A 57,671-nucleotide genomic window follows, 5' to 3' on the forward strand; every position below is an offset into this window, starting at 1 on the left:
ACCGAGGCGGGCCGCAACCCCGGGCGCATCATCCCCGGCGTGCTGCGCGACTTCGCCGATCGGCACGAGGGCCCGGTGCGGTTGATCGGCGAGCCGATCTGGCCGGGCCGGACGCCGGTGGAGTACGCGGCGTGCGCCCAGCACGAGGCGCTGATCAACCTCTCCTTCTCCGGCCGGGCGGGTGCCGTGCTGTGCCCGTACGACGCCGAGGGCCTGGAGCCGTGGATCCTCGACGAGGCCGCGTGCACGCACCCCGAGCTGCGCGATCACTACGGCACGTGGGCGAGCAAGTCGTTCTCGCCGGAGCAGGTGGTCGACCGCTACAACCAGCCGTTCCCGGCGCCGGCGGACATCCCCTGGGTGCTCTCGTTCGACCGGACCGGGCTGAGCGGGGTGCGCCGGTTCGCCGGTGAGCGCGCCGCCGCGTACGGCCTCGGCGGGGACCGCGTGCTCGACCTGACGCTGGTGGTCGGGGAGCTGTGCGCGAACAGCCTGCGCCACGGGCGCGGTTCCGGCGTGCTGCGGGTGTGGCGCGAGGACGACTCGGTGATCTGCGAGATCCGCGACGCCGGGCACATCACCGACCCGCTGGCCGGTCGGCGGCCGGCCACCCCGAGCCAGCCGAACGGGCGGGGCCTGCTGATGGTCAACTTCCTGTCGGACCTGGTCCGCGTGCACACCGGCCCGGACGGCACGCAGACCCGGATCTACTTCCGGCTGGTCCAGGACGAGGCCCGCGCGGCCGTTTCCTGAGTCAGGCCGGGCGGGCCGGTGCGTGCTTCCCGAGGAAGCTCACCAGGCCCGGCACCACGCTGCGGAAGAACGCCTCGCCGTGCTTGCCGCGGGCGGTGTGGCCGACCTTGGGCTTCGCTTCGGCGATGAACTGGCGCACTCCGCCGATGAACGAGTCCTCGGTGCCGCACCAGACGCCGGTGGGAATGCCGCGGAGGTCCTCGAGGTGCTTGAGCGGGTCCATCGAGGCCCAGTCGGCGGCGTCGCGGAAGGCGTTGCGCTTGCTCATCTCGGCCCAGGAGGTGATCAGCGCGGGGGAGACGGCCGCGACCGCCGCCGGTGGTTGCCGCCGCTGCGCCCGCCGCCGGGCGTAGAGCAGCGCGCCGAACCCGCCCATCGAGGTGCCCGCGCAGGCGAACGGCACCCCGTCGGCCCCGCCGAGGCCGCGCTGGGCCAGCCAGACCGGGACCTCCTCCAGGAGCATCCGCATCGGGTCGTCACCGGGCACGACCTCGTGCCAGTAGTTGTTGGGCCCGCCGTCGACGGCGAGGAAGCCGTAGGCCGGGACCGCTCGCCGGGCGACCTCGCCGCTGAGCTGGTTGACCAGGCCGCCGGGCGCCGACCGGCGCCCCGAGCCGCCGCGGCCGTGCAGGTAGAGCGAGATCGGCAGGCCGCGCTGCGGGTTCTTCGACGGCAGCATGAACACCAGGTCCACGTCGCGGCCACGGGCCGCCGAGTAGACCCGTTCGACCCTGGTCACGCCCAGTTCGGTGGCCGGGTTGGAGGAGGCGACGCCCAGCGCGCGCTGCATCGCTTCGCTGAACGGCAGGACGCCGGTGGCGCCCGAGGCGGCCACTCCGGCGACTCCGAGCGCGGAGCCACCGGCCAGCAGCACCGAACGGCGGCTGAACCGGCGCCTCCCGCGCCGCTCGCCGTCGTCGTGCTCAGCCGGCCCTCGCCCGGTTGAGCCCTCCCCGCCGTCCACTCGCCGTCCTGCCGTTCCGTGCCCCCAGCCGGGCGCCAGGACGCGGGTGCGTCGTGTGCGGAGCCGACCCTCGACTTCCACATCGTCGCAGGTGCCGAGAGTGTTTCGCCCCGAAATCCGCCAGTTTCAGTGACGAAGGACGCGTTCGTCGCGGGTGTAGATGTTCATGCTCTCGCCGCGGAGGAAACCCACCAGCGTGATGCCGTTTTCCTCGGCCAGTTCGACGGCGAGCGAGGAGGGCGCGGACACCGCGGCGAGCATCGGCAGCCCGGCCATCGCGGCCTTCTGCACCAGCTCGAACGAGGCCCGCCCGGACACCAGCAGCCCGGCGCCCGGCAGCGGGACCCGGCCTTCGAGCAGCGCCCAGCCGAGCACCTTGTCGACCGCGTTGTGCCTGCCCACGTCCTCCCGCACGACCAGCAGCTCACCGCTCGCGTCGAACAACGCGGCGCCGTGCAGGCCGCCGGTGGCGTCGAACACCTTCTGCCGCGCGCGCAGCTGGTCGGGGAGCTTCGCCAGCAGGTCGGCGGTCAGCGCGAACTCGCTGCCGCCCGGGGCGAACCGGGTCTTCAGCTTGACCGCGTCGAGCGCGGCCTTGCCGCAGACCCCGCAGGAGGAGGTGGTGTAGAAGTTCCGCTCGACGCCGGTGTCCGGGGCGGGCACGCCCTCGGCCAGCGCCAGGTCCAGCACGTTGTAGGTGTTGCGCCCGTGGTCGTCGACGCTGTCGCAGTAGCGGGCGGTGCGGACGTCCTCCCGGCTGCCGAGCACGCCCTCGGAGAGCAGGAAGCCGTGCGCCAGTTCGACGTCGTGGCCGGGTGTGCGCATTGTCACCGCCAGGGCGCGCCCGCCCACCCGGATCTCCAGTGGCTCCTCGGCGGCCAGCACGTCCGGCCGGGTGCGTTCACCACGGGTGGTCAACTTCAGCACGGGCTTACGCACGGTCACGCGTCCCATTTCCGCCTCCCGCGTTCGGTGGAATCCCAGTGGTGCGCTCGGGGCTGATCGGTAATACATTGCGGCAGCTAAGTATCAAGTCTAGGGAGGCCCCTCATGGCCGTCGGGTTCCTCGAGCGCTCCCGCACCATCGCCCCACCCGGCTGGAGCCGCTGGCTCATCCCGCCCGCCGCGCTGTCCGTGCACCTGTCTATCGGTCAAGCGTACGCGTGGAGCGTGTTCAAGCCGCCGCTGGAGAAGTCGCTCGACCTGACCGGCACGCAAAGCGCGCTGCCGTTCCAGCTGGGCATCGTGATGCTCGGGCTGTCCGCGGCCTTCGGCGGCACGCTGGTGGAGAAGAACGGCCCGCGCTGGGCGATGTTCGTCTCGATGGTCTGCTTCTCCTCCGGCTTCCTGATCTCCGCGCTCGGCGTGGCCACTTCGCAGTACTGGCTGGTGGTACTCGGGTACGGCGGGCTCGGCGGCATCGGGCTCGGCATCGGCTACATCTCGCCGGTGTCCACCCTGATCAAGTGGTTCCCGGACCGGCCGGGCATGGCCACCGGCATCGCCATCATGGGCTTCGGCGGCGGCGCGCTGATCGCCTCGCCGTGGTCGACGCAGATGCTGCGCACCTTCGGTGACGACACCGGCGGCATCGCCACCACCTTCGCCGTGCACGGTGTGGTCTACGCGTTGTTCATGACCCTGGGCGTGCTGCTGGTCCGCGTGCCCGCCGACGACTGGAAGCCGGACGGTTACCAGCCGAAGGAGGCCGCGGCCGGGCGGATGATCACCACCGCGAACGTGTCGGCGAAGAACGCGATCAGGACCCCGCAGTTCTGGCTGCTGTGGGTGATCCTCTGCTTCAACGTGACCGCGGGCATCGGCATCCTGGAGAAGGCCGCGCCGATGATCACCGACTTCTTCGAGGGCACCTCGGTCCCGGTCGGCGCCGCCGCGGCCGCCGGGTTCGTGGCGCTGCTGTCGCTGACCAACATGCTCGGCCGGTTCGTCTGGTCGTCCACTTCGGACCTGGTCGGCCGCCGCAACATCTACCGGCTCTACCTCGGTGTGGGCGCGCTGATGTACCTGGTGATCGCGCTGACCACGAACACCTCGAAGCTGCTGTTCGTGCTCTGCGCGATGGTGATCCTGTCGTTCTACGGCGGCGGGTTCGCCACCGTGCCGGCGTACCTGAAGGACCTGTTCGGCACCTATCAGGTGGGCGCGATCCACGGCAGGCTGCTGACCGCCTGGTCCACCGCCGGGGTGCTCGGGCCGCTGATCGTGAACGCCATCGCCGACGGGCAGAAGTCGGCGGGCAAGGACGGTCCGGCGCTCTACGGGACCTCGCTCTACATCATGATGGGGCTGCTCGTGCTCGGCTTCGTGGCCAACGAGCTGGTGCGCCCGGTCAGTGAGAAGTACCACGAACCGGTCGCCGCCCCGGCGGGCGCCGGCAAGGAGGCGTGATGGACTCGAAGCGCACCGGGCTGATGATCTTCGCCTGGATCTGGGTGGGCCTGCCGTTCCTCTACGGCGTGGTGGAGCTCTTCCGAAAAGTCGCCCAACTCTTCGGCGGCTGACAAAGCACCCTTGCCAACTCCTTAGCGAGCCGAAAGACTGACCGCACTTTCCGCTCGTGGAGGTGGCCCGTGTCGTTTTCGCGTTCCGCTCGTGCGCTGGTACTGGCTGTGGTCGCCGGGTTGTCGGTGACCACCGCTCCGGCGCTCGCCGCCCCCGCGGCACCGCCACCCGGCCAGTCCCACCGCGAGCCGGGCTACGGTCCCGAGCGCAACCAGGTCGCCGCGACCGACGCGCCGCCGCAGTTGCGCGCGGCGACGGCCGGGGAGAACAAGCCGCGCGGCGATCGCGGCGGCTACCCGCGTCAGACCGACCTGCGCACCTACCCGGCCGACCCGGCGGACAAGTCGATCAAGCTCGGCCTCTCGCCGTACCACGCGCTGGCGCCGAAGCTGAACGACCTGCAGCGGCGCAGCAACCGGATCTCGGTGGAGGTCGCCGGGCAGTCCGGCCTCGGCCGCGACCTGTACCTGGTCACGCTGACCGCGCCGGAGAACGCGGCGCAGAGCAAGATCCAGGACATGTGGCGCGACAAGATCGAGAACGATCCCGGCCGCGCGGCCCGCGACACCGCCCTGCGCGCCGGGTACAAGACCCCGGTGTGGATCAACAACAACATCCACGGCAACGAGTGGGAAGGCACCGACGGCGCGCTGCGCGTGATCGAGTACCTGGCCACCACGAACGACCAGGCCGCGCTGGACCTGCTCAAGCGCAGCCGGATCTACCTCAACCTCACCGCCAACCCGGACGGCCGCGTGGCCGGTACCCGCGCGAACGCGAGCGGCTTCGACATGAACCGCGACTTCGTCACCGCCTCGCAGCCGGAGACCCGGGCGATGCGCGAGATCGTCATGGGCAAGCAGCCGGTGATGATGCTCGACGAGCACGGGTACGTGGAGAACACGCTGATCGAGCCGACCACCCCGCCGCACGGCCAGAACTACGACTTCGACCTCTACATCAAGCACGGCTACGAGAACGGCCTGGCGATGGAGAAGGCGGTGCAGGCGCTCGGCCACCCCGAGGCGGCCAAGCCGGAGATCCCGTTCCGCGACTACGAGCCGGGCGTCTGGGACGGCTGGGCACCGATCTACACCGCGCAGTACTCGATGTACCACGGCGCGGTGTCCTACACGATCGAGGTCCCGCAGCGCGTCAACAACGACGCCTACAACCTGCCCGCCGAGGAACTGCAGCGCCGCTCGAAGATCAACACCGACGTGGTGGAGGCGACCATCCGCACCACCATCGACTACGCGGACACCCACCGCACCGAGCTGATCGACAACCAGATCGAGATCTTCCGCCGCGGTGCCGCCGGTGAACCGCAGCGCCAGCTGCCGGACGGGTTCGTGCCCGGCTTCGGCCCGGAAGACCGCTACACCACGGAGTTCCCGCGCGCCTACGTGCTCCCGGCCGGGGCGGGCCAGCGCTCGGCGCCCGCCGCGGCGCGGCTGGTCGACCACCTGGTCGCCAACGACGTGCGCGTGCAGCGCGCGGAGGCGGACTTCCAGCTGGCGGGCAAGAGCTACCCGGCCGGTTCGTACCTCGTGGACATGCACCAGCCCAAGCGCGCGCTGGCGAACGTGATGCTGGAGACCGGGGCCGACATCTCCGGCAAGGTCGAGGTGATGTACGACATCTCGGGCTGGAGCCACCGCCTGCTCTGGGGAGCTTCGGTGGACATCTCGAAGACCGAGGCGCCGAACGTGCGCACCACGCCGGTGACCATCGCCGCGCCGACCGGCGGGGTGGACGCGGCGCCCGGCCAGGACCTGGCGCTCACCGTCGCCGACGGCAAGGACGTGCTCGCGGTGAACACCCTGCTGGGCCAGGGACGTCCGGTGCACCAGCAGGCCGACGGCACGGTGGTGGTGCCCGCTTCGGAACGCGTCGCCGTGCTGGAGGTGGCGAAGAACCTCGGCGTGCGCTTCACCGCGGCGCCCGCCGGTGACCGCGGCCCGCTGATGCGCAAGCCGGTGCTCGCCGGCGCGGTGGCCGCCGACGAACTGCTGGTGCTGCGGGAACTCGGTTTCGAGGTGCGCCCGGTTTCCACGCAGGTGCTCAACAACGGGTTCGACCTGAGCCGGGTGGACGCGTTGTTCGTCTCTTCCGGACTGAACTACCGCGGGCTGAACGCGGCGGCCAAGAACTCGGTCAAACGGCTGTTCCAGCGTGGTGGTGTGATCACCCGCGGCGCGACCGGGGCGGCGTTCAACACCGACGCCGGGCTGCTGCCGGTGACCGCGGTGGCCGGGCGCGAGGACGCCAACGGCGTGGTCTCGGTGACCAACGGGACCGGGCCGATCGGTTCCGGCGCACCGGAAAGCTCGTTCGTCTACTCGCCGCTGTGGTTCACCGGGCTCGGCGCGGGCGTGACCGCCGAACAGCGGTACGCGGAGCAGAACCCGCTCGCCGCGGGCCACTGGCTGCCGAACGAGGCCGGTCAGGGCCCGGCGCAGGCGGCCGGTGCCGCCTCGGTGGTGTCCGGTGTGGACGAAAGCGGGGCGAAGACGGTGCTGTTCGGCACCGAGCCGCTGTTCCGCGCGCACCCCAAGGGCTTGTACGCGCAGGTGGGCAAGGCCGTGTTCTGGGCGACCACCCGATGAGCCGAGGCGTACTGGTCACCGGTTCGTCGAGCGGGATCGGCCGGGCGGTGGCGACCGCCTTCGCCGCGCTGGGCGACCGCGTGGCCGTCCACTATGGATCGAACCGGGCGGCCGCCGAGAAGACGCTGGCCGAGCTGTCCGGCTCCGGGCACGTGCTGCTGACCGGTGACCTGGCCGATCCGGTGGCCGCGCGGGGGCTCGCCGACGAAGCCGAGGAGCAGCTCGGCGGCGTCGACGTGCTGGTGAACAACGCGGCCGTGGCCACCGGTCCGGAGAACGCGCACGCCGTGGCGTCAGTGTCCTATGAGGACTGGCAGGCCGCCTGGCAGCGCATGGTCGGGGTGAACGTCTTCGGCACGGCCAATCTCACCTACTGCGTGACGCGGCACATGATCGAGCGCGGTGCGCCCGGCCGGGTGGTCAACATCGGCTCGCGCGGGGCGTACCGCGGCGAACCCGACCACCCGGCCTACGGCGCTTCGAAGGCGGCGATGCACGCGTTCGGCCAGTCGCTGGCGGTTTCCCTGGCACCACACGGCATCGCGGTCGCGTCGGTGGCGCCGGGCTTCACCGCGACCAGCCGCGTCGCGGACCGGCTCGACGGGGAGCAGGGCGAGCAGTTGCGCGGGCAGAGCCCGTTCGGCCGCGTGGGCTCACCGGAGGAGGTGGCGGCGGCGGTCGTCTACCTCGCTTCCGCCGACGCGGCGTGGGCCTCCGGTGCCGTGCTCGACCTGAACGGCGCCTCACACCTGCGGTGAGGGTTCCCGCCACATCGGGTAGATCTCGGGTCCGTCCGGGAAGCGGATCGGGTCACCGCTGAGTTCGAAGCCGTGACGCAGGTACAGCGCGCGGTTGCGGGTCGAGCTGGCCTCCAGGTACACCGGGAGTTTGGCGGCGTCGGTGCGGGCCAGCTTGTCGCGCAGCAGTGCGCTGCCGAGGCCGCGGCCGCGATGGCTCGGCAGCACGCCGATGCATTGCAGGTAGACGTGCGCGGTGTGCGTCGGGTGCCGGGCCTCGGTCAGTTCGTCGACGAGCATGCCGCGCTTGAGGATTTCGCTGAACTCGGCGGGGACTTCGAGGTCGTCCGGGATCCGCTCGTGCTCGGTTTCCCCGGCCTCGCGGTCGATCCACAGCGAGACGGCACCGAAGTCGGCGGTGGTGAGCACCTCACCGCGGTCCATCGCCTTGACCACCGTGCCGTGCAGTTGCTGCGGCAGGATCTGCTTGCGCTGCACGGGGTCCGGGAGCACCCACGTGCTCACCACCTCGTCGAGGAAGGCCTCGCCCACGGTCGCGGCGGCCCGGTCCAGTTCCCCCGGCTGCACTCGGTGCACCATCGTCTGCGTCATACCGGCTCAACGCGGGACCGGCGCGAGAGGTGCCCGGTGGTTAGGGTGGAGCGCATGCTCATCGCGGAAGACCTGGTACTGCTCGTGTTCGACGACGAGACCGGCAAGCCGGACAGCATGGTGACGAACCTGCCGTACGCGCTGGCCGGGGCGCTGCTGATCGAACTGGGCATCGAGAACCGGATCGGGGTCGACGGCAAGGGGCGCCTGGAGTTGCTCGACCGCACGCCGCCCGCGCACCCGGTGCTCGCCGACGCTCTGGTCAAGCTGGAGAAGTTCGACGGCCGGAAGCCGAAGGACGCGATCTCGCCGTTGTCCGGGCAGAAGCTCACCGAACGGCTGCTCGAAGGGCTGGCCGATCGCGGGGTGCTGCGCCGGGAGGAGGGCAAGGTGCTGAAGCTGTTCCCGGTGACCCGGTGGCCCGCCGAGGATTCGGCGCACGAGGAATCGTTGCGGTCGAAGCTGAACGCGGTGCTGGTGGATGGTGAGGAGCCGGACGAGCGGACGGCCGCGCTGGTCGCCGTGCTCGCCGCGATCAAGGCGGCGAGCAAGGTGCTGGACCTGCCGGAGCGGGCTGATCGGAAGGTGGTCGATCAGCGGGCGAAGGAGATCGCGGAGGGGGATTGGGGCTCGACGGCGACGCGGAAGGCGATCGATGAGTTGATGGTGGCGGTGATGACGGCGGTGATGATCCCGGCGATCGTGACTACCACGGCGACGTGACGGTTTTTTGGGGGGCCACCCCGGTTTTTTAGTGTGACTACGGCGAAGGCCTCGAAGTCAAGGCGGGAAAGATGCCTTGACTTCGAGGCCTTCGCCGTGTTTTTGGCTGTGGACCGGGGATGGGGAGGGCTGGGTGGGTAGGTGGTCCGGTGGGTCTCCCGGCTTGCTGTTGTGTGGTCGGGTGGCTGGGCTTCGGTTTTGTCTCCCGGTTCCCCTCGTGTCCTAGGCGGAGGTCACCGGGTCCAGGCGGATCACGATCGACTTGGAGACCGGGGTGTTGGATTCGTCGGCGACGGAGTCCAGGGCTACCAAGGCGTTCGCCTCGGGGAAGTAGGCTGCGGCGCAGCCGCGGGCGGTCGGGTAGGCGACGACCCGGAAGCTGGGTGCCCGCCGTTCGCTGTCGGCCCATTCGGAGACCAGGTCGACCAGCGTGCCATCGGCCACGCCCAGGCGAGTCAGGTCTTCGGGGTTGACGAACACCACGCGCCGCCCGTCTTCCACGCCTCGGTAGCGGTCGGACAGGCCGTAGATCGTGGTGTTGTACTGGTCGTGGCTGCGCAGCGTCTGCAACAACAGCCTGCCTTCGGGCACGACCGGGTACTCCAGCTCGCTGGCGGTGAAGTTCGCCTTGCCGTTGCGCGTGCCGTTGAACTCCCTGGCGTCGCGCGGGGCGTGCGGCAGCACGAAGCCGTCAGGCTGGCGCACCCGCTTGTTGTACTCGTGGCACCCGGGAACCACGTTCGCGATGTGGTCGCGGATGCGGTCGTAGTCGCCGATGAAGTCGAGCCACGGCACCGGGTGCTCCGCACCCAGCAGCGTGTTCGCCAGGCGGCACAGGATGGCCACCTCCGACAGCAGGTGCTCACTCGCCGGCTCCAACCGGCCACGCGAGGTGTGCACGGCCGACATCGAGTCCTCGACGGTGACCACCTGCTCACCGCTCGCCTGCACGTCGCGCTCGGTCCGGCCCAGCGTCGGCAGGATCAGCGCGGTCCGGCCGTGCACCACGTGCGAGCGGTTCAGCTTCGTGGACACCTGCACGGTCAGCTCGCACGAGCGCAGCGCGCGCTCGGTCAGCTCCGTGTCCGGGGTGGCGCCGGCGAAGTTGCCGCCCACCCCGAAGAACACCTTCGCCCGGCCGTCGCGCATGGCGCGGATCGAGTCCACCGTGTCCCACCCGTGCTTGCGCGGCACCGGGATGCCGAACTCGCGCTCCAGCGCGGACAGGAACGACTCCGGCATCTTCTCCCAGATGCCCATGGTGCGATCACCCTGCACGTTCGAGTGACCGCGGACCGGGCACAGCCCGGCACCCGGCTTGCCGATCATGCCCCGCAGCAGCGCGACGTTGGCGATCTCCTTGATCGTCGGCACCGCGTGCTTGTGCTGGGTCAGGCCCATCGCCCAGCAGTAGATGGTCCGCTCGGACTCGGCGATCATCCTGGCGATCTTGACGATCTGCTCGCGCGGCAGCCCGGTGGCCTCGTCGATGCGGTCCCAGTCCAGCTCGCCGACGCGGTCCGCGTAGGCCGCGAAGCCCTCGGTCCAGCCGTCGATGAACTCCTGGTCGAGCACGGTGCCGGGGGCGGCCTTCTCCCAGGCCAGCAGCAGGTGCCCGATCGCCTGGAAGAAGGCCAGGTCACCGCCGAGGCGGATCTGCGCGAACTCGTCGGCCAGCGGGCTGCCCTTGCCGACCAGGCCACGCACGTTCTGCGGGTTCTTGAACCGCATCAGCCCGGCCTCGGGCAGCGGGTTCACCGCGACCACCTTCGCCCCGCGCGACTTGGCCTCCTCCAGCGCGGAGAGCATGCGCGGGTGGTTGGTCCCGGGGTTCTGGCCGACCACCACGATCAGGTCGGACTTGTGGATGTCGGCCAGGCTGACCGAGCCCTTGCCGATGCCGGTGGTGGCCGAGAGCGCCGCGCCGGAGGACTCGTGGCACATGTTCGAGCAGTCGGGCAGGTTGTTCGTCCCGAACGAGCGCACCATCAGCTGGTACACAAAAGCGGCCTCGTTGCTGGTGCGGCCGGAGGTGTAGAACAGCGCTTCGTCCGGGCTGGCCAGCCCGCGCAGGTGGCTCGCGACCAGCTCGAACGCGTCGTCCCAGCTGATCGGCTCGTAGTGCGTGCCGCCCTCGCGGAGCACCATCGGCTCGGTCAGCCTGCCCTGCTGCCCGAGCCAGTACTCGGTGCGGCCGTCCAGCTCCTCGAGCGAGTGCTCGGCGAAGAACTCCCGCCCGACCCGGCGCTTGGTGGCCTCCTCCGCCACGGCCTTCGCGCCGTTCTCGCAGAATTCCGCGAGCTTGCGGTGCTCGCCGTCGGCCTCGCGCGGCTCCGGCCACGCGCATCCCGGGCAGTCGAAGCCCTCACGCTGGTTGAGCACGCGCAACGCGCGGACGGTCCGCCCGGCGCCCATCTGCTCCTGGCCCCGCTTGAGCGAGACCAGCACGCCGGGAATGCCCGCCGCCCAGCTCTTGGGCTTGCCGACGGCCAGCTTGCTCTCGTCGATGTCCTGCTGTGGTGCCTTGTCCGTCACCCCTCCATCGTGCGCCCTGCCCCGCAGGCTCGCGACCTCGGCCGGTTCGTAGACTTGACAGGTGACCGAGAACGCCTTGCACCAGCCTGACCTGCCCAACGCTTGGAACCCGGCCGACGAAGAGGCCGCGATGTACCAGCGCTGGGTAGACGCCGGCTACTTCAAGGCCGACTCCAGTTCGGAGAAGCCGCCCTTCACCATCGTGCTGCCGCCGCCGAACGTCACCGGCAGCCTGCACATGGGCCACGCGCTCAACCACACGGTGATGGACGCGCTCACCCGCCGCCGCCGGATGCAGGGCTTCGAGGTGCTCTGGCTGCCCGGCATGGACCACGCCGGCATCGCCACGCAGAACGTGGTGGAGCGCGAGCTGGCCGGCGAGGGGGTGTCCCGCCACGACCTGGGCCGCGAGAAGTTCGTCGAGCGCGTCTGGGAGTGGAAGGAGGAGTACGGCGGCAAGATCCTCGGCCAGATGCGCCGCCTCGGGGACGGGGTGGACTGGAGCCGCGAGCGGTTCACCATGGACGCCGGGCTCTCGCGCGCGGTGCAGACGGTGTTCAAGCGCCTGTTCGAGGACGGGCTGATCTACCGCGCCGAGCGCATCATCAACTGGTGCCCGCGCTGCCAGACCGCGCTGTCCGACATCGAGGTGGAGTACTCCGAGGACGAGGGCGAGCTGGTCTCCATCCGCTACGGCGAGGGTGACAACGCCATCGTGGTGGCCACCACCCGGGCGGAGACCATGCTCGGCGACACCGCGGTCGCCGTGCACCCGGACGACGAGCGCTACCGGCACCTGATCGGCACCGAGGTCGAGCTGCCGCTGACCGGGCGGATGATCCCGATCGTGGCCGACGAGCACGTCGACCCGGAGTTCGGCACCGGCGCGGTCAAGGTGACCCCGGCGCACGACCCGAACGACTTCGAGATCGGCCGCCGCCACGACCTGCCGATGCTGACCATCATGGACGAGCGCGCGGCGATCACCGTGCCCGGTCCGTTCGAGGGCCTCGACCGGTACGAGGCGCGGCCCGCGGTGGTCGCGGCGCTGCGCGAGCAGGGCCGGATCGTCGCGGAGAAGCGGCCGTACCTGCACTCGGTGGGCCACTGCTCCCGGTGCGGCACGGTGGTCGAGCCGCGCCTGTCGCTGCAGTGGTGGGTCAAGGTCGAGCCGCTGGCCAAGGCCGCCGCCGAGGCGGTGCGCGACGGCCGCACCAAGATCCACCCGCCGGAGCTGGCCAAGCGCTACTTCGACTGGGTCGACAACATGCACGACTGGACGATCTCGCGCCAGCTGTGGTGGGGGCACCGGATCCCGGTCTGGTACGGCCCCAACGACAAGGTGGTCTGCGTCGGGCCCGACGAGGAGCCGCCGTCGGGTGAGGGCTGGACCCAGGACACCGACGTGCTGGACACGTGGTTCTCCTCGGGCCTCTGGCCGATCTCCACCCTCGGCTGGCCGGACGAGACGCTGGACCTGCGCAAGTTCTACCCGACCAGCGTGCTGTCCACCGGTTACGACATCCTGTTCTTCTGGGTGGTCCGGATGATGATGTTCGGGCTGTACGCGATGGACGGCAAGCAGCCGTTCGACCACGTGTACCTGCACGGGCTGATCCGCGACGCGCAGGGCAAGAAGATGTCGAAGTCGCGCGGCAACGTGATCGACCCGCTGGACTGGCTGGACAAGTTCGGCGCGGACGCCACCCGGTTCACCCTGGCCCGCGGCGCCAACCCGGGCAACGACATGGCCATCGCCGAGGAGTGGGCGGCCGGTTCGCGCAGCTTCGGCACGAAGCTGTGGAACGCCACCAGGTTCGCGCTGATGAACGGCGCGAACGTCTCGGCGCCGCTGCCGGACGCGGCGGAGCTGACCGAGGCCGACCGCTGGATCCTCGGCAGGCTCGAGGCCGTCGTGTCCGAAGTGGACGAACTGTTCGACGGCTTCCAGTTCGCCAAGCTGTCCGGCGTGCTCTACCAGTTCGTCTGGAACGAGCTGTGCGACTGGTACGTGGAGCTGGCGAAGGTGCAGTTCTCCGGCCCGGCCGCGGAGAACACTCGCCTGGTGCTGGGGCACGTGCTCGACTCGGTGCTGCGGCTGCTGCACCCGATCATGCCGTTCGTCACCGAACGGCTGTGGAAGGCGCTGACCGGCGGGGAGTCGCTGGTGATCGCCGCGTGGCCGACCGCTTCGGCGGGGTATGCCGACGAGGTGGCCGACCGGCGGATCGCCGACGTGCAGAAGCTGGTCACCGAGGTGCGGCGGTTCCGGTCCGAACAGGGCCTGAAGCCGGGCCAGAAGGTGGCCGCGCGGGTGTCCGGTGCCGGCTTCGACGCCCTGTCCGCGCACGACGCGGCGGTCCGGTCGCTGGTTCGCCTGACCGAGGCCGGGGACGAGTTCACCGCCAGCGTGTCGCTGGAGGTCTCGCTCTCCGAGGGCATCGCCGAGGTGGCGCTGGACCTGTCCGGCGCGATCGACGTGGTGGCCGAGCGCAAGCGGCTGGAGAAGGACCTCGGGCTGGCGCAGAAGGAGCTGAAGCAGACCGAGGGCAAGCTGGGCAACCAGGCCTTCCTCGACAAGGCGCCGGACGCGGTGGTCGACAAGATCAAGGTGCGCCGGGAGACCGCGCTCGGCGACATCGAGCGCATCAACGCCCGGCTGGCCGCCCTGCCCACGGCGTGAGGCAGCTGCCCCGGTTCATCGGCTTCAGCGGACGAAGCCGGTGAACTGGGGCACCACGCGCACGTCGCCGATGCCCTCGAGCACTTCGGCGGAGGGTTCGCCGTAGACGACCAGTTCGTCGATCTCGCAGTGCTTCATGACCTCCTGGATGTACGGGTCGCTCAGCTTCCAGTGCGCGAGGATGGCTTCGGAATCCTGGTAGAGCTGGAAGCTGTGGGCCAGCCGGTTGGCCTCGTCGATGAACACCTCGACCATCAGCTGGGGCCCCTCGCGTTCGACGAAGGACACCGCGTCGGCCACCGCCGCGCGGTAGGCGTCCAGGTCACCGGTGATGCGCATGGTGTTGTGCAGCAGGATCGGACTCATGCGACTAGCCTGATACCTCGACCTACCTGGAAGTCAACTCGTGCTGGAGGCGAAGTGCTCAGACTGGGTTTCCCGGCTGTCGGAGTGGTGGACCTGGAGCGCGCGGTCCGGTTCTGGACCTCGGCGCTGGACCTGACGGACAGTCCCGAGTGGGCCAACGAGCGCTGGCGGACGCTGGTGGATCCCAGCGGGGCGCGGATCATCGGGTTGATGGTCAGCGAGTCGCCGGTGGAGCGACGGCCGCGGATCCACCTGGATCTGGTCGTCGACACCACGGCCGAGCAGGAGGCCGAGGTGGCCAGGTTGATCGAGCTCGGCGCCACCAAGATCGACTGGGACGACTACCCGCCGGACCCGGACTTCGTGGTGCTGGCCGACCCGGACGGCAACCCGTTCTGCGTGGTCGACCTCAGCCGGGCGCCCTCGGGTTCAGCGGGGGCGCCCGGCTGAGACGGGTGAGCTAACCCCTGCGCAAGTGGTCGAATATCACCCCCGATACGCCCTGCATCCCCGCCAGTACGGGTTGGTAGCGGGCGGCGTCGTCGCGGTCGAGGTCGCCGTTGACCCACGCCGAACCCGGCTGGGCGCAGGCGTCGTGGCCCAGTGACGCGCCGTAGACGTCCACATAGGACGAACCCGACGCGGCCGCCGCGTTGGCGATGGCGTCGCCGAGCGCCTGCTCCAGCTCGGCGATCCAGGCGTAGTCCCCGTCGGCGAACGGCAGGGTCGAACCGCAGAAACCGGACGGTGGCACCAAGCGCGGGTACCCGACCGCGAGCACCTTGGCCCGCGGCGCGCGGTCGTGCACGCGCAGCAGGCCCTCGGTCAGGTTGCCTTCGGTCTGCGTGATGATCCCGCGCAGCGTATCCGTGCCGTTGACGGTGAAGTACGCCCGGCACGGCGCGCCGGTCGGGTTCTGCGGCCGCAGCACCGGGCAGGTGTCCACGATACGCTTGAACAGGTTGTAGTCGTTCCCGCCGAGGCCGACGGTGACCAGGTCGGTCTCCGGCCGGAGCGCGTCCAGCTGCGGTGGGTTGCTCCCTTCGGCCAGTTCCTGCGACCGGGTCAGGTGGGTGGTGTCCGCGCCGCTGCAACTGGCGTCCACAGTGGACCGCGTCACCAGCAGGTCGCCCAGCAGCGCGCTGTAGTTCGCCGAGGACCGGCCGCAGCCCGCCGGATCGGTGCGCTGCTCCGGGATCCGCGGCCCGGCGGTGAACGAGTCACCGAGCGCCACGTAGTTCTGGTACGCGGGCAGGGCGCCGGCCGGTACCGCGGGCACCGCGGCGGCCAGTGCCACCGCGATCCCGGCGAAGAGTGCTTTCCGCAAGTCAATCCCCTCGGCGAAGGTGGTCGTAGACGACACCGGAGATGCCGTGCATCCCGGCGGCGAACGGGTGGTAGGGCGCGGCGTACGGGCGCAGCCGCTTGCCGTTGATCCAGGCTGCGTCCTCGGCGCAGGCGTCGTGCCCGAGCGACGGGCCCCAAGTGTCTACATAGGACGCTCCGCTGGCCGTGGCGGCCCCGGCCACGGCTCCGTTGAGCGCCTGTTCGACGCTGTTCAGCCAGGCGTAGTCGCCGTCGGCGAACGGCAGCACCGACGGGCAGTACCCGGTCTCCGGCGCGATGCGCGGGTAGCCGATGGCCAGCACCTTCGCCCGCGGCGCGTAGGACCGCACCGTTTCGAGGGCGAGCTGGAGGTTGCCGCCGATCTTGCCGATGGCCACCTTCAGCGTGTCGACACCGTCGACGGTGAAGTGCTCCCGGCACGGCGACCCGTTCGGGTCCAGCTTCCGCAGGCCGGGGCAGGTGTCGACGATCCGGCTGAACAGGTTGAAGTCGTTGCCCCCGATGCCGACCGTGACCAGGTCGGTTTCCGGCCGCAGCGCGTTGAACTGCGGTGGGTGGTAGCCCAGGGCCAGCCGCTGCGGGGCGGTCAGGTGCGAGGTGTCCGCGCCACTGCAACTGCCGTCCACATAGGACCGGACGCCGAGCTTGGCGGCCAGCAGCGCCGGGTAGTTGTTGCTGGAGCGCAGGCAGCCCGCCGGATCCCCGCGCTGCCACGGGATCAGCGGCCCGGCGGTGTAGGAATCGCCGAGCGCCACGTAGTTCTGGAACGCGGTGGTGGCGCCCGCCGCAGGTGCCGTGGCCAAGGCCGTGGTGGCCGTGATGGCCGTGATGGCGGCCATCAGGCCGGTACTTCGTCGCCGTCTCATCGCCGATGTGTCCCTTCGCGCCGGAAATCCGAACCTCGTTCATCTGCTTAGTCCGGGGTTTCGCGACGGGGAGCCTCCAAAGGAGTGCAGGCACCCGGTGAACTTAGGTGACCCGTCGATCACCCGCAGTCACTACTTCGGCGTAGTGACCTGACTGCGTTCGGTTGCCTGAAGCGCTGTCAAGTCTGCCAACTGGTGGACATCTGGACACGGGTACTCAAATTGAGATCATTCGGGACATACTTCTGCTTGCCATGAACGTAAGTTCTCCGTAGTGTCCCGAAACATGGCTGTGACCGACCTCTCCGCAGAGGCCTCGTCGATAACCCCCTCCGCTGTTCCCCGGCCCCGGGTGGCCGTGGTGGGCAGCGGGTTCATGGGCCGCGTGCACGCCGAGGCGGCGCGTCGCGCGGGCGCCGAGATCGTCGGCGCGGTGGGCTCCAGCGCGGAGCGCGCGGCCGGTGCCGCCGAGGCCGTCGGCGCTGCTCAGGGCTATTCCGATCTGCACGCGATGCTCACCGACGCGGCCCCGGACGTGGTGCACGTCTGCACCCCCAACGCGGTGCACGCGGCCGCCGCCGAGGCCGCGCTCGCCGCCGGCGCCCACGTGATCTGCGAGAAGCCGCTGGCCACCTCCGCCGGGGACGCGGCGCGGCTGGCGGCCGCCGCGCTCGACGGCGGCCGGGTGGCCACCGTCCCGTTCGTGTACCGCTTTCACCCGATGGCGCGGGAAATGCGGGCGCGGATCGCGGCGGGGGAGCCGGGCGCGGTGTCCGTTGTGCACGGTGGATACCTGCAGGACTGGCTCTCCCGCCCCGAAGACGACAACTGGCGCGTGAACGCCGCGGTCGGCGGCCTCTCCCGCGCCTTCGCCGACATCGGCTCGCACTGGTGCGATTTCCTGGAGTTCGTGCTGGGGGAGCGCATCCTCGCGCTGTCCGCGCAGAGCGCCACCGTCCGCGAGCGCCGTGGTGACGCCGCGGTGTCCACAGAGGACCTGGTGACCCTGCACCTGCGCACCACGAGCGGGGTGCTCGGCACCGGGGTCGTCTGCCAGGTCGCCGCGGGCCGCAAGAACCGGCTGCACCTGGAGGTTTCCGGGACCGACGCGAGCCTCGGCTTCGACCAGGAACTGCCCGAGCAGCTGTGGGTCGGCCGCCGCGACGGCAGCACGCTGCTGGTCCGCGACCCGGAAACCTTGTCCCCCCAAGCGTTGCGCTACTCGCGGCTGCCCGCCGGGCACGCGCAGGGCTACCAGGACTGCTTCGACGCCTTCATCGCCGACACCTACGCGGCCGTGCGCGGGGAGCCGGTCCCTGACGGCCTGCCCACCTTCGCCGACGGCCTCCGCGCGGCCCGGCTGACCGAGGCCGTGCTGACCTCGGCCGCGGCGGGCGGGCAGTGGACGGAGGTCCCGGCATGACGCCCAAGGTGAAGCTCACCGGCATCACCAAGCGCTTCTTCGGCGTGCCCGTGCTCAAGGACGTCGGCCTCGAACTGCACGAGGGCGAGGTGCACGCGCTCGTCGGCGAGAACGGGGCAGGCAAGTCGACCCTGATGAAGGTGCTGGCCGGGGTGCACCGCCCGGACGAGGGCACGGTCGAGGTCGACGGCACCGAGGTGCACTTCGGCTCGCCGCGCGACGCGCAGGCCGCCGGGGTGTCGATCGTGCACCAGGAGTTCAACCTGCTCGGCGACCGCACGGTGGCGGAGAACGTGTTCCTCGGCCGCGAGCCGACCCGCCGCGGCCAGGTCGACCGCCGCAAGATGGAGGCGGACACCGCCGAGCTGCTCGACGGCATCGGGGTCAAGAACATCTCACCGCGCACCGCCGTCCGCCGCCTGCCGGTGGCGTTGCAGCAGGTGGTCGAGATCGTGAAGGTGCTCTCCACCGACGCCCGCGTGATCGCCATGGACGAGCCGACCGCCGCGCTCGCCGGGCACGAGGTCGAACTGCTGTACAGCCTGATCGGGCGCCTGCGCGAACGCGGGATCGCGGTGCTCTACGTCTCGCACCGGATGCGCGAGGTGTTCGACCTGAGCCAGCGCATCACCGTGCTCAAGGACGGCGCGCTGGTCACGACGGCCAACACCGCGGACCTGACCAGCGACCAGCTCGTGCGGCACATGGTCGGCCGCCCGCTCGACGCGCTGTTCCCGGACCGGGCCGACGCGGCCGACCTCGGCGCGGTCCGGCTCGCCGTGCGCGGCGCCGGGAACGACCGGCTCGGCGGCATCGACTTCGAGGTGCGCGCGGGTGAGATCGTCGGACTGGCCGGGCTCCAGGGCGCCGGGCGCTCGGCGGTGGCCAGGGCGGTCTGCGGGATCGACCCGTTCACCAGCGGCACGGTCGAGATCGACGGTGAGGCCGCGCGCCTGCGCTCGCCGCGGGAATCGGTGCGGCGCGGGATCGCGCACGTCACCGAGGACCGCAAGGGCGAGGGCCTGGCGCTGCGGCAGTCGGTCAAGGACAACGCGCTGCTGGTCCGGCGGTCCGCCTTCGGCCGGAAGCTGGGCAGGCTCGACCTGCCCGCGCTGCTCAAGTCGGTCACCGTGGTCGCCAGGAACGAGGACCAGGAAGTGCGCTTCCTCTCCGGCGGCAACCAGCAGAAGGTGGTGCTGGCCAAGTGGCTGGCCGTCGAGCCGAAGGTGCTGGTGGTCGACGAACCCACCCGCGGCATCGACGTCGGCGCCAAGCGCGCCGTCTACGACCTGCTCCGGGAACTGGCCGGCCGCGGGGTCGCCATCCTGATGATCTCCTCCGAACTGCCCGAGCTGATCGGGATGAGCGATCGCGTGCTGGTCATGCACGAAGGCCGCCTGGCCGGGGAACTGCCCGCCGGGCCTACCGAGGAAGCCGTGATGTCACTGGCCACCGGACACGAACTGGCGGGTACCGCATGACCGCGCTCGCGGAACGCCCCGCCGCCCCGAAGCCGCCGGACCGCAAACGTCCACAGTGGACGACCAAGCTGACGCCGGTGGTGTCGGTCTACCTGGCACTGGTGATCCTGCTGATCGCCGGCAGCGTGCTGGTCGGGGTGAACGGCGGCATGCTGCTCGACCAGGGCGGCATCCTGAACATCCTGACCCGCAGCACCACGCTCGGCCTGGTGGCGATCGGCCAGACGCTGGTGATCCTGACCGGCAAGCTGGACCTGTCGGTGGCCTACCTGATCGGGCTGTGCTCGCTGATCGCCGCCGAGACGATGGCGGGCGACCCCGGCAACATCGTCTTCGCGGTGCTGCTCACGCTGGCCGTGGCCGCGGTGGTCGGCCTGGTCAACGGCCTGGTGATCACCCGGCTCAAGGTGAACGCGTTCATCGCCACCCTGGGCACCGCGCTGATCATCCGCGGCTACCTGGAGAACGGCTACGAGGGCCCGGCCGGTGAGGTGCCCAGGGCGTTCCAGCACCTGGGGTACGACCGGATCGGGCCGATCCCGATCTCCACCCTGCTGATGCTCGCGCTGGCCGGGCTGGCCTGGTGGTACCTCGGCCGCACGCGCGGCGGGTACCACATCTACGCGGTCGGCGGCGACGAGGAAGTGGCGCGGCTGTCCGGGGTCCGCACGCAGCGCACCATCGTCAAGGCGCACGTGCTGTGCTCGATCGCCGCCGGGCTCGCCGGGATCTTCCTGGCCAGCAGGCTCGGCTCGGGCGCGCCGTACGTCGGCACCGACGCCGGGTACGACCTGGAGTCCATCGCGGCCGTGGTGCTCGGCGGCACGCTGCTGGCCGGTGGCCGCGGCGGCGTCGCCGGGACCATCGGCGGTGTGCTGATCCTGGCCACCCTGGACACCATCTTCGACGACCTCGGGGTCACGCCGTTCTTCAAGGACGTGGTCCGCGGTGTGGTGCTCATCGTGGCCGTGGCGCTCTACGCCCGCCGCCAGCTCTCCAGGAGGGGCAAGTGACGCGACGGCTCAAGCTCACCGAGGGCACGCTGCCGGTCCTCGTGGTGCTCGCGATCTTGCTGGTGGCACTGGCTTTCGCCGGTCCCGCGTACAGCGAACCGGCCGGCTACCTCGCGCTGCTCAAGCGCGCGGCGCCGCTGATGATCCTCGCCATCGGGCAGTACTTCGTCATCGTCAGCGGCGGTTTCGACCTCTCGGTCGGCTCGCTGGTCACCGCCGAGGTGGTGATCGCCGCGCGGCTGATCGACGGGGACGAGTCCGCCACCGCGTGGGTGCTGCTGTTCATGCTCGGCTTCGGCGCGCTGGTCGGCCTGGTCAACGGGCTGATCACCACGCGACTGCTGGTGCCCTCGTTCATCGTCACCCTGGGCATGCTGCTGGTGCTCGACGGCGCGGTGTTCCTGTGGACCGGCGGGGCGCCGAGGGGCGCGCTCTCGGACGCCTTCCGCACGGTCGGCCGCGCCGGCTTCGAGGTCCCGCTGCTGGGCCAGGTGCCGTGGTCGGTGCTGCTGCTCGCGGCGATCGTGGTGGCCGCGGTGTTCTTCATGCGCGGTGGCACCGGCCGGACCCTGGTCGCGGTCGGTGACAACGAGACCGCGGTCCGGCTCGGCGGTGGCCGGGTGGAGCGGCTGCGCACTCTCGCGTTCGTCCTTTCCGGACTGTCCGCCGCGGTGGCCGCGCTGCTGCTCGGCGGGTTCGCCGGGGTGTCCGCGCAGGTTGGTGACGGCCTGGAGTTCCGCGTGATCACCGCGGTGGTGCTCGGCGGGGTGGTGCTCGGCGGCGGCCGCGGTTCGGTGGTCGCGGCGATGGCCGGCGCGCTCACCCTGGAGTCCCTGTTCTCCCTGCTCAACCTGCTCGGTGTCTCCGGTGGCCTGGAGTCCGCGGTGCAGGGCGTGATCATCATCGCCGCCGTGGCCTACGCCTCGGCGGGCAGCAACCTTTTCCGGCACAAAGCGGTGAACCAGGAGAAAAAGAATGTCAAAGAAGAAACTGCTGCGCAGCAGTAGCTTCGCCCTCGCGGCCGCGGGCGTGCTCGCCCTGTCCGCGTGTTCGAGCGACCTGCCGGCCGACACCGGTGGCACCACCGGCGCCTCGCCCGCCGCGGGCGCCCCGGCCAACTCGGAGTTCTTCGACCAGGCCGAGTACGACCGCCAGCTGGCCCTGCGGTCCGCCACTCCGCAGGGGCCCGCGGACAAGCCGTGGGAGCAGGCGCTCGAACCGGTGATGACGGACACCGCCAAGTACAAGAAGGACGGTCCGTACAACATCTGCTTCTCCAACGCCTCGGTGGACAACCCGTGGCGCCAGGTCGGCTGGAAGACCATGCAGGCCGAGGCCGAGCTCCACCCGGAGATCGCGAAGTTCACCACGCTGGACGCGGAAGCCAAGGACGACAAGCAGATCAGTGACATCCAGTCGCTGACCTCGCAGGGCTGCCACGCGCTGATCGTCTCGCCGAACACCACCGCCACGCTGACCCCGGCGGTGGAGCAGGCCTGCGCCACCGGCATCCCGGTGATCACCTTCGACCGCGGCGTGAACACCGAGTGCCCGGTCACCGCGATCCACCCGATCGGCGGCTACGCCTTCGGTGCCAGCGCGGCGGAGTTCCTGTCGAAGTCGATCCCGGCCGGCGGCAAGGTGCTCGGCCTGCGCGTGCTGCCCGGGGTGGACGTGCTCGAACACCGCTGGGCCGCGGCCGAGAAGATCTTCGCCGCCAACGGCGTGCAGGTGGTCGGCGCCGAGTTCACCGGCAACGACAGCGCCAAGGCCAAGAGCATCGTCTCGGACTACCTCCAGCGCGAGGGCAAGATCGACGGCATCTGGATGGACGACGGCACCGCCGCGGTGCCGGTGCTGGAGGCCTTCGAGGACGCCGGTGCCGAGGCACCCGCGATCTCCGGTGAGGACCAGCAGCAGTTCCTGGAGAAGTGGAAGAAGGAGAACCTCAAGGCCTTCGCCCCCACCTACCCGACCTACCAGTGGCGCACCCCGGTGATCGCCGCACTGAAGGTGCTCAAGGGCGAGCAGGTGCCCAAGGAGTGGATCCTGCCCCAGCCGGTGATCGAAACCTCCACCCTGGACCAGTACCTGACCGCGGGCATGCCGCCGCTGCACTACGGCCTCTGCGGGTGCAAGGAGATGCCCGGCTTCCCGGACAAGTGGAAGTAGCGTTCATGCACACCATCGGTGTCAACACCTGGGTCTGGGCGTCCCCGCTGGACGACAGGACGCTGGCCGAACTGGCACCCGAGGTGGCCGCGGCCGGGTTCGACTGCATCGAGCTGCCCGTCGAGAACCTCGGCGACTGGCAGCCCGGTGCGGCGGCCCGGCTGCTGGCCGGCCTCGGTCTCTCCGCCTCGGTGGCGCTGGTCATGCCACCGGGTCGGGAGCTGGTCGCCGCCGACGACGCCACGGTCAAGTCCACACAGGACTACTTGAAGGCGGTCGCCGACGTCGCCGCGGAGGTGGGCTCGCCGGTCATCGCCGGGCCCGCCTACAGTTCGGTCGGGCGCACCTGGAAGATGTCCGAAGCGGAGCGGGCCGCCTGCCTGGAGCAGTTGCGGGACAACCTTTCCCCGGTGATCGAGCACGCTCGGTCGGTCGGGGTCCAGGTGGCCGTCGAACCGCTCAACCGGTACGAAACCAGCCTGCTGAACACGGTCGCGCAGACCCTGGAAGCGCTTTCCGAGCTCGACGGCTGCGGCGTGGCGATCGACGTCTACCACCAGAACATCGAGGAGACCGACATCCCGGCCGCGATCCGGGCGGCCACCGGCCGGATCGCCCACGTGCAGGTCTGCGCGAACGACCGCGGCACGCCGGGCACCGACCACCTGGACTGGCCGGGCATCCTGGCCGCGCTCGCGGACGCCGGGTACACCGGCCCGCTGTGCATCGAGTCCTTCACCGCGCACAACGCGAGCATCGCCACCGCGGCGTCGATCTGGCGGCCGCTCGCGGAAAGCCAGGACGCGCTGGCCGCCGACGGCCTCGCGTTCCTGCGGAAGATCCAGAAAGGGGGCTAGACCACCGCGGCGCCGGCACGCTGCTGCAGCACGTTTTCCTCTCCCATCACCCCGAACCGTGAGGAATCCATGAGTATTCGACGAAGAATACTGCCGAAGGTAGGCGGGACCCTGCTGGCCGCGCTGCTCGGCCTGGGCCTGGTGCCCGCCGCCGTGCAGGCGCACCCCGGGCACGAGCAGGACCCCGAGTTCCGGGCCCTGCTGTTCACCAAGACCGCGGGTTACCGGCACGACTCCATCCCCGCCGGCGTGGCCATGTTCGAGCAGCTCGCCACGGACAACCACTTCGAGATCGACCACACCGAGGACTCCACCGTCTTCAACGACGCCGCACTCGCCACCTACGACGTGGTGATCATGTTCCAGACCTCGGGCATGGTGTGGCAGAACGACGCCGAACGCGCGGCCATCCAGAAGTACGTCGAGAACGGCGGCGGTATCGCGGCCGTGCACAACGCCACGGACATGGGGATCGAGAACGAGTTCCCGTGGTGGGACGACCTGGTCAACGCGGGCACGCACATGCCGTCGCACTCCCCGGGCGTGCTGCAGGGCACGGCGAAGGTGGTGGACAAGAACCACCCGTCCACGGCCGGGCTGCCGGAGCGCTGGAACCGCGCCGAGGAGTGGTACAACTTCGACAAGAGCATCCGCGGCAAGGCCCACGTGCTGGTCTCCGCGGACGAGACCACCTACAACCCCGGCGGCGACGCGATGGGGTCGGACCACCCGATCTCCTGGTGCCGCGACGTGGGCACCTCGCGCGTGTGGTCGACCGCGATGGGGCACCCGATCGGCGCCTACAGCGAACCGGAGTTCGTCCAGCACCTGCTGGGCGGCGTGCGGACCGCGGCCAAGGTGGTGCCCGCCGACTGCGCGGCCACTGTGGACACCGCGTTCGAGAAGAAGCCGCTGGACACCAACACCAAGGCGCCGACCGCGATGGACATCGCGCCGGACGGGCGGGTCTTCTACACCGAGATCCTCGGCCAGGTGAAGCTGCACGACCCGGCCACCGGGGCCAACACCGTCGCGCTCGACCTGCCGGTCTACTCCGGTGGTGAGGACGGCCTGGTCGGGCTGACGCTGGACCCGAACTTCGCCGACAACGGCTGGCTCTACCTGTACTACTCGCCCCCGGGCACCGAGGAGATCAACCGCGTCTCGCGGTTCACCGTCGAAGGTGACGTGATCGTGCCGGGTTCGGAGAGCAAGCTGATCGACATCCCCGCGTCGCGGCGCGAGGAGCCGGGTCACACCGGTGGTTACCTGACCTTCGGGCCGAACGGGAACCTCTACATCGGCGTCGGCGACGACACCAACCCGTTCCAGTCGAGCGGTTACTCGCCGATCGACGAGCGCCCCGGTCGTGACCTGTTCGACGCGCAGAAGACCTCGGCGAACACGAACGACCTGCGCGGCAAGATCCTGCGCGTGACGCCGAAGGCCGAGGGCGGCTACACCGTGCCCGAGGGCAACATGTTCGCCCCCGGCACGGCGAAGACGCTGCCGGAGATCTACGCGATGGGCTTCCGGAACTCGTTCCGGTTCAGCGTGGACACCGACGGCACGATCTACGCCGCCGACTACGGTCCCGACGCCCGCACCGCCGACCCGAACCGCGGGCCGGACGGGCAGGTCGAGTGGAACGTGATCAAGGAGCCGGGCTTCTACGGCTGGCCGTACTGCACCGGCAACGACATCCCGTACAACGACTTCGACTTCGCGACCAGCACCTCGGGGCCGAAGTTCGACTGCGCCAACCTGGTCAACACCTCGCCGAACAACACCGGCCTGACCGAGCTGCCGCCGTCGAAGGTGGCCGAGGTCTGGTACGGCTACGGCCACTCGCCCAACTTCCCGGAGCTGGGCGAGGGCGGCTCGGCGCCGATGGCGGGCCCGGTCTACCGGTTCGACCCGAACCTGGCCTCGGAGACGAAGTTCCCGCAGTACTACGACGGGAAGGCGTTCTTCTACGAGTGGGCGCGCAACAAGATCTACACCTTCTCGTCCGACGCCCAGGGCAAGATCCTGGAGATCGACCCGTGGTACCAGAGCCAGACCACGCTGGCGCCGATGGACATGCGCTTCGGCCCGGACGGCGCGATGTACCTGCTCGAGTGGGGTGGCGGTTACGGCCGCGACAACCCCGACTCGGGGCTGTACCGGATCGAGCACACGCAGGGCAACCGCTCCCCGCTGGCCAAGGCGACCGCGTCGCCGACCTCGGGCCAGACGCCGCTGGAGGTCACCTTCTCCAGCGCGGGTTCGGCAGACCCGGAGGGCACCGACGTCACCTACTCGTGGAGCTTCGGTGACGGTGCCACCTCGACCGAGCCGAACCCCACGCACACCTACGCGGCGAAGGGCGCCTACAACGCCCAGCTGACCGTCACCGACGCCACCGGCAAGACCGGCGTTGCGAACATCACCGTGACGGTGGGCAACACGGCGCCGACGGTGGACGTGGCCTGGCCGGTGGACGGCGGCATGTTCGACTTCGGGGACACGGTGGCGTTCGACGTGAACGTGACCGATCCGGAGGACGTCGACATCGACTGTTCCACGGTCGTGGTGCAGCCGGCCCTCGGGCACGACTCGCACGGGCACCCGCTCGACCCGATCAACGCCTGCGAGGGTCAGTTCCAGACCATTGTGGACGATGGGCACGCGGACGCGAACATCCTGTACTCGGTCGACGCCAGCTACACCGACAAGGGCGCCGACGGCGTTCCGGCGCTGAACGGCCGGGACACCGCGGTCCTGCAGCCGAAGCACAAGCAGGCGGAGTTCTTCACCGGCTCGTCGGGCATCCGGATCGTCTCGCAGGCGGGTGCCGAGTCCGGCCGTCGCATCGGCGACATCAACGGTGGTGACTGGATCTCGTTCAAGCCGGTCAACTTCACCGGGATCGACCAGATCTCGCTGCGGGCCTCGGCACCGGCCGGTGCCGGCGGCTCGGTCGAGGTGCGGGCCGGTGCGGTCGACGGCGCGCTGCTGGCCGACGTGCCGGTGCCGAGCACCGGTGGCTGGGACAACTACGTCCAGCTGCCGCCGGTGGACCTGGCCGCGTTCGAGGGCACCACGGAGATGTTCCTGGTGTTCCGCGGCGGGGTGGGCCCGTTCGACCTGGACTCGATGAAGTTCATCGGGGACGGGGTGGCGGTGGTCGACGCGCAGGCGCCGAAGACCACCGCGGCGTTCACCGCGGCCGACGGGGCCAACGGCTGGTACCGCACCGCGCCGACGGTCACGCTGACCGCCGACGACGGCACCGGTTCCGGGGTGGCGGGCACGGAGTACCGCATCGGCGGCGGTGCCTGGACCCCGTACACCGCGCCGTTCACCGTGCCCGGTGAAGGTGAGCAGGTCATCGCGTACCGGTCCACCGACAAGAAGGGCAACGTCGAGGCCGAGGGCAGCTCGGTGCTGAAGATCGACGCGGGCGCGCCCGCGCTGACCGTCGGCGGCGTGCAGGCCGGTGGCAGCTACGGCGACTCGGAGGTGCTCGGCTTCACCTGGGAGGCGGGTGATCCGGTGTCCGGTTTGGACAGTGCGGTGGCCCGGCTCGACGGGCAGCCGGTGGTGAGCGGGGCGCCGGTGGCGCTGCACGCGCTGAGCCTGGGTGCGCACGAGCTGGTGGTGACCGCGAAGGACAAGGCGGGCAACGTGGTGGAGCAGAAGTTCGGCTTCACCGTGACCACCTCGCTGGCCGACGTGCGGGCGCTGGTGGACCAGTTCACCGAGGCGGGCAAGGTGGACCAGTTCACCTCGGCGCAGCTGAAGCTCACCCTGACCACGGCGAAGTTCTTGCAGGACAAGAACTCCCCGCAGGGTGCGGCGGCGGTGCTGTCGCTGTTCAAGCACACGGTGGAGCGGAAGGTGACCGACCCGGCCGCCCGCTCGGTGCTGGTCCGTGACGCGCAGGCCCTGATCGACGGGCTGCGCACCTGATGGGGAACCCCAAGTCGCGGGGGCGATTGCCGGATCGCTCCCCGCGCCGGCCCCACACCTCTCCGGGGGTGTGGGGTTCCGGCGGGGTCCTGCTCGGGCTGGTCCTCGGTGTGCTCGGCGCGCTGGTGGTGCCGGGCTGGTTCGACTCGCCTTCGCGGGTCGAGGAACTGGAGCAGCAGTACGCGGCCAGAGACGTTTCGCTGACTCGCGACCTGGTTGCTTTGGCGGAGCAGGCTCGTACCGATGTCACGGAGATGGTCTCGGCCACGGCCGCGCCGACGCCGGAGCAGCTGGTGTCGTGGAAGTCCGCGGTGGATCGGGCTGCCGCGCGGTTCGCTGAGCGTCCGTCCGGTGGCACCGAGGTGAACCTGGCCCGGTCCGGGTTCGCCGGTGCGATTTCCCTGCTGGACCGGTCGCTGGCGGCCTATCCGGTGTCGGCTCCGCTCGGGGAGTCGTTGCGGAAGGACGCGGTGGTGGCCTGGTCGGTGGCGGCCAACCAGCTGGACCTGGCGGGCATCAAGGGCGGGCTGGGGCACGTGCACGTGTTCCTGCCGACCCAGGGCCTGCCGGGGGAAATGGAGGAGCACGGGCACCCCTGAGGTGGGTGTTTGGTGAGACTGCGGAAGGACCCGGTGTCCGGGCGGGAAGCTGCCCCGGCACCGGGTCCTTTCCGGTGTTCGGCGGTGGACGCTTCGAGGTTGGCAGGCAGCGGCCACCAGGGACCGGTCCCCGGACGAGGACGACACACTGAGCTCATGATGGAGCCGGTTCAGCGCCCGAAGCGCCCACCTGTGCTGGTCGCCGCACTGGTGGCGCTACCACTGGCCGCCATGCTGTTCGGCATGACCGAGGCGAACCTCAACGGCCCTGTGGGTTCGAGCGGCAGTCTCCCTTCGGTGGCGTTGTTGATCTCCTTGCTGGCGATCCGCTTCAACTGGGCTCGGGTGACGTCGGTCGCCGTTCTGGCACTCCTGACCCTCTCGTGGCTGCCGGGTGCCATCGAGCACTTGGACGACGAGAGAACGAGCCAGGCCGCGACCTACGTCCTGCTCGGCACGGCCCTCTTCGCGGCGGGCGCTGTTCTGGCCTTCATGACCCCGTCGAACCAGTACTACCGACAGGCCGCGGACTGGCGGAACAGCCGAAAGCAACAACCCATCTGACCTGTGGCTGACGTCAGGGCTGGCGGTAGAGCAGGACGTACCGCCAGAACGGCACGGCCCGGACCGTGCGGCCCGGCAGCAGCTCGGCCGACTCCCGCCGGATCTCCGCCATGGTGATCGACCAGTCCCGGATCGGGGCGGTGGGCAGCGGGTCGAGACCACCGTTGAGGCGTTCCCCGGTGGCGACCACCGCCCGCGCCACCAGGTTCACCGGGACCGACGCCAGCCACGGCAGCCAGTCCCGCGGCCCGCTCGGGTTCGCGCAGCCGAGTACCGCCAGCACCCCACCCGGGGCGAGGGCGTCCCGCAGGCGCGCCACGGTGGAGAACGGCATGTGGTGCAGTGACGCCAGGCACGAGATGAAGTCGTACTCCCGGGCGGGCAGCTCCTCCGTGGTCACGTCGCCACAGCGGTACGTGACCCCCTCGCCACCGAGCGCGGTGGCGACGTCGACCACCTCGGCGGCCGGGTCGATCCCGTCCACTTCGAGACCGCGTGCGGCCAGGCGGCGGGCGAAGCGGCCGGTACCGCAGCCGACGTCCAGCGCGCGCCGGGCGCCCGGCGGCACTTGGCGCAGCAGGTACGGGTGGTAGTGGTCGTTGTGGTTGAACGGCACGCCCCCAACCTGCCAGAAACGCCGGTCGTAGACTCGTGGGCGCACGTAGCAGGACAAGTTGGGAGCACGGGTGCCGCACGGCGAAGAAGAGTCCCCGAAGCGGCCTGAGCTGGGTGATCTCGACAGCTTCGCCGGGATCGACGAGCTGGGCGCGATCGACGACCCGGACAACACCGACCCGGACAACCCGGACGGAACGTTTCACGCCACCGACCACGCCTTCGAGGCGGGCGGTGGCTCGGGAGCGGGCGTCGGCGGGGTCGGCCAGCTCGGGGACAACCTGGCCCTCGGCCCGGTGCCCGACCTCGCCACCACCGACGAGACCCACGAGCTCGACGACCAGGGCACCGACGAGTTGCCCGAGGAGAACGGCCCCGAGGCGCGCTACGAGCTGCGCGCGGTCGAGGCCGAGCTGAACGAGCGCTGGCCGGAGACCAAGATCGAGCCCTCGCTCGATCGGGTGAACACGCTGCTCAACCTGCTCGGCGACCCGCAGAAGACCTATCCGGTGCTGCACGTGGCCGGGACCAACGGCAAGGGCTCCACCGCCCGCATGATCGACGCCCTGCTCACCCGGATGGGTGTGCGCGTCGGCCGCTACACCAGCCCCCACCTGCAGCTGGTCACCGAGCGCATCAGCATCGACGGCTCGCCGATCTCGGCCGCGAAGTACGTCGACACCTACCGCGACATCGCGCCGTTCGTGACCATGGTGGACAACGCGAGCGAGATCCGGATGAGCAAGTTCGAGGTGCTCACCGGGATGGCCTTCGCCGCCTTCGCCGACGCCCCGGCCGAGGCCGTGGTGCTCGAGGTCGGCATGGGCGGCACCTGGGACGCCACCAACGTGGCCGACGCGCAGGTCGCGGCCATCGCGCCGATCTCCGTCGACCACACCGACTACCTGGGCACCGACCTCCGCGACATCGCCAGGGAGAAGGCCGGGGTGATCAAGCCCGGCAGTGTGGCGGTGATCGCCGAGCAGGATCCCGAGGTCCAGCGCGTGCTGCTGGAGCGCGCCATCGAGGTGGACGCCTCGGTGGCCCGCGCGGGCAGCGAGTTCGCCGTGCTCGAACGCGAGATCGCGGTCGGCGGCCAGCTGCTCAGGCTCCAGGGCCTCGGCGGGGTCTACGACCAGATCTTCCTGCCGCTGCACGGCAAGCACCAGGCCGACAACGCGGTGCTCGCACTGGCCGCGGTCGAGGCGTTCTTCGGCGCGGGCAAGGACCGCCAGCTGGTGGTCGAGGCCGTGCGCGAGGCGTTCGCCGAGGTGCAGAACCCGGGCAGGCTGGAGCGCGTCCGGGCGGCGCCGGCGGTCATGCTCGACGCCGCGCACAACCCGCACGGCGCCCGCGCGCTCGCCGCCACGGTCACCGACGAGTTCGCCTTCCGCCGCCTGGTCGCGGTGGTCGGGGTGATGTCCGACAAGGACGCGCACGGCATTCTCGAAGCACTCGAACCGGTGGTCTCCGACATCGTCGTCACGCAGAACAGCTCACCGCGCGCGATGCCGCTGGAGGAGCTGGACGAGCTGGCGAAGTCGGTGTTCGGCGAGGACCGCGTGTACGCGGCGCCGCGGCTGGACGGCGCGGTGGAGACCGCGGTCGCGCTGGCCGAGGAGTCCGAGGACCCGGAGGAACCGCTGGCCGGTGGTGGCGTGCTGATCACCGGTTCGGTGTTCACCGCGGGTGAGGCCCGCACCCTGTTCGGGAAGGAGCCGGCATGAGCGAGCAGCCGAAACCGCCGGCGAAGGATCCGCTGAAGTCCTTCCGCGGGGTGATGGCGGGCACGCTGATCATGGAGGCGATCGTGGTGGCGCTGGCGCTGCCGGTGGTCGCCCAGCTCGGCGGCGGGCTGACCAGCGGCACCGGCTGGGCGGTGATCGCCATCGCGGTGGTGATGGGCGTGCTGTGCGGGTTCCTGTCGAAGCCGTGGGCGGTGCCGGCGATCCTGGTGCTGCAGGGCGCGCTGATCCTGTTCTTCTTCGCGCTGCCCGCGATCGCCGTGATCGGGTTCGTGTTCCTGGGGCTGTGGCTGTGGTTGCTCTGGCTGCGCCGGGACGTGGCGCGCCGGATGGCCGAGGGGCGCCTGCCCAGCCAGCAGGAAGCCGCTGACTAAGCTGGCCGGGTGCGAGAACTCACTTACTACGTGGGCAGTTCCATCGACGGGTTCATCGCCGGACCCGGTGGGGTGGCCGACTTCTACGTGTTCGAAGGCGACCACGTGCCGGAGATCAACGCGGAGTACCCGGAGACGGTGCCGACGGCGTGGCGTGAGCCGGCCGGGATTTCGGGGCCGCCCAAGCGGTTCGACACGGTGCTGATGGGCCGCGGCACGTACGAGGCCGGGGTGGCCACGGGCGCGCCGAGCCCGTACTCGCACCTGCGCCAGTTCGTCGTCTCGCGCAGCATGACCGAGGCACCGCACCCGGACGTCGAGCTGATCGGCGAGAACGCGCTGGAGCGCGTGCGCGAGCTGAAGGCGGAGGACGGGCTCGGCCTCTGGCTGTGCGGTGGCGGCGGGCTCGCCGAGGAACTGCTCCCGGAGATCGACCAGCTGCTGGTGAAGATCCACCCGGTCATCGCGCGGGCGGGCGTTCCGCTGTTCACCGGCGAGTTCTCGCCGACCCGGTTCCACCTGGCCGACAGCCGGGTGTTCGACAGCGGCGTCGCGCTGATGACCTACCGCACCCGGCCGCCCGCCTGATCCTCAGCGCAGGGCGACGATCTTCAGCGCGGGTGAGCTGAGGATGTCGGCCTCGCAGAAGCGTCCCCGCACCCATTCGCCGCGGGAGTACAGCTCGGTCTGGTCGGCGAAGTGCGGGGACGTCGGATCGGCGGACTGCGAGTAGGTCATCAGCGTCGAGGTGTCCGGGCAGGCCTTGCCGTTCAGCCCGACCACCTGGATGAAGCTCGACCCGTGAACGAACTCGACGTTGCCCGCCTTCGGGTCCCATACCGGCGCCATCGCGTTGAGAATGCCCAGCTGCCCCGGCCCGCTGTGCATCGGGATCCGCTTCCCGTTGCGGGTGACCGACTGGTGGTCCGCGAGCTTGCCGTCCAGCGGGATGCCCGCCGCGGTCAGTTCGGCCACCGCCGCGTCGAACGCCCCGCGCACGATGGGGTGCTGCGTGTCGAGCGTGTTCGGGGTGTTCAGCGGATCGGCCGGGTCGAACGGGACCTTCCAGATCGGGCCGGGCGCGAGCCGCACGGCGAACCGTTCGAACAGCAGCGAGCCCCGGCTGTCCAGGGTGTAGGTGCGGTCCCACGACCGGAGCGCGTCGCAGCCGGGACCGGTGCCGCACAGCTCGGCCGCGGCGTCGGCGGCCAGCAGCGCGAGCCTGCTCCGGTCGGCGAAGAGCAGTTCCTTCATCGACGCCGTGGTGAACTCGCCGAGGTGTTCTTCGGTGCTGATCAACGCTTCCCTGGTGCGCGGCGAGCGCGTGGTGCCGGTGTCGCCGACGATCCACGGGTAGCCGGTGAGCGGGGCGGCGGTGTTCGCCAGCCACGGGCTGTCGTTCGCGTTCAGCTCGTAGTCGTCCCGGATCTGGTGGGGGAGCCGGCCGGGGCCGAGCAGGCCCGGCTCCACCGCGTCCGCGTCGGCGCCCCAGGCACACGTCCCTTGTGAACCGTCCAAGATGGACACCTGGGCGGCCTGGAACAGCTGGCGCCCCAACGGGGTCGAGCAGCGGTCCGCCAGCTCGTCGGTGACGTGCGGCACCACCTGGACGTCCGAGTAGAGCGCCCGGCCGCGCCGGTCGGTGGCGATCGTGTTCACCCACGGCACGCCGAGGGTGGACTTCAGCGCCTTCGAGATGTCGTCGACGTCCCGAGCCTGGTTCAGGGCGAACCACGAGTTGAGCGCGCGCAGGTTGGTCGCGTTGCCGTCCCGGAGCGTGTAGGCCGAGGTGGTCGTCCACGGCAGCGGGATGTCTTCGATGCCGGTGATGACCGGCCCGTACCGGGTCGAGTACAGCGTCCTGGTGTCCGTGGCGAGCGAGCCGTCCGGCTGCTTCACTTCCACGGAAACCCGCTGCGCGCTCATCTTCTCCGGCTGTCCATCGACCACATAGGACAGTGGATCACCGGGGGCCAGCTTGACCTCGAACAGGCCGAACGTGCGCGCGGTGGAGAAGGTGTGCGTCCACGCGGCGTCACGCGTGTGCCCGATCTGGATCAGCGGCACGCCGAGCAGGCTGCCGCCGGAAGCGTTGAACCGCCCGGGAATGGTCAGCTGGGACTGCCAGAACCGGCGTCCGCCCTGCCACGGGAAGTGCGGGTTGCCGAGCAGCACGCTGTCCGTGCCCGCCGCGGTGCCCGCCTTGCCGACCGCGAGCCCGTTGCTGCCGATCGTGGGTTCTTCGTCGAGCGCGGCGCTGATGCGCGCGGCGGCGTCCTCGGGCAGCACCCCGCCCGAGGGCTGCGCGCCGACGAGGCCGTTCACCAGCTCGCCCTGCCCGGAGATGCCCGAGATCGCGTACAGGTGGCGGTAGACGTCGAGGTCGGCGATCGGCCGGACCCACTCCGCGTCGCGGCACGCCGGGTCCTTCGTACCGTGTTCCTTCAGGTACTTGTTGTAACCGTCGACGTACCCGCCGATGATCTCCTTGACCTCGCGGCGGGGCTGGCCCAGCAGGCCCTCCACCACGCCGGAATCGTTGATCCGCTGGAAGTGCACGTCGCTGGCCAGGTTGGAGTCGGCACCGCTGAGCGCGGAGTTGCCCTGGCCGTCCGGGCCGAAGTACTTCGACCGCTTCGCGTCCACGGTCAGGTACCCGTTGGCCAGTTCACACAGGTTGTCCTTCGCGGCGGCGTACCCGTAGCCGTAGCCGAGTCCGTCGAACGACTTCGCGGTGATGTGCGGGACGCCGTTCTCGGTGTACCGGATCAGCGCGCGCGTGCCGTGCGCGTCCGCCAGCGCCGGCGTGGTGAGCACCGCCGAAGCGATCAGCACCACTGCGGTTAACCGCCCCAACCTGCCGCGTCCCCCCATGAGACCGCCTTCCGTGTGCGCTCGGTGATCCTCTGTCAACCTAGGGCGTCGTTCACCCGTCGGAAAGGCCCAGTTGGCCCCGCGGCCCGGAAAAACGGATAGAACACCGCCATGACCGAAACCCACCACGACCGGCGATCGCTGCTGCGCGCCGGTGTGCTCGGCGCCGGCGTGCTGGCCGCCGGCTCGCTCGGCACGCCCGCCTTCGCCCGCGGCAAGAGCCGCCCGGTGCTCACCCACGGGGTGCAGTCCGGCGACGTCACCTCGCATTCGGCGATCGTCTGGACCAGGGCGGACCGCCCGTCCCGGATGCTCGTCGAGGTCGCGCGCGACCCGTCGTTCCGCAACGCCCGCCGGATCACCGGCCCGGTGCTCAGCCCGGAGACCGGCGGCACCGGCAAGGTGCGCGTCGCGGGCCTGGTGCCCGGCACCGACCTGCACTACCGCGTGCGGGCCGAGGACCTCGACGGCCGCACCGCCAGCGAGCCGCTGACCGGGCGCTTCGCCACCGCGCCGATCGGCCGCGAGAGCGTGCGCTTCGTCTGGTCGGGCGACACGGTGGGCCAGGGCTGGGGCATCAACCCCGACCGCGGCGGCATGCCGATCTACCGGGCGATGGCCGACCGGCGGCCGGACTTCTTCCTGCACAGCGGGGACACCGTCTACGCCGACGGCCCGCTGCAGGAGCACGTCACCCTGCCCGACGGCAGGGCCTGGCGGAACGTGGTCACGCCGGAGAAGTCGAAGGTGGCCGAAACGCTCGACGAGTACCGCGGGCAGTTCGCCTACAACCTGCTCGACGACAAGCTGCGCTCGTTCGCCGCCGAGGTACCCGCCTACTTCCAGTGGGACGACCACGAGGTGGTGAACAACTGGTACCCCGGCGAGATCCTGGACCTGCCGCAGTACACCGAGAAGCGGGTCGACGTGCTGGCCGAGCGCGCCTTCCAGGCGTTCCACGAGTGGCAGCCGATCGACGCGCGCCAAGCCGTGGACGGCCGGGTGTACCGCAGCTTCCGCTACGGCAGGCACGTCGAGATCTTCGTGCTCGACATGCGCACCTACAAGGACGCGAACACCGCCGACCCGAACGGTGTCGGGCACATCCTCGGGCAGCAGCAGGCGGAGTGGCTGGTGCGCGGCCTCGACCGCAGCGCGGCGACCTGGAAGATCGTCGCCGCCGACATGCCGATCGGCCTCACCGTGCCCGACGGGACCGCGATCGAGGGCGTGGCCAACGGCCTGCCCGGCGCGCCCGGCGGCCGTGAGCACGAGCTGGCCTGGGTGCTGCGCGAGATCTCGCGGCGGCGGGTGCGCAACGTGGTCTGGCTGACCGCCGACGTGCACTACACCGCGGCCCACCACTATTCGCCGGACCGCGCGGCCGTCGGTGATTTCGACCCGTTCTGGGAGTTCGTCTCCGGTCCGCTCAACGCCGGTGGGTTCGGCCCGAACGCGCTCGACCCGACCTTCGGGCCGGAGGCCGTCTTCGTGCACGCGCCGCCCGCGGCGAACAGCTCCCCGCTGGACGGATTCCAGCACTTCGGCGAGGTCAACGTGGACGGTGCGAGCGGCGAGCTGACCGTCGACCTGCGGGACGCGGCCGGGGTCTCGCTGTGGTCGAAGACCCTGCGGCCGCAGCGGCGCTGACCAGGTCGCTACAGTTCGCGTCAAGTAACACGCAATTAAAGGAGATTCCCCCGTGAGTGAGCGCACCCTTGTTCTGGTCAAGCCCGACGGCGTCAAGCGCGGCCTGGTCGGCGAGGTCATCTCCCGGATCGAGCGCAAGGGCCTGACCCTGGCTCAGCTGGAGCTGCGCACCGTCGAGCGCTCGGTGGCCGAGGAGCACTACGCCGAGCACAAGGAGAAGCCGTTCTTCGGCGACCTGGTCGACTTCATCACCTCCGGCCCGCTGGTCGCCATCGCGGTCGAGGGCACCCGCGCGATCTCGGCGTTCCGGCAGCTGGCCGGCGGCACCGACCCGGTGGAGAAGGCCACCCCGGGCACCATCCGCGGCGACTTCGCCCTGGAGGTCCAGTTCAACCTGGTGCACGGCTCCGACTCCGCCGAGTCCGCCGAGCGCGAGCTGAAGCTCTGGTTCCCCCACTGAGCCCAATGCTAGGAATGGGGCATTACTTGCGTTGATTGCAAGTAATGCCCCACTCATAGCGTTCGAGCCGGGCCGGGATGTTGAAGCCGACCAGCGCGGCCACCACGAGGGTCAGCGTCACGGCCAGCAGGGTGAGCGCGTTCCCGAGGCCCGCCCGTTCCGCGATCGCCGCGCCCGCCAGCGGTGCCACCGCCCCGCCCAGCGCGCCGACGTTGTAGGTGAAGCCCAGCCCGGCCGCCCGCACGCGGGTCGGGAAGTGGTCGGCGATGTACTTCGGCAGCAGCCCCGAGATGCCCTGGCTGGTGGCCTGCATGCCGAACAGCAGCACCCACAGCAGCACCACGTTGCCCGCCGGCAGCGCGAACACCGGGAACACGAACGCCAGCGACGCGAACAGCCCGAGCACGTAGGCCCGCCGCGTCCCGAGCCGGTCCCCGAGCATCCCGGCCAGGCACGAACCGGCCGCGTACCCCAGCCCCGCCCAGGTCAGCGCGGTCGCCACGGCGCTGGGGTGGTAGCCGAGCCCGGTCTTCAGGTACGTCGGCAGCAGCGACTGGATCGGCCACGAGTACAGGAACGCGCAGAACACCGTGGCGATCAGGGCCAGCACCACCGGCCACCGCCGCCCGGCCAGCTGCACGGTCAGCGCGACCAGGCCGAGCACGACCAGCACGAGCAGCGGCCAGCCGGTGGCGGTCCGGCTGAAGACCAGCACCAGCGCGGTGGTCAGCACCAGCGCGAGCAGCGCGTTCACCAGCCGCCGTCCCGGGGCGAACAACACCGACGAACCACCGCCGTCGGCCGCCCACTCGGGTGCCTCGGGCAGCGATCGCCGCAGGTAGAGGGTCAGCGCGATGGGTACCAGCCCGGCGTAGAACAGCCACCGCCACCCCGCGGCGGGCACGATCAGCTCGTAGCTCAGCGCGGCCAGCACGGTGCCGACCGGATAGGCCGAGAGCAGGAAGCCGGTGGCGCGGTTGCGCATGTGCTTCGGCCAGGTCTCCAGCACGTAGGTGGCGCTGGAGCCGTACTCCCCGGCCATGCCGATGCCGACCACCGCGCGGAAGGCGAACAGCGACCAGTAGTCCCAGGCGAACCCGCAGAGCCCGCTGCCCACCGAGAAGGCCAGGATGGCCAGGATCATCGCCGGCTTGCGGCCGTACCGGTCGGCGATCGCGCCGAGCACCAGCCCGCCCAGCCAGCGCGAGACGAAGGCCGCCGAGACGAGCGTGGCCGCCTGCGGCAGGCTCAGCCCGAACTCGGCGGCGATCTCGGTGAGCACCAGGGTGATCAGGATGAAGTCGAAGCCGTCGAGCAGGTAACCGAGCCAGGCGGCGAAGAACGCCCGGCGCTGGGCGCGTGCGACCGCCATTCCCGACCCCCATTAGACATAGGATGTCCTATCTCTGAGGTAAGGTAGTGCGACGGCGGGAGGAGGGCAAATGTCGGCGAACCAGCGGGCGCTGCGCGAGTCGGTCAAACGGCTGATCGTGGAGCGCGGCCTGCCACCGGGCGCGCTGCTGCCCACCGAAGTGGAGCTGATGCGCGAGCTGGACGTCGGCCGCAACCCGTTGCGCGAGGCGATGAAGGCGCTCGAAGCCCAGGGCATCGTGGACATCCGGCACGGGTACGGCACCTACGTCGGCGGGGTCTCGCTGTCCGGGCTGGAGGCGGGGCTCGCCTTCCGCGGCGCGCTGTCGGTGCGCGGCGACCTCACCGCCATCCGCGAGCTGCTCGAGGTCCGCGAGGTGCTCGAAGCCGGGCTGAGCGGCCGGGTGCTCGCCGCCGGGGACGCGGTCGACCTCGGGGTGCTGGAGTCCGCGGTCCAGACCATGGAGGACCGCGCGCGGGACGGCGAGTACGCGCCCGAGGCCGACTGGCTCTTCCACGAGACGCTCTACCGCCCGCTCGGCAACGACCTGGTGCTCGAACTGCTGCGGGTGTTCTGGCGGGTGTTCCGCTCGCTCGACGACGACCTGCCGCGGGGTGCGGAGGAGACGCCCGCGCTGGTGGCGAGCTGGCACCGGGACATCCTCGAAGCCTTGCGCGCACGGGACGAAGGCGCGTTGCACACCGCCGTCGAGGCGCACTTCCGCGGGATCAGGGCCAGGGTGTCCGGTTCGGTTGCGCGGTTCGGCTGACGTTCACCCGCCCGTCTTCCACTGGCGATTTCCATGCGCTGAGCTGAGGTCCAGACCTGACGACGGACTGGGGAGCGGCAAGTGGGCAAGTCTCGTTCTGGTGCGGTGCTGATGCTCGCCGGGTTGCTGGCGATGCCTCCGGTGGTGGCCGCCGCCGATCCGCTGGCCGCGCCGCTCGGCCCGGTGCCGGTCGAAGCGGCGCCGTCGGCCTCGTCGGCCGGGGAACCGGCCGTCCGCGCCGCCGCCGCGGTGCCCGACGACGGCCTGGTCACCGATTCGGCCACCAGCGAGGTGGCCCCGGGGCTCAGCCTCACCGAGTTCGACCGCTTCGACCCGCTCGGCTGGATCCGGGGCGACACGCTGGAGGTGGACCTCGCCACCGGTTCGCTGAGACCGGCGTACCTGAACCCGGGTTCGGTCGCCGCTCGCGCACCGCTGTCCGAGCAGCTCGCGGCCGCGGGCGCGGTCGCCGGGGTGAACGGCGACTTCTTCGACATCAACGCCACCGGTGCCCCGCTCGGGGTCGGCATCGGTGACGGGCAGCTGCACACCGCGCCGGCGAAGGGGCACAACCTCACCGCCGCGATCACCGCCGAGGGCAAGGCGCGGCTGGCGTCGGTGTTCCTCGACGCCACCATCACGCTGCCCGGCGGTCCGGTGGCGGCCACCAACTTCAACGGCGCGGTGCTGCCGTCGAACGGCATCGGCGTCTACACCCCGTTGTGGGGCAGCGCTTCCCGCAAGACCTCGGTGGCCGGCGCGGCCAAGGTGCTCGAGGTCGAGGTGCGGGACGGTGTGGTCAGCCAGCTGCGTCCGCAGCCCGTCGACGGCCCGATCGCGGCGGGCAGCACGCTCCTGCTCGCCCGGGACGCCGGGGTGGACGCGCTGGCCGGACTGGCCGTGGGCGACCCGGTTTCGGTCGCCTACGCCCCGCGCAGCGACGCCGGGGAGCTCGCGGTCGCGGTCGGCGGCAACAAGGTGCTGCTCGCCGACGGTCAGCTCCAGCCGGTGGACGCGGCGGTCATGCACCCGCGCACGGCGGTCGGCTTCTCCGCCGACGGCAGCCGGATGTGGTTGTCCACAGTGGATGGACGGCAGGCGGACAGCCGGGGGATGACCGAACTCGAACTGGCGCGGCACATGCAGTCGCTCGGCGCGGACGACGCGATCAACCTCGACGGCGGTGGTTCGTCCACGTTGCTCGCGCGGGAGCAGGGTGATGTGGCCGCCTCGGTGCGCAACTCCCCGTCCGACGGCGGTGAGCGGACCGTGCCGAACGGCCTCGGCTTCGCGACGGCGCCGGGCAGCGGCAAGCTGACCGGGTTCGCGCCGCACCCCGAGAAGGAGACCGAAAACGCCGACCGCGTGCTGCCGGGCCTGTCCCGCCGCCTGGTCGCCGGCGCACACGACGAGTCCGGGGCCGCGGTGCCGGTGAAGCCGATCTGGCGCAGTGCGCGGGGTGTGGTGCGGGACGGCGTTTTTGTTGCCACACCGGGGGAACGTGCCACGGTCGAGGTGGAGGCCAGCTATCGGGGGACGCGGGGCAGCACCGAGCTGACCGTGCTCGGCGAGCCCGTCCGGCTGGGTACCAGCACCGAGCAGGTCGCCCTGTCCGGAACCGGGGTGTCCGGTTCTTTCCAGGTCTACGGCTACGACGCCGACGGTTACGGCACCTGGCTCGAACCCGCCGACGTCCAGCTGGAGTTCGACCCGGCGGTGGTGAAGGTCGAGCCCAGCGGTGACCGGTTCGCGGTGACCGCGCTGGTGCCCGCCGGGGCGACCGTGGTGACCGCGAAGGCCGCCGGGCTGGTCACCCACTTCGTCATCTCGGTCGGCAGCGAGGCGCAGGCACTGTCGCCTCTGGACGGACCGGCCGGGTGGACCGCTTCGGTCCACCCCGCCGTGGTCGGCGCGGCGCTGAGCGAGGCTCCCGGCCGCGACGGTGGCCGCGGCCTGGCACTGGACTACCGCCTCACCGGCACCACCGCGACCCGCGCCGCCTACGTCAACGCGAGCACGCCGTACTCGCTGCCCGCCGGGACGCAGAAGGTGGGCATCTGGGTCAACGGCGACGGCAAGGGCGCCTGGCTGCGCGCCGAACTCCGGGACGCGTCGAACGTCGCGTCCATTGTGGATCTCACGCTGGCGGTGGACTGGACCGGCTGGCGCTACGTCGAGGGCAGTCTGCCCGCCGGGCTGCCGTCCGGTCAGCGCCTGACCCGGTTCTACGCCGTGGAGAACGTGCCGGACCAGCAGTACGAGGGCCGGCTGGTGTTCGACGACCTGACGCTGAAGGTGGCGCCGTCCGCCGAGGTGCCCGGCGATCCGGTCGAACGCGATCCCGCGGTGCTCACCGACGGTTCGCTCGGCGACGGCGGGCTCAAGGTGGCCGTGGTCAGCGACGCGCAGTTCACCGCGGACGCGCCCACCGGCCCGCTGGTCGCGCAGGCCCGCCGCACGCTGCGCGAGGCGGTGGCGGCGAAACCGGACGTGGTGGTGATCAACGGCGACTTCGTCGACCGCGGCCTGGCCGCCGACTTCGACCTGGCCCACCAGATCATCACCGAGGAACTGGACGGGCGAGTGCCGTGGTACTACGTGCCGGGCAACCACGAGGCCGACGGCGGCAAGGGGCTGACCGAGTTCCAAGCCGAATTCGGGGCGCCCCAACGGGTCGTCGACCTGAACGGGGTCCGCATGGTGCTGTTGGACTCCTCGCGCGGCAGCCTGCGTGCCGGTGGGTTCGACCAGGTGCGGATGCTGCGTGAAGCGCTCGACGGCGCCGAAGCCGACGGCGCGGTGCGCGGGGTCGTGGTGGCCATGCACCACCCGACGCGCGATCCGAGCCCGACCGGCAACTCGCAGCTGGCCGACGGCAAGGAGGCCGACCTCCTGCGGACCTGGCTGACCGCGTTCGAGGAGCGCTCCGGCAAACCGGCCGCCGCCGTCGCCTCGCACGCGGGGGTGTTCACCGTGTCCCGAGTGGACGGTGTGCCGTTCCTGATCAACGGCAACGCGGGCAAGGCCCCCGCCGCGGCTCCCGGTGACGGCGGTTTCACCGGCTGGACCCTGCTGCGGCTGGATTCCGAGGTGACCATCCAGACCCGGCCGCACGTGGACTCGCTCGCGCTGACCGCGCCCGCGTCGCTCGGGATCGGCACCAAGGCAGCCGTTTTCGGTACGGTGAACCAGGGTGGACGGGCCATTCCGGTGGCGTACCCGGTGAGCGCCGACTGGAGTGGCGGCACCGGCACCCACGTCGGCAGCGGCCCGGCCGGTGACGCGATCGCCACCTTCGATCCGGCCACCGGGCTGCTCACCGGGCTCCGCCCGGGAACGGCGGAACTGACGCTGGAGGTCAACGGGGTGCGCCGCACGGCGACCATCTCGGTGACCCTGTGAACTGGGGAGTGGTGTGGCCGTCGAACTCGTGCCGATGACCGAGGAGGAGTTCGCGGCCTACCGTGAGCACGTGATCGTGGCCTACGCCGAGGCGAAGGTGAAGGCCGGGAACTGGCCGGCGGAAGGCGCTCAGCAGCGGTCCGTGGAGGAGCACGAGAAGCTGCTGCCCGCCGGGCTGGCGAACTCGGTCAACCACGTCTACACCGCGCGCGACGAGGGCCGGGTGGTCGGCACGCTGTGGTTCGCCGAGCGCGACGAGCACAGCGGGCGGCTGGCGTACCTCTACAACATCGAGGTCGCCACCGCCGAGCGCGGGAAGGGCTACGGCAAGGCGATGATGGCCGCGCTGGAGGACGAGGTGCTGGCGGTGGGGCTGGACGCCATCCGCCTGCACGTCTTCGGTGACAACACCACCGCGCGCTCGCTCTACGCGGGCGCCGGCTACACCGAGACCAACGTGGTGATGAACAAGCGCCTGCGATAACCGCTCGTAAACTGTCGGTGCCGCGTGGCACAGTGCCTGATGTGGGAGAGAGCACATTCGACGGGCCGATGGTCCAAGCCAAGGCGCTGGTGAAGCGCTTCGGCGAGTTCGAGGCCGTCCGGGGGATCGACCTCGAGGTCCGGCGCGGGGAGGCGTTCGGTTTCCTCGGGCCGAACGGCGCGGGCAAGTCCTCCACCATGCGGATGATCGCCAGCGTGTCGCCGCGCTCGGACGGGGAGCTGAAGGTGCTCGGCCTCGACCCCGACGCCGAGGGCCCGCGCATCCGCGCGCGGATCGGCGTGGTGCCGCAGCTGGACAACCTGGACGCCGAGCTGACCGTCCGGCAGAACCTCCAGGTCTACGGCCGGTACTTCGGCCTCTCCCGCGCGCACGTGCGGAAGAAGGCGGTCGAGCTGATGGAGTTCGCGCAGCTGACCGAGAAGGCCGAGGGGGAGGTCGAGGCGCTCTCCGGCGGCATGAAGCGGCGGCTGACCATCGCCCGGTCGCTGGTGAACGATCCCGAACTGCTGCTGCTCGACGAGCCGACCACCGGCCTCGACCCGCAGGCCAGGCACCTGTTGTGGGACCGGCTGTTCCGGCTGAAGTCCGAGGGCGTCACGCTCATCATTACCACCCACTACATGGATGAAGCCGAGCAGCTCTGCGACCGGCTCGTGGTGATGGACGGCGGCCGCATCGCCGCCGAGGGCTCACCCGCCGAACTGATCGCCCGCTTCTCCACCCGCGAGGTCCTGGAGCTGCGGTTCGCGCCGGGGGAGCAGGCGGCCGCGGTGCCCGAGGTCGAGTCGCTGGCCGAGCGGATCGAGGTGCTGCCGGACCGGCTGCTGCTCTACACCGCGGCCGGGGAGGCGGCGCTGGAGCAGGCACACGCGCGGGGCGTGCGGCCGCTGTCCAGCCTGGTCCGCCGCAGCACGCTGGAGGACGTCTTCCTCCGGCTCACCGGCCGGACGCTGGTGGACTGATGGCCACCGTCGTGTCCACCGGCCGCGTCGTCGGCGCCTGGCGGGGTGCCGCGCTGCGGGTCGAGGGTTACTGGACCTGGTACCGCCGGTACTGGCGGTCCAACCTGTACTCCACCGGGTTGCAGCCGGTGTTCTTCCTGGCCGCGATGGGGCTGGGCTTCGGCTCGCAGGTGCAGCCGGGCGCGGCCACCGGCGGCCTGTCCTACCTGCACTACGTGGCGCCCGCGCTGCTGGTGTCGGCGGCGATGATGCTGGCGGTCGGGGAGTCCACCTATCCCGTGCTGTCCGGGTTCAAGTGGCAGAAGGACTACCTCGCGGCCACCGCCACGCCGATCTCGCCGGGCCAGGTGCTCGGCGGGCACCTGATGTGGGTCACGCTCCGGCTGACCCTGGCCGGGGTGGTCTACGCGCTGATGGCGCTGCTGCTGGGGGCGTGGCTCAATGTGGGCGCGTTGCTGGTCGTGGTGGTCGGCGTGGCCACCGGGCTCGCCTGCGCGGCGCCGGTCTGCGCGTTCGCGGCGAGCACCTACGACGAGACCCGGTTCGCCACGTTGTTCCGGTTCGTGGTGATGCCGATGACCCTGTTCGCCGGCACCTTCTTCCCGATCTCGGAGATCCCGCTGGCGCTGCGGTGGCTGGCGTGGATCTCCCCGCTGTGGCACGGCACCGAGCTGGCGCGCGGGGTCACCCTCGGCACGCTGGACCTGTTGCCGGGGCTCGGGCACGCGGCCTTCCTGATCGTGTTGTTCGGCGCCGGGTTCGCCAGTGCGCGGCACTACTTCTACAAGCGGCTGGTGGTGTGACCGTGGTCGTCCAGGAAGCTCCGCCCTCGCGCGGGTTGTTGTTGCGGGTGCTGCCGCCGTCGATGTACGCGGGCCGGGCGCGGTTCCTGCTCGAACGGTCGGCGCTGGTCTATTCGCGGCACTGGCTGGTGTTCGTCTCGGGGGCGCTGGAGCCGCTGTTCTACCTGCTGGCGTTCCAGATCGGCTTCGGCAGCCTGGTCGGCGAGGTGGTCGGGCCGGGTGGGCAGGCGATGAGCTACGTGGCGTTCGTGGCGCCGGGCCTGCTCGCCGCGTCCGCGATGAACGGCGCGGTCTTCGACTCGACGTACAACGTGTTCTTCCGCTTCCGGTACGGGAAGCTGTACGACGCCATGCTGGCCACGCCGATCGGGCCGCTGGACATCGCGCTCGGGGAGATCGGCTTCGCCGTGGTGCGGGGCGCGCTCTACTCGACGGCGTTCGTCGCGGTGATGGGGGCGATAGGCCTGCTCACCTCGCCGTGGGCGGTGCTGCTGCTGCCCGCGGCGGTGCTGGTCTCGTTCGCCTTCGCCGCGGTGGGCATGGCGTGCGCGACGTTCCTGCGGTCCACCAGCCAGTTCGACTACATCCAGCTGGTGCTGATGCCGATGTTCCTGTTCTCCACCACGTTCTACCCGCTGGGCGTGTACCCGGAGGCGCTGCAGTGGGTGGTCAAGTGCTTCCCGCTGTACCACGGCATCGAACTCATGCGCGGCCTGGCGACGGGCTTCCTGGACTGGTCGGTGCTCGGGCACCTGGCGTACCTGCTGGTGATGACCACCTGCGGCATCCTGCTGGCGGCGAGGCGCCTGCACAAACTCCTGCTCAGCTGACCGAGCGGCACCCACTTCACGCCTTCCCGCCAGGGGCAGGCTCTCGGCGCTGCCCGCCCACTTTTTCGGCGGCCGAACGCGGCAGCCCTGGCGCCCCCCCGAACCTGGTCGACGATTTCGTAACCGCGCCGCCAGCCCCTCGCTTCCCTGTCACGAATGTGGCTTTCGAGACCTCTGGCGTCTCGAAAGCCACATTCGTGACAGGACGGGCGTGCGTCAGCGGGTGACGGCGCTGTAGGCGTTGACCAGCCCGTGCCCGTAGAAGCCGTTGAAAGCGCCGTACCCCGCGCAGAAGGCGTCCTGTGTGCCGTCGCCGGTGAGGTCGTAGTCGGCCGGGCAGCTCATCGGGGTCGCCTGCTTCTGCAACGTCCGCCGCAGCGCGGCCGGGCCCCAGCCCGGGTGCTCCGACGCCAGCAGCGCGGCCACCCCGGTCACGTGCGGCGCCGCCATCGAGGTGCCGCACAGCGGCGCGTACCCACCCGGCACGGTCGACAGCACGCATTCGCCCGTCTCCCCGCCCGGCGCGGTCAGGTCGATCACGCCCAGCCCGTACGAGCTGTACCCCGCCTTCACCCCGGTCGCGCTCACCGAGGACACCGCCACCACGTCCCGCAGCCCGGCCGGGAGCGCCTCGCAGCCACCGCGGCCCGCCTTCCCGCTCCGGGGCGACGGCACCAGGTTGACCGCCTCGTTCGTCGCCGCCGCGACGTTCAGCGTGCCCCGGCTCTCGGCGTACTCGACCGTGCGGGCCAGCGCCTCCTGCAGCACCCGGTCCCCGGCCACGCACGAAAGCGCCCACGGGTTCACGAAGAAACTGCTGTTCGTCACGGCCATGCCGTGGTCGGCCGCCCAGATCAGCCCGCACACCGCGGCCTCCGGATCGACGTACCCGCGGTCGTCGATCACCTTGATCGAGGCGATCCGCACCCCCGGCGCGACGCCGGTGGTGCCGCGCCCGTCGTCCGCCGCGGCGATCGTGCCCGCGACGTGCGTGCCGTGCGTGGAAGTGGTCGGGCGCCACGCCCGTTCGCTGGTGTCCGGCGCGCCGGACAGGCAACTCGCCGACTGGTCGGCGGCCACCGCGCCGGCCAGTTCGGGGTGCGCCGCGTCGATGCCGCTGTCGAGCACGCCGACCACCACCCGCGAGCTGCCGGGCTGGACGCGGTTCGCCCGGTCGGCGCCGATGGCCCGCATGTCCCACTGCTCCGCGGTGCGGTCGGCACGCGGGACCGCGTCCGGATCGGTCGCTGTCACCTTGGCCCTGGTCTCGGTGGACCGCGGTGCCTTCTTCGCGTTCTTCGCCCGTTCGCCCTGCGCGCTGAACGCGCGGCCGGGCCCGAGCCGCTCGGCGAACCCCGGGTCGGCCGAGGTGGCCACGCCGATGCCGACCTGCGGGTAGAAGGCCGTGCCGCGCCCGCAGGCGCCCTCGACCTCGGCCACCGCCTGCTCGGCGGTGGTCCCCCGGTCGAACAGCACGACGTAGCGCAGGGTGCGGGCACCGGGGGCGCAGTCCGGTTCGGCCGCGCCGGCGGGCACCGGCAGCAGGCCCTGGCCGGTCAGCACCAGCAGCGCGCTCGCGAGGACCGTGCTCGCACGCAGCCGCACGGGTACCTCCATCTCGGCGAAGAAACGGTGGGCTGAGCGGGTCCCCCGACCCCCGAGCCCGCACGGTAGCCACCGGCCGGGGCCTGGACAAGCGGTCCGCCGAAGTTCGCCCGGGTGGCTGGCGGAAAAGTGGTAGTGGCGGTTTTCACACTACCTGGCGTGTCGCCGGTCCCGCTGCTCGTCAGGCAGCTGTAACCCGATGAGCCGGTACCGAGTACGCGGTATCCGCCCCGGTGTGTGGGATACTCGGGGCGGCCGCTGGGCCGGAGTCGCCGCGCGTCGCGCGGAGGCCCCGGCGTGGTGGCCCGGTGACCTGCTGAACGAGCCATGTCGTCGCCGCCTCCACCGGCGGCTAGACGACCTGAACCAGGGGGCGTTGACCCCCGAGCCCAGCCGGCGCGTCGCCGAGCAGACTGCCGAGGACGGGCAGCCGGGCGGGTTCCGGCGCCGTCGGAGACAGCAAGGATTCCCGCCGTCGGTGCCCACCACGGCGGAACAGCACAGGAAGGGGCCCCTGCGCGGCCGCGTCCTTCCAGCCGTTCGAGGCTGGCAGACGCGCCCGGGGGCGGAGGAGATATATGTCGAACGCGGACACACCCGCCGAGAACACCGGCGGGAATCCCGCCACACCTGCAACCGCATCGGAGAACGGCCCGCTGGCCGACCTGCCCGCCCGGATCCGGGTGCACGCGCTGGCCAAGCTGCTCGGGTCGAGCAGCCGTGAAGTGCTCAAGCAGCTCGTCGAGCTGGGCGTGAGCGCGCGCAGTGCCCAGTCGAGCGTGCCGAAGGAGGTCGCGCTGCAGGTCGCCGAGGCACTCGGCGTCACCAGCGAGGACGTGGACCCCGGGGCCGCCGAAGCCCCGGCTCCCGCCGTCGAGGCCCCCGCTGCCATAGCGCCGACCCCGGCTGCCGAGGCAGCTCCCGCGCCGGAGCCTGACTCCGCGCCGAAGGCCGGCGCCGTGCGGAAGGCCGATCCCGAACCGGAGCCCGAGCCCGCTCGGCCGGCCGTGCACGTGCCGCTCTTCGCCGCGCCGTCGCCGGTGTTCCTGCCTCCCGAGCCCGCCGCGGCGCCCGCCAAGCGCGCGCCCAAGCCGGAGCCCGAGCCCGAGCAGGCCGAAGCCGAGGACGAGGACACCTCCGCCGAGGGCGACCAGTCCGCGCACGATGACGACGATGAAGGCGCCGGTCGCCGTCGCCGCCGTCGTGGCCGCCGTGGCCGTGGCCGCGGCAAGGGCGGCGACGACGCCAGGGACGACAACGAGGCCGACGAGCCGGAGGCCAAGTCCCAGAAGGACTCGAAGGACCAGGACAAAAAGGACGCCCCGGCCGAGAAGGCCGCCGAAGCGGGCAAGGGCGAGGACACCGACGAGTCCTCGGACGACGCCGACGGCGAGGACGGCAGCCGCTCGCGCCGCCGTCGCCGCCGCCGTCGCAAGGGCAGCGGCGAGGAGGACGGCGACAACGCCGCCAGCTCCGACGACCCGCCCAACACCGTGGTCCACGTCCGCCAGGGCAAGGACAAGGACAAGGAAGCCGACAAGCCGGCCCGCGACGAGGTGCGCAGCGTGCGCGGCTCGACCCGCCTGGAGGCCAAGCGCCAGCGCCGTCGTGACGGCCGCGAGGCCGGTCGCCGCCGCGCGCCGATCCTGTCCGAGGCCGAGTTCCTCGCCCGCCGCGAAGCGGTCGAGCGCACGATGGTGGTCGCCGAGAAGGGTGACGCCACGCAGATCGGCGTGCTCGAGGACGGCGTGCTGGTCGAGCACTTCGTCACCTCGTCGGGCAGCGGCTCGATCGTCGGCAACGTCTACCTCGGCCGCGTGCAGAACGTGCTGCCGTCGATGGAGGCCGCGTTCATCGACATCGGCCGCGGCCGCAACGCCGTGCTGTACGCCGGTGAGGTGGACTGGGACGCCGCCGGCCTGGAGGGCAAGGCGCGCAAGATCGAGCAGGCGCTGTCCACCGGCGACAGCGTGCTGGTGCAGGTCACCAAGGACCCGGTCGGGCACAAGGGCGCCCGGCTGACCACGCAGATCTCGCTGCCCGGCCGCTTCCTGGTCTACGTGCCGGCCGGGGGTGCCACCGGCATCTCGCGCAAGCTGCCGGAGAACGAGCGCCGCCGCCTCAAGGACATCCTCAAGCGCATCGTGCCCGAGGACGCCGGCGTGATCATCCGGACCGCCTCCGAGGGCATCGCCGAGGAGGAGCTGGACCGCGACGTGCGCCGCCTCAAGGCGCAGTGGGACGTGATCAAGGAGAAGGCCGAGGCGGGCAAGGGCAAGAAGTCCGGCGCGCCGACCCTGCTCTACGAAGAGCCGGACCTGCTGGTCAAGGTGGTCCGCGACCTGTTCACCGAGGACTTCGCCAAGCTGGAGGTCCAGGGCGGCACGGCGTGGGACACCATCCAGGGCTACGTCGGGCACGTCGCGCCCGACCTGGCGGACCGGCTCAAGCGCTACACCGGCAACGGGGACGTCTTCGCCGACTACCGGATCGACGAGCAGATCACCAAGGCGCTCGACCGCAAGGTGTGGCTGCCCTCGGGCGGCTACCTGGTCATCGACCGCACCGAGGCGATGACCGTGATCGACGTGAACACCGGCAAGTTCACCGGCTCCGGCGGCAACCTCGAGGAGACGGTGACCAGGAACAACCTGGAGTCGGCCGAGGAGATCGTGCGCCAGCTGCGGCTGCGGGACATCGGCGGCATCATCGTGATCGACTTCATCGACATGGTGCTGGAGTCCAACCGCGAGCTGGTGCTGCGGCGGCTGACCGAGTGCCTCGGCCGGGACCGGACGCGGCACCAGGTCGCCGAGGTGACCTCGCTGGGGCTCGTGCAGATGACCCGCAAGAAGGTCGGGACCGGGCTGCTGGAGGCCTTCTCGACCACGTGCGAGCACTGCAAGGGCCGGGGTGTGGTGGTCTCCACCGACCAGCCGAAGAACGGCTCCGGTGGCGGCAACGGCGGTGGCGGCGGTGGTGGCGGGCACCAGCACGGCCAGTCGCGGCGCTCGCGCGGTCGCAACAAGGCCGAAGAGCAGCCCCAGCCCGAGCCGAAGGCCGACGCGCCGACCCCGGAGCAGCGCGAGTCGGTGGTCTCCGCCGTCCAGGCGATGGCGAACGCCTCGAAGTCGGCAGGGGAGAGCAAGGCGCCCGAGCTGAACGGCCGTGCGCCGGAGCCCGCCGAAGAGGCCCAGGAACTCCCGGCAGCCACCTCGGCTGCTGCAGAGGCCCCGGAAGCCACCGCCTCGGAGACTACGGCCCCGGAGGCTGCTCCGGCGCCCAAGCGGGAGCGTCGGCGCGAGCGCCGCTCGGCCTCGCGACCGGCAGGTGGGCCTTCGGTCCAGACCGAAGCCAAGCCAGCGGCCGAGGCGGCTACCGCGCAGCCGGAGGTCGCTCCGGTGGCTGAGGCACCTGAGGCCACTCCGGCTGCCCAGCCGGAGGCGTCCCAGGCCGCCGAGGCCCCGCAGGCGTCCGAGACAGCTCAGGCGCCCGAGGCACCCGAGGCTCCGAAGGCACCCGAGGCAGCCAAGGCACCCGAGGCGGCTCAGACACCGCAGGCGGCCGACTCCACCGAGGCCCCAGCAGCCACGGAGCCGCCAGCCACCGCTGAGACCTCCGCGACCACTGAGGCCTCCGAGACCGCCCAGGCCTCCGAGACCACTGAGGCCTCCGAGGTCACTGAGACCGCTGAGGCCGCTGAGGCGGCCGACGTCCCCGACGTCTCCGTGCCCGCCCCAGCCGCCAAGACGACTCGGCGGCGTGCCCGCCGGGTGGCCTCCCGGCCGGCGGGACCGCCGGTCGGAGCCAACGAGAACGGTTAGTGAACAACGTTGGCCACCCCGGTTGTCAGTGCTTCCGGGGTGGCACGTAACCTGTAAGACGGCCCGCCCGTAGCGGCAGGCCAGCATTGTGCGCCCACCAGCACGCGGTAACCCGCGGGCGGCGCGCACAGCCCCCACCCTATTGTCGAGTTAGCAGGAGACATCCGTGTCGGCGTACGCGATCGTCAAGACCGGCGGCAAGCAGTACAAGGTGGCCGTCGGCGACGTCGTCGAGGTCGAGAAGCTCGAGGGCGAGCCGGGCACCGAGCACACCTTCCCCGCCGTGCTGTACGTGGATGGCGGCGAGGTCACCACGGACGCCGACGCGCTCGCGAAGGTCTCGGTCACCGGCAAGGTCGTCGAGCAGACCAAGGGTCCCAAGATCCGCATCCACAAGTTCAAGAACAAGACCGGCTACCACAAGCGGCAGGGTCACCGGCAGAAGCTGACCCGCCTCGAAGTCACCGGCATCACCAAGTAAGGGGTTCAGGCAGCCATGGCACACAAGAAGGGCGCGTCCAGCTCCCGCAACGGTCGTGACTCCAACCCGCAGTACCTCGGCGTCAAGCGGTTCGGTGGCCAGGTCGTGAAGGCGGGCGAGATCCTGATCCGCCAGCGCGGCACCAAGTTCCACCCGGGCGTGAACGTCGGTCGCGGCGGTGACGACACCCTGTTCGCGCTGGAGCCCGGCTCGGTCGAGTTCGGTTCCAAGCGTGGCCGCAAGACGGTCAACATCGTGCCGGTCGAGGCCTGAGCCGGTAGACCGAGCGAAACCACCGGGCGGTGTGGTCTGCGGAATACGCGGACCACACCGCCCGTTCGCATGTAGACAGCAGTTTTCTGGAGAGGGCAGGCAATGGCGTCCCGGTTCGTCGACCGCGCGGTGATCCATCTGGCCGCCGGCAACGGTGGGAACGGCTGCGCCTCGGTGCACCGTGAGAAGTTCAAGCCGCTCGGCGGTCCCGACGGCGGCAACGGCGGCAACGGCGGTGATGTGCTGCTGATCGTCGACCCGAACGTGCACACGCTGCTCGACTTCCACTTCCGCCCGCACGCGCGGGCGGGCAACGGCAAGATCGGGCAGGGTGCCAACCGTTCGGGCGCGGCCGGGGAAACCCTGGAGTTGCGCGTCCCGGACGGCACCGTGGTGCTGACCGAACACGGCGAGGTGCTCGCCGACCTGATCGGCCCCGGCACCACCTTCGTCGCCGCGCAGGGCGGCCGGGGCGGGCTCGGCAACGCCGCGCTGGCGTCCAAGGCACGCAAGGCACCGGGGTTCGCGCTGCTCGGTGAGCCGGGCGAAGCGCGGGATCTGGTGCTGGAGCTGCGTTCCGTCGCCGACGTCGGCCTGCTCGGCTTCCCCTCGGCTGGCAAGTCCTCGCTGATCTCGGTGCTTTCGGCGGCCAAGCCGAAGATCGCCGACTACCCGTTCACCACCCTGGTGCCGAACCTCGGTGTGGTCACCGCGGGCGAGACCGTGTTCACCATGGCCGACGTGCCGGGCCTGATCCCGGGTGCCAGCCAGGGCAAGGGCCTCGGCCTGGACTTCCTGCGGCACATCGAGCGCTGCGCGGTGCTGGTGCACGTGGTCGACTGCGCCACCTACGAACCCGGCCGCGATCCGGTGTCCGATGTGGACGCCCTGGAGGCGGAACTGGCCCGCTACACCCCGAGTCTCGGCGGCGATCTCGCCGACCGGCCGCGGGTGGTGGTGCTGAACAAGGTGGACGTGCCGGACGCGGCCGAGCTCGCCGACATGGTGCGGCCCGAGTTCGAGAAGCGCGGCCTGGAGGTCTTCGAGATCTCCGCGGTGGCGCGCAAGGGCCTGCGGGAGCTGACCTACGCGCTCGGCGCGGTGGTCGAGCGCTACCGGGCCGAGCAGCCGCCGCCGGAGGCGGAGAAGGTGGTGCTCAAGCCACTCGCGGTGGACGACAGCGGCTTCACCGTCGAGCCCGATCCCGAGGAGGAGGGCGCCTTCATCGTGCACGGCACCCGCCCGGAGCGGTGGATCCGGCAGACGAACTTCGGCAACGACGAGGCCGTCGGCTACCTCGCCGACCGGCTGAACCGCCTCGGTGTCGAGGACGTGCTGGCCCGCAAGGGCGCGGTGCCGGGCAGCCAGGTCACCATCGGCGACATCTCGTTCGAGTGGCAGCCGTCCACCCCGGGCGTGGCCGTGCACCTGTCCGGCCGCGGCACCGACGTGCGCCTGGAAGGCACCGACCGGGTCAGCGCCAGCGAGCGCAAGGAAGCCCGGCGCATCCGGCGTGACGGCCCGGACGAGGAGTCCGGGGGTGAGTGAGACGCGCCAGGCGGTCGCGGGCGCGAAGCGGCTGGTGGTCAAGGTCGGCTCCTCGGCGCTGACCACCGCCGGTGACGGGCTCGACGTGAGCAGGCTGGACGCACTGGTCGACGCGATCGCCGCCCGCATCGGCGCGGGCAGCCAGATCGTGCTGGTTTCGTCGGGTGCGATCGGTGCCGGGCTGGCGCCGTTGTCGCTGGCGAAGCGCCCGCGCGACCTCGCGTCGCAGCAGGCCGCGGCGAGCGTGGGGCAACTCGCGCTCGCGCACGCGTACGGCGAATCCTTCGGCCGGTACGCGTTGACCGTCGGGCAGGTGCTGCTCACCTCCGACGACGTGGTGCGCCGCGCGCACTACCGCAACGCGCAGCGCACCTTTTCGCGCTTGCTGGCGCTGGGCGCGGTCCCGGTGGTCAACGAGAACGACACGGTGGCCACCGAGGAAATCAAGTTCGGCGACAACGACCGGCTCGCCGCACTGGTGGCGCACCTGGTCGCCGCCGACGCGCTGGTGCTGCTGTCCGATGTGGACGGTCTGTACGACGGGGATCCGCGCTCCGGCGCGACCCGCCGGATCGACGAGGTGACCGGCGACGCCGACGTCGACGGCATTTCGGTGGGCATGTCCAGTTCCGGGCTGGGTACCGGCGGCATGGTTTCGAAGCTGGCCGCCGCGCGAACGGCCGCCGCGGCCGGGATCCCGGTGCTGCTGGCGGGTGCGGGCCAGGCCGCGGACGCGCTCTCCGAGGCGAAGGTCGGCACGGCGTTCGCCGCCGCGGACAGCCGCCTCTCCGCACGCCGGTTCTGGCTCGGTTACGCCACGGACGCCCGTGGACGGCTGCACCTCGACGACGGCGCGGTGGCCGCGGTCGTGGGGCGGCGCCGGTCGCTGCTGGCCGCCGGGATCACCGGTGTCGACGGTGATTTCGAAGCCGGGGACGTGGTGGACCTGGTCGACGCGGCCCAGCGCGTGGTGGCCCGGGGAGTGGTCGCCTTCGACGCGGTGGAACTGCCGGAGCTGATCGGCCGGTCGAGCCACGACCTGCCCGCGGAGCAGCGGCGTGAAGTCGTGCACGCGGATGATCTGGTCCCGCTGCGCCGCTGACTCAAGCCAGCCGGGCGATCGCGGCGGCCAGCAACGCCGCCAGGATGGGTGGTTCCGCGCTGCGCACCAGGTAGGCGGCCAGGCTCGGCTGCACGCCGACGGCGGGCTGTTCGCCGGCGATGCGGGTGTACTCGCCGATGAGCCGGTCCAGCTCGTCTTCGAGCAGGCCGGCCGCGGCCTTCAGCTCGCGCTCGGTGGGTGGGTCACTGGGGTGGTTCACGGCTGCCTTTCGCCGAAGGGTCGTACTTTCTCAGACGTACACCGACCCCGGACGTTCCCCCAAGTCCCCCGTTTTGTCCACTCACGTAAGTGCTTTACCTGCGTAAATAGGCGAGTACCGCGAGTACCCGCCGGTTGGTGTCCTCGGCGGGCGGCAGGTCGAGCTTGCTCAGTATGTTGCCAACGTGCTTTGCGATCGCGGCTTCGGAGACCACCAGCCGCCGCGCGATCTCGGTGTTGGAGTGCCCCTCGGCGACCAGTGCGAGCACCTCGGTCTCCCGGCCGGACAACCGGTTCAGCGGATCCCGCTGCCTGCCGAGCAGCTGCCGCACCACCTGCGGGTCGACCACCGTGCCGCCGTCGACCACCTGCCGCAGCGCGGCGACGAACTCCTCGACGTCGACCACCCGGTCCTTGAGCAGGTACCCGACCCCGCGACCGTCACCGGAGTCCAGCAGTTCGGCCGCGCCGCTGCGTTCGACGTACTGGCTGAGCGCGAGCACCGCCAGCCCGGGGTGCTTCCGGCGCAGCTCGACCGCGGCCCGCAGGCCCTCGTCGGTGAAGTCCGGTGGCATCCGGATGTCGGTGACCACCAGCTCCGGCCGGTGCTCCTCGACCGCGCGGGCCAGTTCGGTGGCGTCACCGACCGCGGCGACCACCTCGAAGCCGAACCGGCCGAGCAAGCCGGAAAGGCCTTCGCGCAGCAGGACGCCGTCTTCGGCCAGCACTACTCGGACTGAGGACACGGCAGCTCCACACGCACCACGGTCGGCCCACCGGCCGGACTGGACAACACCATTCTGCCGTCGAGCACGGCGACGCGGTCGGCCAAGCCGGTCAACCCGGTGCCACCGCCGGGATCGGCGCCGCCCCGCCCGTTGTCGGTGATCTCCAGCAACAGCGAATCGCGGTCGAGCCGCACGTCGATCTCGACCGCGGTGGCCTCGCTGTGCTTGGCCGCGTTGGCCAGCGCCTCGGACGCGACGAAGTAGGCGGTGCCCTCCAGCGCGCCGGGCAGCCGGCTTTTCAGTGCACTGTGGACGGTCACCGGCACGGCCGAGCGGTCGGCCAGTTCACCGAGTGCGGCGGGCAGACCGCGTTCGGTGAGCACCTGCGGCCGGATGCCGTGGATGAACTCGCGCAGTTCGGCCATCAGCTGCTTGGCCTCGTGGTGCGCCTCGGCGAGCTGCGCGGCGGCGGGGGAGTCCGGCGGCAGGTCGAGCCGGGCGAGGCCGAGCCGCAGGGTCAGGCCGACCAGCCGCTGCTGCGCGCCGTCGTGCAGATCGCGTTCGATGCGGCGGCGTTCGGCCTCGAACGCGTCGACCAGGCGGGCACGCGACCGCGACACCTCGATCAGCTGGTCACCCTGCAGCAGGGTTCTGGCCAGCACGCCGTGCAGCCCGGCGACGAGGGTGCCCAGGTAGCACAACGCGACGAGCAGGAGGAGGCCGCCGAGCACGCCCCAGACCGACTCGCCGAGCGTGCTGATGGTCAGGAAGCCGACCGATACCGTCCCGCCCTCGATCAGGAACGGGCTCGCCAGCAGGGAAACCGCCAGCACGGCGAACACCAGCACCGCCACGCAGGCCGCGAGCACCACCGTGGCCAGCAGCACCGCGTAACCCAGCTCGCGCCATGTCGCAGCCTCGGTGAACCGCGTGCGGACCCACAGGTCGAGCCCCGGCGACGACGGCCGCCGGTGGCCGGAGGTGACCTTGCGCGGGTCCACCAGCCGCAGGCGCCGTCGTTCCAATCCCGCCAGCGGCAACGCGAGCAGCGGACCGCCGAGGCCAAAGGTGAGCGCGCCCAGTGCGAGCAGCGCCGCCACCGTGCCGGGTCCGTCCGAAGCGGACTCGAGCACCAGGACCAGCCACGGCAGGCAGAGCAGGCTGAGCGCACCCGCCGTCACGGTGGCGGTGACCAGCGAACCGAGCAGGTACGCCGCCGCGCGCCACGGCCACCGGCTGAGCAGGAAGCTCCGCCGCCCCAAGGCCTCCAGCGCGGTTGTGGTCACCAGCCCGACCCTAGCCGGTAGAGCTGGGTCTACCCCGGTTCGGGCGCTGGAGGTAGTGCCCGCACCCGGCCGGTACCGCTTTGCTGGGCGGGTGAGTGCGGAAGCCGGGATACGCGTGGTGCCAGCGATCGAGCTGTGGGAGGTGACCAGGGAGTACGGCGAGCGGCAGGCACGGGTGCGGGCGCTCGACCGGGTCAGCATCGGCTTCCCGCCCGGCACCTGGACCGCGGTGATGGGGCCGTCCGGTTCGGGCAAGTCCACCCTGCTGCACTGCGCGGCCGGGCTGGACCGGGTCAGCGGCGGGCGGGTGGTGCTGCTCGGCAGGGACATCACGCTCGCCCCCGACAGCGTGCTCACCGGCCTCCGCCGCAGCGCGATCGGCTTTGTCTTCCAGAGCTTCAACCTGCTGGGCGCGCTGACCGCCGAGCAGAACGTCGCGCTGCCGCTGCGGTTGTCCGGCGCCAAGGTCTCGCGCGCGGAGGTGCACGAGGTGCTGGCCTCGGTCGGGCTCGGCGACCGTGTCCGGCACCGCCCGCGTGAACTGTCCGGCGGGCAGCAGCAGCGGGTGGCGATCGCGCGCGCCATGGTGACCCGGCCCGCCGTGCTGTTCGCCGACGAGCCGACCGGGGCACTGGATTCGAAGTCCGCGCGTGGCGTGCTGCACCTGCTCCGCGACATGGTCGACCGGGCGCGGCAGACGGTGGTGATGGTGACGCACGACCCGGTCGCCGCGGCCGCCGCCGACGCGGTGGTGTTCCTGTCCGACGGCCGGATCGTCGACCAGCTGCTGCGGCCGACCGCGCGGCAGGTGGCCGACCGGCTCGCGAGCCTGGAGGCGTGATGCTGCGGCTGTCGCTGAGCACGTTCGGGGAGAAGCGCAGGTTGTTCGGGGGTGCGCTGGTCACCGTCGCGCTCGGGGTGGCGCTGGTGCAGTCGTCCCTGCTGGTGATGGGGTCGACGGCACGGGGGCGGATCCCGGAGGGGCTGGACCCGGCCACCGCGGACCGGGTCCGCGACGGGTTCGAGGGCGCGGCCACGTTGATGGGCATGACCGTGCTGCTGTCCGGTTTCCTGGGGTTCTTCATCGTCGGCTCCACGTTCGCCTTCACCGTGGCGCAGCGGCGGCAGGAACTCGCGCTGTTGCGGCTGGTCGGGGGCGGGCGCGGGCAGTTGTACCGGCTGCTGCTCGCCGAGGCGCTGCTGCTGGGGGTGACCGGTACCGCGCTCGGCGTGCCGCTGGGGGTGGTGGCGACCTGGCCGCAGTCGTGGTTGCTGGGCGGGCTCGGTCTGGTGCCGTCGGACTTCTCGGTGGCGTGGGAACCGCGCGTGCTGTGGGTGTCCGGGTTCGTCGGCATCGGTGTGTCCCTGCTCGGCGTGCTCAGCGCGGCCCGGCGCGCGGCCGCGGTCCGGCCGCTGGAAGCGTTGCGGGACAGCGGTTCCGTGCAGCGGGTGATGACCATCGG

The 57,671-nt window shown here is 71.1% G+C and carries 48 protein-coding genes (2 of these 48 only partly in view); 34 read left to right on the plus strand and 14 right to left on the minus strand.

Annotation, left to right across the window (positions count from 1 at the left end):
- A protein-coding gene (locus JYK18_RS21160) for a sensor histidine kinase (protein ID WP_307795976.1) crosses the window boundary here: on the plus strand, positions 1–753 show its 3' portion. Its footprint begins 186 nt before the window's first position; 753 of the gene's 939 nt are visible here — the last part of the coding sequence; its start codon lies beyond the left edge, outside the window; its stop codon occupies positions 751–753.
- A gap of 1 nt (position 754) precedes the next feature.
- Here the strand turns inward: JYK18_RS21160 and JYK18_RS21165 are convergent, their stop codons facing one another.
- Both JYK18_RS21165 and fdhD read right to left on the minus strand, forming a co-directional pair.
- Positions 755–1,627 (minus strand): alpha/beta hydrolase-fold protein, encoded by an 873-nt coding sequence (locus JYK18_RS21165; RefSeq protein ID WP_307796014.1) that lies wholly within the window; start codon positions 1,625–1,627, stop codon positions 755–757.
- Between the two features lie 216 nt (positions 1,628–1,843).
- The gene (gene fdhD / locus JYK18_RS21170; RefSeq protein ID WP_206803662.1) at positions 1,844–2,671 is read right to left on the minus strand and encodes a formate dehydrogenase accessory sulfurtransferase FdhD; all 828 of its coding nucleotides are present in this window, start codon (positions 2,669–2,671) and stop codon (positions 1,844–1,846) included.
- Positions 2,672–2,767: 96 nt separating this feature from the next.
- Here fdhD and JYK18_RS21175 point away from each other — a divergent pair, with 96 nt between their 5' ends.
- The 3 genes from JYK18_RS21175 to JYK18_RS21185 all read left to right on the plus strand — a co-directional run bounded on the left by JYK18_RS21175 (position 2,768) and on the right by JYK18_RS21185 (position 7,607).
- Complete coding sequence (locus JYK18_RS21175; protein ID WP_206803663.1) at positions 2,768–4,126, plus strand: OFA family MFS transporter; 1,359 nt, start codon at positions 2,768–2,770, stop codon at positions 4,124–4,126.
- 182 nt (positions 4,127–4,308) lie between these two features.
- Positions 4,309–6,849 carry a M14 family zinc carboxypeptidase gene (locus tag JYK18_RS21180; RefSeq protein ID WP_307795977.1) on the plus strand — a complete coding sequence of 847 codons (2,541 nt, stop codon included), beginning with the start codon at positions 4,309–4,311 and terminating at the stop codon, positions 6,847–6,849.
- On the plus strand, positions 6,846–7,607 hold the full coding sequence (locus JYK18_RS21185; RefSeq protein ID WP_206803664.1) for an SDR family NAD(P)-dependent oxidoreductase: 762 nt from the start codon (positions 6,846–6,848) through the stop codon (positions 7,605–7,607). The genes JYK18_RS21180 and JYK18_RS21185 overlap by 4 nt, the downstream gene beginning before the upstream one ends.
- On the opposite strand, the gene JYK18_RS21190 is transcribed toward JYK18_RS21185, so the two are convergent.
- Positions 7,593–8,198 (minus strand): N-acetyltransferase, encoded by a 606-nt coding sequence (locus JYK18_RS21190; protein ID WP_206803665.1) that lies wholly within the window; start codon positions 8,196–8,198, stop codon positions 7,593–7,595. The two genes, JYK18_RS21185 and JYK18_RS21190, sit on opposite strands and share 15 nt — an antisense overlap.
- A gap of 54 nt (positions 8,199–8,252) precedes the next feature.
- On the opposite strand from JYK18_RS21190, the gene JYK18_RS21195 reads away from it, so the two are divergent.
- Entirely contained in the window at positions 8,253–8,921 is a 669-nt protein-coding gene (locus JYK18_RS21195) for a GPP34 family phosphoprotein (protein WP_206803666.1), read from the plus strand.
- 222 nt (positions 8,922–9,143) lie between these two features.
- Here the strand turns inward: JYK18_RS21195 and JYK18_RS21200 are convergent, their stop codons facing one another.
- Positions 9,144–11,456 (minus strand): FdhF/YdeP family oxidoreductase, encoded by a 2,313-nt coding sequence (locus JYK18_RS21200; protein ID WP_206803667.1) that lies wholly within the window; start codon positions 11,454–11,456, stop codon positions 9,144–9,146.
- A 61-nt stretch (positions 11,457–11,517) separates the two neighbouring features.
- On the opposite strand from JYK18_RS21200, the gene JYK18_RS21205 reads away from it, so the two are divergent.
- Positions 11,518–14,139 (plus strand): valine--tRNA ligase, encoded by a 2,622-nt coding sequence (locus tag JYK18_RS21205; protein WP_206803668.1) that lies wholly within the window; start codon positions 11,518–11,520, stop codon positions 14,137–14,139.
- A 24-nt stretch (positions 14,140–14,163) separates the two neighbouring features.
- Here JYK18_RS21205 and JYK18_RS21210 read toward each other — a convergent pair whose 3' ends face one another.
- Positions 14,164–14,505 (minus strand): hypothetical protein, encoded by a 342-nt coding sequence (locus JYK18_RS21210; protein WP_206803669.1) that lies wholly within the window; start codon positions 14,503–14,505, stop codon positions 14,164–14,166.
- 54 nt (positions 14,506–14,559) lie between these two features.
- Between JYK18_RS21210 and JYK18_RS21215 the strand changes: the two genes are divergently transcribed.
- On the plus strand, positions 14,560–14,955 hold the full coding sequence (locus JYK18_RS21215) for a VOC family protein (protein ID WP_206803670.1): 396 nt from the start codon (positions 14,560–14,562) through the stop codon (positions 14,953–14,955).
- A gap of 10 nt (positions 14,956–14,965) precedes the next feature.
- Here JYK18_RS21215 and JYK18_RS21220 read toward each other — a convergent pair whose 3' ends face one another.
- Together JYK18_RS21220 and JYK18_RS21225 are read right to left on the minus strand one after the other, a co-directional pair.
- On the minus strand, positions 14,966–15,832 hold the full coding sequence (locus JYK18_RS21220; protein WP_242579308.1) for an SGNH/GDSL hydrolase family protein: 867 nt from the start codon (positions 15,830–15,832) through the stop codon (positions 14,966–14,968).
- Between the two features lies 1 nt (position 15,833).
- Positions 15,834–16,718 (minus strand): SGNH/GDSL hydrolase family protein, encoded by an 885-nt coding sequence (locus JYK18_RS21225; protein WP_206803671.1) that lies wholly within the window; start codon positions 16,716–16,718, stop codon positions 15,834–15,836.
- Between the two features lie 286 nt (positions 16,719–17,004).
- On the opposite strand from JYK18_RS21225, the gene JYK18_RS21230 reads away from it, so the two are divergent.
- From JYK18_RS21230 to JYK18_RS21270, 9 genes are all read left to right on the plus strand, one after another.
- Complete coding sequence (locus JYK18_RS21230) at positions 17,005–18,141, plus strand: Gfo/Idh/MocA family protein (protein WP_206803672.1); 1,137 nt, start codon at positions 17,005–17,007, stop codon at positions 18,139–18,141.
- On the plus strand, positions 18,138–19,622 hold the full coding sequence (locus JYK18_RS21235) for a sugar ABC transporter ATP-binding protein (RefSeq protein WP_206803673.1): 1,485 nt from the start codon (positions 18,138–18,140) through the stop codon (positions 19,620–19,622). Before JYK18_RS21230 ends, JYK18_RS21235 begins: the two co-directional genes overlap by 4 nt.
- Entirely contained in the window at positions 19,619–20,635 is a 1,017-nt protein-coding gene (locus JYK18_RS21240) for an ABC transporter permease (RefSeq protein WP_206803674.1), read from the plus strand. Before JYK18_RS21235 ends, JYK18_RS21240 begins: the two co-directional genes overlap by 4 nt.
- A complete protein-coding gene (locus JYK18_RS21245; protein WP_307795978.1) occupies positions 20,632–21,642 on the plus strand; it encodes an ABC transporter permease in 1,011 nt (336 codons plus the stop codon). Before JYK18_RS21240 ends, JYK18_RS21245 begins: the two co-directional genes overlap by 4 nt.
- The gene (locus JYK18_RS21250; protein WP_206803675.1) at positions 21,611–22,807 is read left to right on the plus strand and encodes an ABC transporter substrate-binding protein; all 1,197 of its coding nucleotides are present in this window, start codon (positions 21,611–21,613) and stop codon (positions 22,805–22,807) included. Before JYK18_RS21245 ends, JYK18_RS21250 begins: the two co-directional genes overlap by 32 nt.
- A gap of 5 nt (positions 22,808–22,812) precedes the next feature.
- Positions 22,813–23,664 carry a sugar phosphate isomerase/epimerase gene (locus JYK18_RS21255; protein ID WP_206803676.1) on the plus strand — a complete coding sequence of 284 codons (852 nt, stop codon included), beginning with the start codon at positions 22,813–22,815 and terminating at the stop codon, positions 23,662–23,664.
- Positions 23,665–23,733: 69 nt separating this feature from the next.
- A complete protein-coding gene (locus JYK18_RS21260; RefSeq protein WP_206803677.1) occupies positions 23,734–27,618 on the plus strand; it encodes a ThuA domain-containing protein in 3,885 nt (1,294 codons plus the stop codon).
- Positions 27,619–27,686: 68 nt separating this feature from the next.
- Positions 27,687–28,217 carry a hypothetical protein gene (locus tag JYK18_RS21265; RefSeq protein WP_206803678.1) on the plus strand — a complete coding sequence of 177 codons (531 nt, stop codon included), beginning with the start codon at positions 27,687–27,689 and terminating at the stop codon, positions 28,215–28,217.
- A 156-nt stretch (positions 28,218–28,373) separates the two neighbouring features.
- Complete coding sequence (locus tag JYK18_RS21270; RefSeq protein WP_206803679.1) at positions 28,374–28,781, plus strand: hypothetical protein; 408 nt, start codon at positions 28,374–28,376, stop codon at positions 28,779–28,781.
- A gap of 13 nt (positions 28,782–28,794) precedes the next feature.
- Here the strand turns inward: JYK18_RS21270 and JYK18_RS21275 are convergent, their stop codons facing one another.
- Positions 28,795–29,397, minus strand: coding sequence for a bifunctional 2-polyprenyl-6-hydroxyphenol methylase/3-demethylubiquinol 3-O-methyltransferase UbiG (locus JYK18_RS21275; protein ID WP_206803680.1), 603 nt, complete (start codon positions 29,395–29,397; stop codon positions 28,795–28,797).
- 70 nt (positions 29,398–29,467) lie between these two features.
- On the opposite strand from JYK18_RS21275, the gene JYK18_RS21280 reads away from it, so the two are divergent.
- Genes JYK18_RS21280 through JYK18_RS21290 form a run of 3 tightly spaced genes read left to right on the plus strand, consistent with a single transcriptional unit; the run spans position 29,468 to position 32,103 of the window.
- The gene (locus JYK18_RS21280) at positions 29,468–31,123 is read left to right on the plus strand and encodes a folylpolyglutamate synthase/dihydrofolate synthase family protein (protein WP_206803681.1); all 1,656 of its coding nucleotides are present in this window, start codon (positions 29,468–29,470) and stop codon (positions 31,121–31,123) included.
- Positions 31,120–31,515 carry a DUF4233 domain-containing protein gene (locus JYK18_RS21285; protein WP_206803682.1) on the plus strand — a complete coding sequence of 132 codons (396 nt, stop codon included), beginning with the start codon at positions 31,120–31,122 and terminating at the stop codon, positions 31,513–31,515. Before JYK18_RS21280 ends, JYK18_RS21285 begins: the two co-directional genes overlap by 4 nt.
- A 9-nt stretch (positions 31,516–31,524) precedes the next feature.
- Positions 31,525–32,103 carry a dihydrofolate reductase family protein gene (locus JYK18_RS21290; RefSeq protein ID WP_206803683.1) on the plus strand — a complete coding sequence of 193 codons (579 nt, stop codon included), beginning with the start codon at positions 31,525–31,527 and terminating at the stop codon, positions 32,101–32,103.
- A 3-nt stretch (positions 32,104–32,106) separates the two neighbouring features.
- Here the strand turns inward: JYK18_RS21290 and JYK18_RS21295 are convergent, their stop codons facing one another.
- On the minus strand, positions 32,107–34,353 hold the full coding sequence (locus JYK18_RS21295) for a penicillin acylase family protein (RefSeq protein ID WP_307795979.1): 2,247 nt from the start codon (positions 34,351–34,353) through the stop codon (positions 32,107–32,109).
- Positions 34,354–34,500: 147 nt separating this feature from the next.
- Between JYK18_RS21295 and JYK18_RS21300 the strand changes: the two genes are divergently transcribed.
- Together JYK18_RS21300 and ndk are read left to right on the plus strand one after the other, a co-directional pair.
- A complete protein-coding gene (locus JYK18_RS21300; RefSeq protein ID WP_206803685.1) occupies positions 34,501–36,039 on the plus strand; it encodes an alkaline phosphatase in 1,539 nt (512 codons plus the stop codon).
- Positions 36,040–36,091: 52 nt separating this feature from the next.
- The gene (gene ndk, locus JYK18_RS21305; protein ID WP_206803686.1) at positions 36,092–36,499 is read left to right on the plus strand and encodes a nucleoside-diphosphate kinase; all 408 of its coding nucleotides are present in this window, start codon (positions 36,092–36,094) and stop codon (positions 36,497–36,499) included.
- Between the two features lie 22 nt (positions 36,500–36,521).
- On the opposite strand, the gene JYK18_RS21310 is transcribed toward ndk, so the two are convergent.
- Positions 36,522–37,871 carry a sialate:H+ symport family MFS transporter gene (locus JYK18_RS21310; RefSeq protein ID WP_206803687.1) on the minus strand — a complete coding sequence of 450 codons (1,350 nt, stop codon included), beginning with the start codon at positions 37,869–37,871 and terminating at the stop codon, positions 36,522–36,524.
- A gap of 70 nt (positions 37,872–37,941) precedes the next feature.
- Here JYK18_RS21310 and JYK18_RS21315 point away from each other — a divergent pair, with 70 nt between their 5' ends.
- From JYK18_RS21315 to JYK18_RS21340, 6 genes are all read left to right on the plus strand, one after another.
- Positions 37,942–38,640 (plus strand): FadR/GntR family transcriptional regulator, encoded by a 699-nt coding sequence (locus tag JYK18_RS21315; protein WP_206803688.1) that lies wholly within the window; start codon positions 37,942–37,944, stop codon positions 38,638–38,640.
- A gap of 111 nt (positions 38,641–38,751) precedes the next feature.
- Positions 38,752–42,042 carry a phosphodiester glycosidase family protein gene (locus JYK18_RS21320; RefSeq protein ID WP_206804388.1) on the plus strand — a complete coding sequence of 1,097 codons (3,291 nt, stop codon included), beginning with the start codon at positions 38,752–38,754 and terminating at the stop codon, positions 42,040–42,042.
- A gap of 13 nt (positions 42,043–42,055) precedes the next feature.
- Positions 42,056–42,526, plus strand: coding sequence for a GNAT family N-acetyltransferase (locus JYK18_RS21325; RefSeq protein WP_206803689.1), 471 nt, complete (start codon positions 42,056–42,058; stop codon positions 42,524–42,526).
- A gap of 68 nt (positions 42,527–42,594) precedes the next feature.
- The gene (locus JYK18_RS21330) at positions 42,595–43,509 is read left to right on the plus strand and encodes an ABC transporter ATP-binding protein (protein WP_206804390.1); all 915 of its coding nucleotides are present in this window, start codon (positions 42,595–42,597) and stop codon (positions 43,507–43,509) included.
- On the plus strand, positions 43,509–44,312 hold the full coding sequence (locus JYK18_RS21335) for an ABC transporter permease (protein ID WP_206803690.1): 804 nt from the start codon (positions 43,509–43,511) through the stop codon (positions 44,310–44,312). Before JYK18_RS21330 ends, JYK18_RS21335 begins: the two co-directional genes overlap by 1 nt.
- 62 nt (positions 44,313–44,374) lie before the next feature.
- Positions 44,375–45,142, plus strand: coding sequence for an ABC transporter permease (locus tag JYK18_RS21340; protein WP_206804392.1), 768 nt, complete (start codon positions 44,375–44,377; stop codon positions 45,140–45,142).
- 216 nt (positions 45,143–45,358) lie between these two features.
- On the opposite strand, the gene JYK18_RS21345 is transcribed toward JYK18_RS21340, so the two are convergent.
- Positions 45,359–46,759, minus strand: coding sequence for a S8 family serine peptidase (locus JYK18_RS21345; protein ID WP_206803691.1), 1,401 nt, complete (start codon positions 46,757–46,759; stop codon positions 45,359–45,361).
- Between the two features lie 566 nt (positions 46,760–47,325).
- On the opposite strand from JYK18_RS21345, the gene JYK18_RS21350 reads away from it, so the two are divergent.
- The 5 genes from JYK18_RS21350 (at position 47,326) to proB (ending at position 53,975) form a co-directional block, all read left to right on the plus strand.
- A complete protein-coding gene (locus JYK18_RS21350; protein ID WP_206803692.1) occupies positions 47,326–50,571 on the plus strand; it encodes a translation initiation factor IF-2 N-terminal domain-containing protein in 3,246 nt (1,081 codons plus the stop codon).
- 166 nt (positions 50,572–50,737) lie between these two features.
- The gene (gene rplU, locus JYK18_RS21355) at positions 50,738–51,052 is read left to right on the plus strand and encodes a 50S ribosomal protein L21 (protein ID WP_113696810.1); all 315 of its coding nucleotides are present in this window, start codon (positions 50,738–50,740) and stop codon (positions 51,050–51,052) included.
- 15 nt (positions 51,053–51,067) lie between these two features.
- Entirely contained in the window at positions 51,068–51,325 is a 258-nt protein-coding gene (gene rpmA, locus JYK18_RS21360) for a 50S ribosomal protein L27 (RefSeq protein ID WP_206803693.1), read from the plus strand.
- Positions 51,326–51,427: 102 nt separating this feature from the next.
- Positions 51,428–52,873 carry a GTPase ObgE gene (obgE, locus tag JYK18_RS21365; protein ID WP_206803694.1) on the plus strand — a complete coding sequence of 482 codons (1,446 nt, stop codon included), beginning with the start codon at positions 51,428–51,430 and terminating at the stop codon, positions 52,871–52,873.
- On the plus strand, positions 52,866–53,975 hold the full coding sequence (gene proB, locus JYK18_RS21370) for a glutamate 5-kinase (protein WP_206803695.1): 1,110 nt from the start codon (positions 52,866–52,868) through the stop codon (positions 53,973–53,975). The genes obgE and proB overlap by 8 nt, the downstream gene beginning before the upstream one ends.
- Before the next feature lies 1 nt (position 53,976).
- Here the strand turns inward: proB and JYK18_RS21375 are convergent, their stop codons facing one another.
- The 3 genes from JYK18_RS21375 to JYK18_RS21385 all read right to left on the minus strand — a co-directional run bounded on the left by JYK18_RS21375 (position 53,977) and on the right by JYK18_RS21385 (position 56,208).
- Complete coding sequence (locus JYK18_RS21375) at positions 53,977–54,195, minus strand: hypothetical protein (RefSeq protein ID WP_206803696.1); 219 nt, start codon at positions 54,193–54,195, stop codon at positions 53,977–53,979.
- A 94-nt stretch (positions 54,196–54,289) separates the two neighbouring features.
- A complete protein-coding gene (locus JYK18_RS21380) occupies positions 54,290–54,940 on the minus strand; it encodes a response regulator transcription factor (RefSeq protein ID WP_206803697.1) in 651 nt (216 codons plus the stop codon).
- On the minus strand, positions 54,922–56,208 hold the full coding sequence (locus JYK18_RS21385; RefSeq protein ID WP_307795980.1) for a sensor domain-containing protein: 1,287 nt from the start codon (positions 56,206–56,208) through the stop codon (positions 54,922–54,924). Before JYK18_RS21385 ends, JYK18_RS21380 begins: the two co-directional genes overlap by 19 nt.
- Positions 56,209–56,317: 109 nt before the next feature.
- On the opposite strand from JYK18_RS21385, the gene JYK18_RS21390 reads away from it, so the two are divergent.
- Both JYK18_RS21390 and JYK18_RS21395 read left to right on the plus strand, forming a co-directional pair.
- On the plus strand, positions 56,318–57,049 hold the full coding sequence (locus JYK18_RS21390) for an ABC transporter ATP-binding protein (RefSeq protein WP_374195057.1): 732 nt from the start codon (positions 56,318–56,320) through the stop codon (positions 57,047–57,049).
- A protein-coding gene (locus tag JYK18_RS21395) for an FtsX-like permease family protein (RefSeq protein WP_206804394.1) crosses the window boundary here: on the plus strand, positions 57,049–57,671 show its 5' end (the start). 1,261 nt of this gene lie beyond the right edge of the window; the window shows 623 of its 1,884 coding nt (coding positions 1–623); the start codon lies at positions 57,049–57,051; its stop codon lies off the right edge, out of view. The genes JYK18_RS21390 and JYK18_RS21395 overlap by 1 nt, the downstream gene beginning before the upstream one ends.

It is taken from the genome of Amycolatopsis sp. 195334CR (assembly GCF_017309385.1).
Taxonomy (GTDB): Bacteria; Actinomycetota; Actinomycetes; order Mycobacteriales; family Pseudonocardiaceae; genus Amycolatopsis.

Coding starts and splice junctions, on each gene's coding strand:
- JYK18_RS21175 (WP_206803663.1), top strand. CDS start 2,768: ATGGCCGTCGGGTTCCTCGAGCGCTCCCGCACCATCGCCCCACCCGGC.
- JYK18_RS21185 (WP_206803664.1), top strand. CDS start 6,846: ATGAGCCGAGGCGTACTGGTCACCGGTTCGTCGAGCGGGATCGGCCGG.
- JYK18_RS21255 (WP_206803676.1), top strand. CDS start 22,813: ATGCACACCATCGGTGTCAACACCTGGGTCTGGGCGTCCCCGCTGGAC.
- JYK18_RS21340 (WP_206804392.1), top strand. CDS start 44,375: ATGTACGCGGGCCGGGCGCGGTTCCTGCTCGAACGGTCGGCGCTGGTC.
- JYK18_RS21320 (WP_206804388.1), top strand. CDS start 38,752: ATGCTCGCCGGGTTGCTGGCGATGCCTCCGGTGGTGGCCGCCGCCGAT.
- JYK18_RS21190 (WP_206803665.1), bottom strand. CDS start 8,198: ATGACGCAGACGATGGTGCACCGAGTGCAGCCGGGGGAACTGGACCGG.
- JYK18_RS21310 (WP_206803687.1), bottom strand. CDS start 37,871: ATGGCGGTCGCACGCGCCCAGCGCCGGGCGTTCTTCGCCGCCTGGCTC.
- JYK18_RS21345 (WP_206803691.1), bottom strand. CDS start 46,759: ATGGAGGTACCCGTGCGGCTGCGTGCGAGCACGGTCCTCGCGAGCGCG.
- JYK18_RS21235 (WP_206803673.1), top strand. CDS start 18,138: ATGACGCCCAAGGTGAAGCTCACCGGCATCACCAAGCGCTTCTTCGGC.
- JYK18_RS21300 (WP_206803685.1), top strand. CDS start 34,501: ATGACCGAAACCCACCACGACCGGCGATCGCTGCTGCGCGCCGGTGTG.
- JYK18_RS21210 (WP_206803669.1), bottom strand. CDS start 14,505: ATGAGTCCGATCCTGCTGCACAACACCATGCGCATCACCGGTGACCTG.
- obgE (WP_206803694.1), top strand. CDS start 51,428: ATGGCGTCCCGGTTCGTCGACCGCGCGGTGATCCATCTGGCCGCCGGC.
- JYK18_RS21315 (WP_206803688.1), top strand. CDS start 37,942: ATGTCGGCGAACCAGCGGGCGCTGCGCGAGTCGGTCAAACGGCTGATC.
- JYK18_RS21195 (WP_206803666.1), top strand. CDS start 8,253: ATGCTCATCGCGGAAGACCTGGTACTGCTCGTGTTCGACGACGAGACC.
- JYK18_RS21225 (WP_206803671.1), bottom strand. CDS start 16,718: ATGAGACGGCGACGAAGTACCGGCCTGATGGCCGCCATCACGGCCATC.
- JYK18_RS21330 (WP_206804390.1), top strand. CDS start 42,595: ATGGTCCAAGCCAAGGCGCTGGTGAAGCGCTTCGGCGAGTTCGAGGCC.
- JYK18_RS21335 (WP_206803690.1), top strand. CDS start 43,509: ATGGCCACCGTCGTGTCCACCGGCCGCGTCGTCGGCGCCTGGCGGGGT.
- JYK18_RS21270 (WP_206803679.1), top strand. CDS start 28,374: ATGATGGAGCCGGTTCAGCGCCCGAAGCGCCCACCTGTGCTGGTCGCC.
- JYK18_RS21350 (WP_206803692.1), top strand. CDS start 47,326: ATGTCGAACGCGGACACACCCGCCGAGAACACCGGCGGGAATCCCGCC.
- JYK18_RS21230 (WP_206803672.1), top strand. CDS start 17,005: ATGGCTGTGACCGACCTCTCCGCAGAGGCCTCGTCGATAACCCCCTCC.
- fdhD (WP_206803662.1), bottom strand. CDS start 2,671: ATGGGACGCGTGACCGTGCGTAAGCCCGTGCTGAAGTTGACCACCCGT.
- JYK18_RS21285 (WP_206803682.1), top strand. CDS start 31,120: ATGAGCGAGCAGCCGAAACCGCCGGCGAAGGATCCGCTGAAGTCCTTC.
- JYK18_RS21240 (WP_206803674.1), top strand. CDS start 19,619: ATGACCGCGCTCGCGGAACGCCCCGCCGCCCCGAAGCCGCCGGACCGC.
- rpmA (WP_206803693.1), top strand. CDS start 51,068: ATGGCACACAAGAAGGGCGCGTCCAGCTCCCGCAACGGTCGTGACTCC.
- JYK18_RS21250 (WP_206803675.1), top strand. CDS start 21,611: ATGTCAAAGAAGAAACTGCTGCGCAGCAGTAGCTTCGCCCTCGCGGCC.
- JYK18_RS21260 (WP_206803677.1), top strand. CDS start 23,734: ATGAGTATTCGACGAAGAATACTGCCGAAGGTAGGCGGGACCCTGCTG.